61 protein-coding genes and 1 pseudogene (2 of these 62 running past the window's edge) are annotated in these 56379 nt (G+C 51.4%); 47 read left to right on the plus strand and 15 right to left on the minus strand.

All coding sequences use genetic code 11. From position 1 onward, the window contains the following. A protein-coding gene (locus D5E69_RS05940; RefSeq protein ID WP_159129418.1) for a PTS transporter subunit IIC crosses the window boundary here: on the minus strand, nt 1-402 show its 5' end (the start). The gene continues 1011 nt to the left of window position 1, outside the view; the window shows 402 of its 1413 coding nt (coding positions 1-402); the start codon lies at nt 400-402; its stop codon lies off the left edge, out of view. A 167-nt stretch (nt 403-569) separates the two neighbouring features. Here D5E69_RS05940 and D5E69_RS05945 point away from each other — a divergent pair, with 167 nt between their 5' ends. Genes D5E69_RS05945 through D5E69_RS05955 form a run of 3 tightly spaced genes read left to right on the plus strand, consistent with a single transcriptional unit; the run spans nt 570 to nt 3181 of the window. Then, nucleotides 570-1595, plus strand: coding sequence for a LacI family DNA-binding transcriptional regulator (locus D5E69_RS05945; protein WP_159129419.1), 1026 nt, complete (start codon nt 570-572; stop codon nt 1593-1595). Continuing rightward, entirely contained in the window at nt 1588-2262 is a 675-nt protein-coding gene (gene rpe / locus D5E69_RS05950; protein ID WP_159129420.1) for a ribulose-phosphate 3-epimerase, read from the plus strand. Before D5E69_RS05945 ends, rpe begins: the two co-directional genes overlap by 8 nt. A 1-nt stretch (nt 2263) precedes the next feature. Next, entirely contained in the window at nt 2264-3181 is a 918-nt protein-coding gene (locus D5E69_RS05955) for a ribokinase (protein ID WP_159129421.1), read from the plus strand. Between the two features lie 42 nt (nt 3182-3223). On the opposite strand, the gene D5E69_RS05960 is transcribed toward D5E69_RS05955, so the two are convergent. Further along, complete coding sequence (locus D5E69_RS05960) at nt 3224-3370, minus strand: hypothetical protein (protein ID WP_159129422.1); 147 nt, start codon at nt 3368-3370, stop codon at nt 3224-3226. A 116-nt stretch (nt 3371-3486) separates the two neighbouring features. On the opposite strand from D5E69_RS05960, the gene D5E69_RS05965 reads away from it, so the two are divergent. Beyond that, nucleotides 3487-4437 carry an alcohol dehydrogenase catalytic domain-containing protein gene (locus D5E69_RS05965; protein WP_249931574.1) on the plus strand — a complete coding sequence of 317 codons (951 nt, stop codon included), beginning with the start codon at nt 3487-3489 and terminating at the stop codon, nt 4435-4437. Beyond that, on the plus strand, nt 4421-5170 hold the full coding sequence (locus tag D5E69_RS05970; RefSeq protein ID WP_159129423.1) for a serine hydrolase: 750 nt from the start codon (nt 4421-4423) through the stop codon (nt 5168-5170). Before D5E69_RS05965 ends, D5E69_RS05970 begins: the two co-directional genes overlap by 17 nt. Here D5E69_RS05970 and D5E69_RS05975 read toward each other — a convergent pair. Beyond that, nucleotides 5167-5712, minus strand: coding sequence for a class I SAM-dependent methyltransferase (locus D5E69_RS05975; RefSeq protein ID WP_159129424.1), 546 nt, complete (start codon nt 5710-5712; stop codon nt 5167-5169). The two genes, D5E69_RS05970 and D5E69_RS05975, sit on opposite strands and share 4 nt — an antisense overlap. Before the next feature lie 200 nt (nt 5713-5912). Here D5E69_RS05975 and D5E69_RS05980 point away from each other — a divergent pair, with 200 nt between their 5' ends. From D5E69_RS05980 to D5E69_RS05995, 4 genes are all read left to right on the plus strand, one after another. Next, entirely contained in the window at nt 5913-7826 is a 1914-nt protein-coding gene (locus D5E69_RS05980) for a PTS mannitol transporter subunit IICBA (protein WP_048013632.1), read from the plus strand. 85 nt (nt 7827-7911) lie between these two features. Then, on the plus strand, nt 7912-9984 hold the full coding sequence (locus D5E69_RS05985) for a BglG family transcription antiterminator (protein ID WP_159129425.1): 2073 nt from the start codon (nt 7912-7914) through the stop codon (nt 9982-9984). A gap of 5 nt (nt 9985-9989) precedes the next feature. Then, nucleotides 9990-11129, plus strand: a complete 1140-nt coding sequence (locus tag D5E69_RS05990) for a mannitol-1-phosphate 5-dehydrogenase (protein WP_159130331.1) — start codon at nt 9990-9992, stop codon at nt 11127-11129. 138 nt (nt 11130-11267) lie between these two features. Then, the gene (locus tag D5E69_RS05995) at nt 11268-11618 is read left to right on the plus strand and encodes a hypothetical protein (RefSeq protein ID WP_159129426.1); all 351 of its coding nucleotides are present in this window, start codon (nt 11268-11270) and stop codon (nt 11616-11618) included. A 184-nt stretch (nt 11619-11802) separates the two neighbouring features. Here D5E69_RS05995 and D5E69_RS06000 read toward each other — a convergent pair whose 3' ends face one another. After that, nucleotides 11803-12261 carry a VOC family protein gene (locus D5E69_RS06000; protein ID WP_159129427.1) on the minus strand — a complete coding sequence of 153 codons (459 nt, stop codon included), beginning with the start codon at nt 12259-12261 and terminating at the stop codon, nt 11803-11805. 175 nt (nt 12262-12436) lie between these two features. Between D5E69_RS06000 and D5E69_RS06005 the strand changes: the two genes are divergently transcribed. From D5E69_RS06005 to D5E69_RS06040, 9 genes are all read left to right on the plus strand, one after another. Beyond that, nucleotides 12437-12613 carry a hypothetical protein gene (locus tag D5E69_RS06005; RefSeq protein ID WP_156185293.1) on the plus strand — a complete coding sequence of 59 codons (177 nt, stop codon included), beginning with the start codon at nt 12437-12439 and terminating at the stop codon, nt 12611-12613. Between the two features lie 202 nt (nt 12614-12815). After that, on the plus strand, nt 12816-13079 hold the full coding sequence (locus D5E69_RS06010; protein WP_231578972.1) for an ArsR/SmtB family transcription factor: 264 nt from the start codon (nt 12816-12818) through the stop codon (nt 13077-13079). An 18-nt stretch (nt 13080-13097) separates the two neighbouring features. Continuing rightward, nucleotides 13098-15182: a heavy metal translocating P-type ATPase gene (locus tag D5E69_RS06015; protein ID WP_063190792.1), complete on the plus strand. Its 2085-nt coding sequence runs from the start codon at nt 13098-13100 to the stop codon at nt 15180-15182. A 146-nt stretch (nt 15183-15328) separates the two neighbouring features. Continuing rightward, a complete protein-coding gene (locus D5E69_RS23800) occupies nt 15329-15463 on the plus strand; it encodes a hypothetical protein (RefSeq protein WP_262370536.1) in 135 nt (44 codons plus the stop codon). A 112-nt stretch (nt 15464-15575) separates the two neighbouring features. Beyond that, entirely contained in the window at nt 15576-15944 is a 369-nt protein-coding gene (locus D5E69_RS06020; RefSeq protein ID WP_048005212.1) for a hypothetical protein, read from the plus strand. A 32-nt stretch (nt 15945-15976) separates the two neighbouring features. Next, on the plus strand, nt 15977-16510 hold the full coding sequence (locus tag D5E69_RS06025) for a GNAT family N-acetyltransferase (protein ID WP_231578950.1): 534 nt from the start codon (nt 15977-15979) through the stop codon (nt 16508-16510). A 167-nt stretch (nt 16511-16677) separates the two neighbouring features. Then, the gene (locus D5E69_RS06030; protein WP_048013627.1) at nt 16678-17370 is read left to right on the plus strand and encodes an ABC transporter ATP-binding protein; all 693 of its coding nucleotides are present in this window, start codon (nt 16678-16680) and stop codon (nt 17368-17370) included. Then, on the plus strand, nt 17367-20588 hold the full coding sequence (locus tag D5E69_RS06035) for an ABC transporter permease (protein ID WP_053073053.1): 3222 nt from the start codon (nt 17367-17369) through the stop codon (nt 20586-20588). Before D5E69_RS06030 ends, D5E69_RS06035 begins: the two co-directional genes overlap by 4 nt. A 19-nt stretch (nt 20589-20607) precedes the next feature. Next, the gene (locus tag D5E69_RS06040) at nt 20608-21039 is read left to right on the plus strand and encodes an NUDIX hydrolase (protein ID WP_048013626.1); all 432 of its coding nucleotides are present in this window, start codon (nt 20608-20610) and stop codon (nt 21037-21039) included. A 93-nt stretch (nt 21040-21132) separates the two neighbouring features. Here the strand turns inward: D5E69_RS06040 and D5E69_RS06045 are convergent, their stop codons facing one another. Then, the gene (locus D5E69_RS06045) at nt 21133-21654 is read right to left on the minus strand and encodes a putative glycolipid-binding domain-containing protein (RefSeq protein WP_048013625.1); all 522 of its coding nucleotides are present in this window, start codon (nt 21652-21654) and stop codon (nt 21133-21135) included. An 85-nt stretch (nt 21655-21739) separates the two neighbouring features. On the opposite strand from D5E69_RS06045, the gene D5E69_RS06050 reads away from it, so the two are divergent. From D5E69_RS06050 to D5E69_RS06065, 4 genes are all read left to right on the plus strand, one after another. Continuing rightward, nucleotides 21740-21916 (plus strand): hypothetical protein, encoded by a 177-nt coding sequence (locus tag D5E69_RS06050; protein WP_159129428.1) that lies wholly within the window; start codon nt 21740-21742, stop codon nt 21914-21916. A 180-nt stretch (nt 21917-22096) separates the two neighbouring features. Beyond that, a complete protein-coding gene (locus D5E69_RS06055; protein ID WP_048013623.1) occupies nt 22097-22891 on the plus strand; it encodes a class I SAM-dependent methyltransferase in 795 nt (264 codons plus the stop codon). 148 nt (nt 22892-23039) lie between these two features. Continuing rightward, entirely contained in the window at nt 23040-23219 is a 180-nt protein-coding gene (locus tag D5E69_RS06060) for a MerR family transcriptional regulator (protein WP_159129429.1), read from the plus strand. 24 nt (nt 23220-23243) lie between these two features. Continuing rightward, the gene (locus D5E69_RS06065) at nt 23244-23396 is read left to right on the plus strand and encodes a hypothetical protein (protein WP_156183333.1); all 153 of its coding nucleotides are present in this window, start codon (nt 23244-23246) and stop codon (nt 23394-23396) included. A 34-nt stretch (nt 23397-23430) separates the two neighbouring features. Here D5E69_RS06065 and D5E69_RS06070 read toward each other — a convergent pair whose 3' ends face one another. The 3 genes from D5E69_RS06070 to D5E69_RS06080 all read right to left on the minus strand — a co-directional run bounded on the left by D5E69_RS06070 (nt 23431) and on the right by D5E69_RS06080 (nt 26485). Next, a complete protein-coding gene (locus D5E69_RS06070) occupies nt 23431-25845 on the minus strand; it encodes a heavy metal translocating P-type ATPase (protein WP_063190790.1) in 2415 nt (804 codons plus the stop codon). Nucleotides 25846-25929: 84 nt separating this feature from the next. Then, on the minus strand, nt 25930-26136 hold the full coding sequence (gene copZ / locus D5E69_RS06075) for a copper chaperone CopZ (RefSeq protein WP_048013621.1): 207 nt from the start codon (nt 26134-26136) through the stop codon (nt 25930-25932). 37 nt (nt 26137-26173) lie between these two features. Continuing rightward, a complete protein-coding gene (locus D5E69_RS06080; protein ID WP_048005203.1) occupies nt 26174-26485 on the minus strand; it encodes a metal-sensitive transcriptional regulator in 312 nt (103 codons plus the stop codon). A gap of 213 nt (nt 26486-26698) precedes the next feature. Here D5E69_RS06080 and D5E69_RS06085 point away from each other — a divergent pair, with 213 nt between their 5' ends. Further along, nucleotides 26699-27139 (plus strand): NUDIX domain-containing protein, encoded by a 441-nt coding sequence (locus D5E69_RS06085; protein WP_159129430.1) that lies wholly within the window; start codon nt 26699-26701, stop codon nt 27137-27139. Nucleotides 27140-27233: 94 nt separating this feature from the next. On the opposite strand, the gene D5E69_RS06090 is transcribed toward D5E69_RS06085, so the two are convergent. Then, nucleotides 27234-27848, minus strand: coding sequence for a LysE family translocator (locus D5E69_RS06090; protein WP_063190789.1), 615 nt, complete (start codon nt 27846-27848; stop codon nt 27234-27236). Nucleotides 27849-27959: 111 nt separating this feature from the next. Here D5E69_RS06090 and D5E69_RS06095 point away from each other — a divergent pair, with 111 nt between their 5' ends. Both D5E69_RS06095 and ltaS read left to right on the plus strand, forming a co-directional pair. Continuing rightward, a complete protein-coding gene (locus D5E69_RS06095; RefSeq protein WP_082824279.1) occupies nt 27960-28967 on the plus strand; it encodes an NUDIX hydrolase in 1008 nt (335 codons plus the stop codon). A gap of 200 nt (nt 28968-29167) precedes the next feature. Beyond that, nucleotides 29168-31114 carry a lipoteichoic acid synthase gene (gene ltaS, locus D5E69_RS06100; protein WP_063190788.1) on the plus strand — a complete coding sequence of 649 codons (1947 nt, stop codon included), beginning with the start codon at nt 29168-29170 and terminating at the stop codon, nt 31112-31114. 44 nt (nt 31115-31158) lie between these two features. On the opposite strand, the gene D5E69_RS06105 is transcribed toward ltaS, so the two are convergent. From D5E69_RS06105 to hxlA, 4 genes are all read right to left on the minus strand, one after another. Further along, nucleotides 31159-31458 carry a hypothetical protein gene (locus D5E69_RS06105; RefSeq protein ID WP_063190787.1) on the minus strand — a complete coding sequence of 100 codons (300 nt, stop codon included), beginning with the start codon at nt 31456-31458 and terminating at the stop codon, nt 31159-31161. Further along, nucleotides 31455-32315, minus strand: coding sequence for an alpha/beta fold hydrolase (locus tag D5E69_RS06110; RefSeq protein WP_063190786.1), 861 nt, complete (start codon nt 32313-32315; stop codon nt 31455-31457). Before D5E69_RS06110 ends, D5E69_RS06105 begins: the two co-directional genes overlap by 4 nt. 96 nt (nt 32316-32411) lie before the next feature. Next, on the minus strand, nt 32412-32969 hold the full coding sequence (gene hxlB, locus D5E69_RS06115; protein WP_159129431.1) for a 6-phospho-3-hexuloisomerase: 558 nt from the start codon (nt 32967-32969) through the stop codon (nt 32412-32414). Between the two features lie 4 nt (nt 32970-32973). Further along, the gene (gene hxlA / locus D5E69_RS06120; protein ID WP_048005197.1) at nt 32974-33606 is read right to left on the minus strand and encodes a 3-hexulose-6-phosphate synthase; all 633 of its coding nucleotides are present in this window, start codon (nt 33604-33606) and stop codon (nt 32974-32976) included. A gap of 156 nt (nt 33607-33762) precedes the next feature. Between hxlA and D5E69_RS06125 the strand changes: the two genes are divergently transcribed. From D5E69_RS06125 to D5E69_RS06135, 3 genes are all read left to right on the plus strand, one after another. Continuing rightward, nucleotides 33763-34116, plus strand: a complete 354-nt coding sequence (locus D5E69_RS06125) for a winged helix-turn-helix transcriptional regulator (protein WP_048005196.1) — start codon at nt 33763-33765, stop codon at nt 34114-34116. Nucleotides 34117-34410: 294 nt separating this feature from the next. Beyond that, nucleotides 34411-35718, plus strand: coding sequence for a hemolysin family protein (locus D5E69_RS06130; RefSeq protein WP_048005195.1), 1308 nt, complete (start codon nt 34411-34413; stop codon nt 35716-35718). 212 nt (nt 35719-35930) lie between these two features. Further along, a complete protein-coding gene (locus D5E69_RS06135; RefSeq protein ID WP_063190784.1) occupies nt 35931-37025 on the plus strand; it encodes an NADH:flavin oxidoreductase in 1095 nt (364 codons plus the stop codon). A 93-nt stretch (nt 37026-37118) separates the two neighbouring features. Here the strand turns inward: D5E69_RS06135 and D5E69_RS06140 are convergent, their stop codons facing one another. Further along, nucleotides 37119-38117, minus strand: a complete 999-nt coding sequence (locus D5E69_RS06140; protein WP_048005193.1) for a GTPase — start codon at nt 38115-38117, stop codon at nt 37119-37121. A 69-nt stretch (nt 38118-38186) separates the two neighbouring features. On the opposite strand from D5E69_RS06140, the gene D5E69_RS06145 reads away from it, so the two are divergent. Beyond that, the gene (locus D5E69_RS06145; protein WP_414130285.1) at nt 38187-38648 is read left to right on the plus strand and encodes a GNAT family N-acetyltransferase; all 462 of its coding nucleotides are present in this window, start codon (nt 38187-38189) and stop codon (nt 38646-38648) included. A gap of 4 nt (nt 38649-38652) precedes the next feature. On the opposite strand, the gene D5E69_RS06150 is transcribed toward D5E69_RS06145, so the two are convergent. After that, nucleotides 38653-39069, minus strand: a complete 417-nt coding sequence (locus tag D5E69_RS06150) for an ASCH domain-containing protein (protein ID WP_048005192.1) — start codon at nt 39067-39069, stop codon at nt 38653-38655. 122 nt (nt 39070-39191) lie between these two features. On the opposite strand from D5E69_RS06150, the gene D5E69_RS06155 reads away from it, so the two are divergent. The 18 genes and pseudogenes from D5E69_RS06155 to D5E69_RS06235 form a co-directional block, all read left to right on the plus strand. Then, on the plus strand, nt 39192-39854 hold the full coding sequence (locus D5E69_RS06155) for a response regulator transcription factor (protein ID WP_048005191.1): 663 nt from the start codon (nt 39192-39194) through the stop codon (nt 39852-39854). Further along, entirely contained in the window at nt 39844-41229 is a 1386-nt protein-coding gene (locus D5E69_RS06160; RefSeq protein WP_048005190.1) for a sensor histidine kinase, read from the plus strand. The genes D5E69_RS06155 and D5E69_RS06160 overlap by 11 nt, the downstream gene beginning before the upstream one ends. 125 nt (nt 41230-41354) lie before the next feature. After that, nucleotides 41355-41999, plus strand: coding sequence for a hypothetical protein (locus D5E69_RS06165; RefSeq protein ID WP_148795959.1), 645 nt, complete (start codon nt 41355-41357; stop codon nt 41997-41999). Nucleotides 42000-42070: 71 nt separating this feature from the next. Further along, a complete protein-coding gene (locus D5E69_RS06170) occupies nt 42071-42352 on the plus strand; it encodes a hypothetical protein (RefSeq protein WP_048005189.1) in 282 nt (93 codons plus the stop codon). After that, nucleotides 42349-43242 (plus strand): FAD:protein FMN transferase, encoded by an 894-nt coding sequence (locus D5E69_RS06175; RefSeq protein ID WP_053072435.1) that lies wholly within the window; start codon nt 42349-42351, stop codon nt 43240-43242. Before D5E69_RS06170 ends, D5E69_RS06175 begins: the two co-directional genes overlap by 4 nt. After that, nucleotides 43239-43778, plus strand: coding sequence for a ferric reductase-like transmembrane domain-containing protein (locus tag D5E69_RS06180; protein ID WP_048005188.1), 540 nt, complete (start codon nt 43239-43241; stop codon nt 43776-43778). The genes D5E69_RS06175 and D5E69_RS06180 overlap by 4 nt, the downstream gene beginning before the upstream one ends. A gap of 159 nt (nt 43779-43937) precedes the next feature. Further along, nucleotides 43938-45677 carry an ABC transporter ATP-binding protein gene (locus D5E69_RS06185; RefSeq protein WP_048005187.1) on the plus strand — a complete coding sequence of 580 codons (1740 nt, stop codon included), beginning with the start codon at nt 43938-43940 and terminating at the stop codon, nt 45675-45677. Next, nucleotides 45674-47458 carry an ABC transporter ATP-binding protein gene (locus D5E69_RS06190; protein ID WP_048005186.1) on the plus strand — a complete coding sequence of 595 codons (1785 nt, stop codon included), beginning with the start codon at nt 45674-45676 and terminating at the stop codon, nt 47456-47458. The genes D5E69_RS06185 and D5E69_RS06190 overlap by 4 nt, the downstream gene beginning before the upstream one ends. A gap of 212 nt (nt 47459-47670) precedes the next feature. Continuing rightward, nucleotides 47671-48873, plus strand: coding sequence for a sensor histidine kinase (locus tag D5E69_RS06195; RefSeq protein WP_048005185.1), 1203 nt, complete (start codon nt 47671-47673; stop codon nt 48871-48873). Between the two features lie 75 nt (nt 48874-48948). Next, the gene (locus tag D5E69_RS06200; protein ID WP_159129432.1) at nt 48949-49866 is read left to right on the plus strand and encodes a cupin domain-containing protein; all 918 of its coding nucleotides are present in this window, start codon (nt 48949-48951) and stop codon (nt 49864-49866) included. Between the two features lie 178 nt (nt 49867-50044). Beyond that, nucleotides 50045-51247 carry a Bcr/CflA family efflux MFS transporter gene (locus D5E69_RS06205; RefSeq protein WP_048005183.1) on the plus strand — a complete coding sequence of 401 codons (1203 nt, stop codon included), beginning with the start codon at nt 50045-50047 and terminating at the stop codon, nt 51245-51247. Between the two features lie 97 nt (nt 51248-51344). Further along, nucleotides 51345-51800, plus strand: coding sequence for a GNAT family N-acetyltransferase (locus D5E69_RS06210; protein ID WP_048005182.1), 456 nt, complete (start codon nt 51345-51347; stop codon nt 51798-51800). A 272-nt stretch (nt 51801-52072) separates the two neighbouring features. Continuing rightward, nucleotides 52073-53836 (plus strand): acid phosphatase, encoded by a 1764-nt coding sequence (locus D5E69_RS06215; protein WP_159129433.1) that lies wholly within the window; start codon nt 52073-52075, stop codon nt 53834-53836. 105 nt (nt 53837-53941) lie between these two features. Then, nucleotides 53942-54706, plus strand: a complete 765-nt coding sequence (locus D5E69_RS06220; RefSeq protein WP_159129434.1) for a class I SAM-dependent methyltransferase — start codon at nt 53942-53944, stop codon at nt 54704-54706. Further along, nucleotides 54703-55200 carry a hypothetical protein gene (locus D5E69_RS06225; protein WP_048005180.1) on the plus strand — a complete coding sequence of 166 codons (498 nt, stop codon included), beginning with the start codon at nt 54703-54705 and terminating at the stop codon, nt 55198-55200. Before D5E69_RS06220 ends, D5E69_RS06225 begins: the two co-directional genes overlap by 4 nt. Nucleotides 55201-55233: 33 nt before the next feature. Further along, nucleotides 55234-55614, plus strand: a pseudogene (locus tag D5E69_RS23595) (DinB family protein); the annotation flags it as partial. Next, complete coding sequence (locus tag D5E69_RS23600) at nt 55594-56064, plus strand: GNAT family N-acetyltransferase (RefSeq protein ID WP_148796085.1); 471 nt, start codon at nt 55594-55596, stop codon at nt 56062-56064. The pseudogene D5E69_RS23595 and the gene D5E69_RS23600, both read left to right, overlap by 21 nt. Before the next feature lie 10 nt (nt 56065-56074). Continuing rightward, nucleotides 56075-56379 carry the 5' portion of a toxin-antitoxin system YwqK family antitoxin gene (locus tag D5E69_RS06235; protein WP_048005179.1) on the plus strand. 142 nt of this gene lie beyond the right edge of the window, so only the first 305 of its 447 coding nucleotides appear in the window; it begins with the start codon at nt 56075-56077; its stop codon lies off the right edge, out of view.

Below are 56379 nucleotides of genomic sequence, written 5' to 3' on the forward strand. Positions count from 1 at the left end.
CACCGAGAGGTTCCATATATTGAACAAATCTACATTGAATGTAGTGGTTCGTTTCGTAATGAGCATGATGAAGTTGACAACAAGACAGATAAAAGCGAAATACAGCGTATATACAGAGCCCCATGTAATAACAGCAAGAGGTGCCCAGCCAAGATCCGTGACGGAAAGGGCTACGCCTGTAGATTCCACAAAATCTTCCAAAGCAGGGGCGAACGCGCTGGTCAACAAGGAAATTACAGCGCCCATTCCTGTAAGTGCCACGGCCATTCGCAAGCCGCCTTCAATGGATTTAGAAATGGAAACCCTTACACATAAAGACAGAAGCGTTATGATGATGAACATCATCGCGGCCCCTCCAAGATTAATGAACCCATTAAAGCCATCATTGATAAGATCTAACATATGATAACGTCCTTCCAGTTGTAATGTGATGTTACGTAACCGGTTACATTACAATGCAGGAACAATTAACTATAAACTATCACCATATTCCCAAAAAAGCAAATATAAAATTTTATTTGACAATTGAAAGTGGGAATGATTAACTGTGAAGTAACCGGTTACGTAAAATGAGGGATAATCACATGACAACCATTAAAGATGTTGCCAAGGCAGCAGGTGTTTCCTCCGCAACGGTTTCAAGGATCATCAATAATAAAGGTGAAGCAAGTCCGGAAACCATTGCCCGTGTGAAACGAATTATTAAAGAATTGAATTACAAGCCGAACGCGATTGCAAAAAGCTTGTCAAAGCGTCATTCCGATCTGATTGCCCTGCTCATACCAACATTAAACAACCCGTTCTTTCCAGAACTTGTGAAGGAAATCGAGTCGGCTGCAAATGAGAGCGGATACAATATCTATTTGTGTAATAGCGATGATAAAAGGTCCAAAGTGAAATATTATCTGGATTCCATGGTGGATCACTATGTAAGTGGTGCGATCATTAACTCCCTGCATGTAGACAAGGAAGATCTGCAAATGCTTGAGGAGCGCGGGATCAAGACGATCACCATTGACCGTGCCAACTTTGAACATCCTTATTCCGCTGTTACCGTCGACCATCAATTAGGCGCTGAGCACGCGGTTACGCATTTGATTGAGGAAGGCGGATGCCGAAAGATTGTGTTTATATCCGGCCCGAAAATTGAAAAGAGCGCAAAGGATCGATTAAGAGGATTTAATCATGCAATTGAATCCACTCACCATCCAATTGAAACATTCACCGTATATGGTGATTTTGAAATGGAAAGTGGATATGAACAAATCAGGGTACTGCTCCAAAAAGGGGTACACTTCGATGGGATTTTCAGTTCCAATGATGCCATGGCCATCGGCGCCATCAGGGCTTGCCATGAAGCGGGTGTGAAGATTCCTGAGGATATCAAGATCATCGGTTATGACAATGTTAGTTTTTCTTCGTATACGGCACCGCCTCTTTCTACCATCGATCAGCAAAAGAGGGAAATAGGGAAAGTGGCCGTAAATGAACTCGTACGACTTATTCAAGGTCAGAACGAGTCACCAAAACATCATCAACTTAAGCCTAAACTTATTACAAGAAATTCAACAACTGGAGGTAGTGAAGATGTGTAAACTTGGACCATCATTGATGTGCGCAGACTTAGGAAACTTGGAAAGGGATATTCGTGCATTGGATCATGCAGGTGTAGATTTCTATCATATTGACGTGATGGATGGGAAGTTTGCCCCCAACTTCACCTTGGGGCCGGATTTCGTCAAGACGGTGAGGAAGATCACGGATAAACCGTTAGACATCCACTTAATGATTGAGGAACCTGAGCGTTACATAGATCTGTTCGCTGATTGCGGAGCGGAGATGATTTCGGTACACCAGGAGTCGACTCCGAATCTGCAAAGGACCCTGTCTCAGATTCAAAGTAAGGGGATCAAGGCAGGAGTAGCGGTCAATCCGGCCACTCCACTGGATTTTCTTGACTATGTGTTTGACGTAACCGATTACGTAGTGCTGATGACGGTCAATCCCGGTTTTGCCGGTCAGAAATTCCTCCCGGCAATGTATGAAAAAATCAAGAACTTGAAACAGAAAATTGACCAATACGATCGAGATATTGAAATACAGGTAGACGGGAACATTGGTGCAGCAACCATTCCTGGATGCAGAGAAAATGGGGCATCCATGTATGTTCTAGGTACCAGTGCAGTATTCAATAGCAATCATACATTGCAAGAGAACGTTGAAAACACGAGAAAACTATTTCAAGCAGTGGAGGCGAATTAATATGAAATACGATGTGATCACAGTTGGAAGTATCAATATGGATGTAATAGTCGAGTGCCCGCAGTACCCGGCATATGGTGATACCGTCTTTGCCAACTCAATCGGAATGACTCCCGGAGGAAAAGGGGCAAATCAAGCGGTGACAGCAGCACGTTTGGGGAAGAAGACGGCACTGATCGGTGCGGTAGGGAAAGATTCTGCGGGTACACAACTCTTGAAGAATCTTTCTTCCAAAGGCGTCGACACAAGTCACATCCTTCAGGTGGAAGAACACGGTACAGGAACATTCGTTGCCATGATTGATGAAACAGGTGAGAACACGATGGTGGGAACGAAGGGTGCAAATGACCATATTTCCGAAGAGGACATCAACTCTGTGTTTGAACAGATCGATGCCAAGATCCTCTTGGTACAGATGGAGACAAGTCAAGAATCCATTATCGCTTCAATGAAAGCAGCAAAGAGTAAAGGTATGTATGTGATCTTAGACCCTGCACCAGCAGACGGCATCTTCAATGAAGCTTTTAATTATGCCGATTTAGTTGTTCCGAATAAGCAGGAAACCGAACGAATTACAGGCATTCAAGTTCATGACCAGACCAGTGCCCATCTTGCCGCTGAAAAGATTCATGAACTTGGCGTAAAAGATGTGATTATCAAAATGGCTGAAAACGGCAGCCTCATCTCACAAAACGGCAACATAACATTTGTTGACGCCATTGCAGTGAAAGCGGTGGATACGGTAGGGGCGGGAGATTGCTATGCAGGAGCATTGGCATGTGCCTATCTAGATACCAATGATCTAGTGGAGGCTGCCAAATTTGCAAGCGTTGCAGCAGGAATCAAGGTATCCCGTTCAGGTGGGCAGGATGCGATTCCAACGATGGAAGAAGTCCAAGCCTATAAGCAACCTCAGTAATAGAAGAAGGATGCCTCCTTTAATGGTGGCATCCTTTTTTTGTTATTTGGTTTCGTCTAATTTACTCAATATCTCCTTCATTAAAAAAATCCCCCTGATCAAACAACCCAGGATCATCCCGAATCCAATCACCATGCCAAGCTGATCCATTCCTAAGAGAACGAATCCGATCAGGCTACTTACAGCCATTAAAAACAATAAAAACAAATTCGAACGTCCCTTCCTTTGGTAAAATATAGCTAAATGCAAGTGTAGGACGACTTACCATCCCTTGTCAAAGGAGTTTAGAGAAAAGAGTGATCAATATGAATAAACGTCTTGTCCTGAATGCCCCAAGGAAGTTGGAATGGCTCAGTGAAGAGGACTATGTCCTATCAGAAGACGAAATCCGGGTTGAAACCCATGCGTGCGGAATAAGCATCGGGGCTGAAATGCCTCAATATCTAGGGACGGACCCGACCGATCTGGAGCCCGTCTATCCGCGAAAGGTCGGGTACGAAAGCGCAGGGAAGGTCATTGAAATTGGGGGTGCCGTGACAGATTTCAAAGTGGGCGATCGCGTTATCGCTTTTTACGGTCAGCAGATATTCGGGGTGACCCCGTCCAGTAAGGCGGTCAGGGTTCCTGCGGATGTAGAGTGGAAGTCTGCGCTTCTTAATACGCTTTCCTGTGATGCAGCCAAGGGCGTCCTGAAGCTGAATCTTTCGAAAGAAGACCGTGTTCTCGTAACAGGAGCAGGGACGATGGGCGTCTTGGCGGTTCATTTTTTGAAACATCATCTCGGGGTGAGGCATGTGGATGTGGTGGAACCCGATGAAGCGAGGCATCCACTGCCGATGCGACTTGGTGCCGACAGGATCTACCGCAGTGAAGCCGAAATAGAAGATTCCTATGATGCGGGATTGGAGTGCTCAGCCCACAGTGCTGCATTTCTCACGCTAATGAACGTCATGAAGCGGGAGGGGACCATCTGCGTTTTATCAGATGGGAATCGTGATGAATTTACGCTTCCTTCCGTCTTCTTCGAGAAGGAATTGAGAATGGTTGCTTCAAGTGATGGCTATGACTATCGCAAACATGGTGAGTGGTTTTTCAGTACATATGAAGAGACGCCGTATCTCACGGATTTGTTTGAACGGGAGATCATACGGGATCAAGTTATCGCTTGCTTTGAAGAGATGGAATCCATCCGGCCACTGAAAGTGTTTGTTGATTATAAAAAAGATAGAGGGGTAAACGATGAAAGAAGTGATTGATTTATTGAAAGCGGTGCATGGGAGCACTGGGTTCTTATCCTATTCCTCTAAGGATCGGAGGATCACAGCATCCTATAATGAGGAGTTGGTTATGCCGCTTGCTTCGGCAGGAAAAGTAGCGATTGGATTTGCAGTCGCAGGTATGGTGGAGAGTGGAGGAATGAAATGGGATGAGGTCATCCAACCTATCCGCTTTAACCCTGATGAAGATAGTCGTGAATTGTATCCACATTATCAAAATAGGCAGTCACTCATGCTTGGGGAGGCCGTGGAAGTCATGATTGCATCCCATGATAGTGTCGTTGCTGAACAGGTGGTGACTTTGGCAGGGGGATGGGAACGTGTGAATAGAATGATTCGAAGGCGTTTTGATCATATGTGCGTCACTTCTGATCCCCGCTCACCTGAAAATAAAGGGATGCTTCAGGAGTTGTTGCAGATGCTGATCGAAGTGGTGGAAGGATATGACTGTCGTCCTGATGTGTGGATGCCAATCATGAATGGACTGGTCCGCCAGCAGGAAGAAGTGGAAGGCATACCGTCTCATCAACTCAATCACATGACTGGAGGACTGCCGGATATGGCGATCGACATTGGTGTGATCGGGGAGTTTGGGAAAGACCGATGTTTGTTTGTCATAGGGGCGGCAGGTGTTCCTGACCGGAGAGAATCGCAAGGGACCGATGACTGCCTGGCAGAGTCCCTGCGTCTCTTACACCGTTCACTGGGTTAATTCTTCACCGCATCCACCATCAAAGAAGGGAACGTCAAGACTTCCCGATTCCGGGGATCCACCTTCTTCGAACGGAAGATCACGCCCTTTGCTTCATCCCACTCGGAAGCGTGAAACTGTCCGTCCTCATCGCAGTACTCCAATAATTTGACCTCAAAGCCTGCCTGTGAAAACATCTCAGTCAGGCTTTTGTATGTATGGACAATTTTATGGCTGGCTGCAACATGATCCGCCGGTCCTGGTCCGCCTACCTGTACGATGTGCTGATACTCCTCATCCGGGAAAAACCCATCGGGTACGGCGCAGCGGACGTATCCGCCTTTTCTGAGATAGCGGTAACAGCGTTTAGCGGCTTCAAGTCCTTCTTCTGCAGTGAGATGCTCCCACACGTGCTCGGCGAGAACGGCCGAAATGCTGCTTTCTTCATATGTCCTTTTCCATGTTTCTTCTATAAGAAGGTCGAGCTCCAGCTCATCGGTATGGATCCAGCCGGGGTTATTATGGTAGGGTCCCGCGCCGATCACCACTTTCAATTCTTCCATGATCGTTCACCTCAACTTATGCATTCGACCAGATTCGATGATTTTCCTTTATCTTGAACTGTCAAGACAGATACATTACCTTTGTCACGGGTGTCGCGACAAAGTCAGTTTTCAAGAAGGTTGTATGGGGTTTCTCAGGTGACATATCATATAGATGTGATCTTATGTCATAAATCCTACTATAGAAGGGGAGAAATTACATGGCACAGTCTACTGTTAAAGTAAAGATTCAGAAGTTCGGTAACTTCCTGAGTTCCATGGTATTGCCGAATATCGGTGCTTTTATCGCGTGGGGATTAATCACTGCGCTTTTCATTCCAGACGGCCTTATCCCAAATGAAAGCCTTGCCAGCCTTGTAGGTCCGATGGTGACGTATCTGTTACCGCTCTTGATCGGGTACACGGGTGGTAAATTGATTCACGATCAGCGGGGAGGTGTCGTCGGTGCCATCGCCACGATGGGTGTCATCGTCGGTGCGCCTGATACGCCGATGTTCCTCGGCGCCATGATCATGGGTCCCCTTGGTGCGTATGTCATCAAGATATTTGACAAACTGGTTGACGGGAAGATCCGTTCAGGATTTGAAATGCTCGTCAACAACTTCTCAGCAGGAATCCTGGGTGGAGCCCTAGCCCTCCTTGCATTCCTCGGAATCGGTCCTGCGGTGGATGCATTCACCCAGCTCCTTGTCCACGGTGTCGATTGGCTCATCGCAGCGCATCTTTTGCCGCTGACAAGCATCTTGATCGAACCGGCCAAAATCTTGTTCCTGAATAACGCGATCAACCACGGGATCCTTTCCCCGATCGGGTTGGAGCAGGTTCAACAAACAGGAAAATCGGTCCTCTTCCTATTGGAAGCAAACCCTGGACCAGGTCTTGGTGTCCTGCTAGCGTATATGTTCTTCTCAAGAGGAACAGCGAAGCAATCCGCACCTGGTGCCGCCATCATCCATTTCTTCGGGGGGATCCACGAGATCTACTTCCCGTATGTGCTGATGAAACCGGCACTGCTCCTTTCAGTCATCCTTGGTGGTATGAGTGGAGTGCTGACCCTTGTCCTTCTTGGCGGAGGTCTTGCATCACCGGCTTCACCAGGTAGTGTCATCGCCATTGGATTGGTGACACCGACTGGAGACGTTGGAGCGTACATCGCGAACTTCGCGGCGATCATCGTGGCTGCAGTCGTATCCTTCCTCGTGTCGGCCGTCATCTTGAAATCAAGCAAAAAAGACGATGGAAACATCGAAGAAGCAACAAAGAAAATGGAAGATATGAAAGGGAAGAAAAGCTCCGTTGCCGGTCACTTCAACCAGCAATCAAACGGACAGCTTCCTGAGAATGTAAACAAAATCATTTTCGCCTGTGATGCCGGAATGGGGTCCAGTGCAATGGGTGCTTCACTCCTTCGTAAGAAAGTGAAGGAAGCAGGCATTGAAGGCGTGACCGTCACCAACACGGCCATCAGCAATCTGCCGGCCGATGCCCAAGTGGTCATCACACAGGAAGAGCTGACGCCTCGTGCGCAAAGCAAGCTTCCAAGTGCGTACCACATCTCAGTGGATAACTTCCTATCCAGTCCCGAATATGACAAGCTGATCGGAAGCCTTCAGGCTGACGTGACACCAGCTCAAGAAGAGCTCGTGGAAGAAGCGGAAGCACCTGTTGACGCTCCTGACTCAGGAGATGACGATCTTCTACTAGAAGAGAACATCTTCTTGAATCAATCGTTCGCAACGAAGGAAGAAGCCATCCGATTTGCCGGTGAAGCATTGGCAAAAGCCGGATACGTGGAAGACAGCTATGTAGACGCCATGATCGATCGTGAAGGCATCACGACGACTTACATGGGTAATAACGTAGCCATCCCGCATGGTACGGAAGAAGCGAAGCGGGCAGTCCTGAAATCCGGATTCACCATCATCCAGGTTCCAGACGGTGTCGACTTCAACGGAGAGAAAGCGAAGCTGATCTTCGGTATCGCCGGTAAAGACGGCACGCATCTTGAGATCCTCTCAAGCATCGCGGTCATCTGCTCCGAGCAGGAGAACGTCGACAAAATGGTCCTCGCCTCTTCTGCAAAAGAAATCAAAGACATCATCAATAGCAACTAATGGAATCCAAATCGGAGAGGCGCACGCTTGCTTTTCCGATTTGGATGTTCTTATACTAGTGTAGATAAAGAAAGGGGGGAGACGTATGTTCATTACATCCAGGGAAAAAGCGATCATCGAACTGATTGTGAAAACCTCGGGTAAACATACCGTCCACTCCCTTTCTGCGTATTTGAACGTAAGCGGACGGACAATCCAGCGCAACCTGAAGTCCATTGAGGGCGTACTGAAGCAGCATCAACTCGAGCTCATGCGGACACCTGCCGATGGTCTTTTCATCAGCGGGAAAAATGAAAACATCTACAGGCTCATCCAACAGCTGGCGGAATCCGAACCGACGGATGAAACACCTGAAGAGAGGAAGCTCCGGCTCCTCGTCACCCTTCTCGAGGGAGGCTCCTCTTTCAAGATGAGCGTTCTGGCCAATGAGCTGGGCATCAGCATCTCAAGCCTGACGACCATCCTTGATGAAGTCGCGGACTGGCTAGCCAAGTTCAACGTGACGCTCACCCGGAAGCGGGGGGTGGGGGTGGAAGTAGCAGCCGATGAAGGAAGCCGCCGCCATGCCCTGGCAAGCTTCTCCATCGTGTATTTCTACGAGGAGATTATCGACAGCCTCTATTCCCTGCAAAAAGGGCAGGATAGCGTACTGCCTGTTCTCGGGTTTTATGAACCTGAGCTTCTCCTTGCTACTTATGAATCGCTCGGAATCGTATTGGATCAGGAAGGTGTGAACCTGGTCGACAGTGATTTCGTCGGCCTTGTCGTCCACATCTGCCTCTCCATCCAGCGGGTGCGGAGGGGCCATGTCCTTCAGAGCCAAGGAACTCCCGACGAATCAAGGGAATACAGCCTCATGAAGTCTGTCGCAGACGTCCTCAGGGAAAGGCTCTCCGTGACGATCACAGAGGCCGATGTCGCCTTCTGGTCGGTCATCCTCCGGGGATCGAAGCTGCAGGAACCGGGTGCCACCTATTATGATAGTGTGTTCCTCGGTCATCTTGTGAAGAAACTCGTGAGCGATGTTTCGGTCAAGCTCACCGTCGATCTGACGGATGATTTCTCCCTGTATCAGGGGCTCATGGCGCATATGGGACCGTCGATCTTCCGCCTTCAACAGAAGATGGAGCTCTTCAACCCCCTGACGGATGAGATCAAGAAGAAGTACCCGGTCCTGTTCCTCGCCGTGAAGGACAGCCTGGAGCTAGAGTTTCCCGACATGATATTCCCCGATGCGGAGGTCGCCTATATCGTCCTCCACTTCGGATCGGCCCTTCTCATGAACGAAGAGAAGGTGAAGGTCGATGCCGTCATCGTCTGTCCGACAGGCATCGGAGCGTCCAAGATGCTCGCAAGCAGGATCAAGAAGGAACTGAAGATCATCAATCCCGTCGGCATCTTATCCCTGAATGACTTCAGGGATGCCGATCCCGACGACTATGATATCGTCATATCCACCGTGCGCCTTCCGTTCACCAATCTGGATTATATCCTTGTCAGCCCGCTCTTGAGCGAAGAGGATATCGCGATTATTCAGACGTACGTCCAGAACAACATTGAGCGGATCACAAGCAGGAAATACCTGAAGCCGGTGAAACCGGTAAAAATAGAGAAGAAGCCGACGGAGATCCGCGGACTTCTGCAGGAAATCAAAGACGTCCACACAAGCATCGAATCGATCCTGGATCACTTCCGCGTGTACCGGAAGCAATCCGTGACGGATCATTTCACCGTCATGAACGAAATGGTCCGCCAGGCGAAGCTGGATGGCCTCGTGACCGATGAAGGAAAGGTCATGGACAAGCTGATGGAAAGGGAACAGCGGGGCGGACTTGGGATTCCCGGAACGAATATGGGGCTATTCCACTGCCTCGACCCCCACGTCACCCAGCTCGTGTTCCAGGTGGCGCATCTCGACAAGCCGTTCCTCATCAAAGGGATGAACGGGAAGCCCATGGAGATGAAGAGCCTTCTCCTCATGCTGGCCCCGGAAGGGTTAAGTGAAAGGGAAAACGAAATCCTCAGCCTCATCTCCACGAGCCTCATTGAAAACCAGGCGTCCATGATGATCTATTCTTCCACCAACGAGGCCATGATCTATCGAAAGCTCGAAGAACTCTTCTTAGACTATGTTCAACAAAACCTTATAAAGGAATGATAATGATGAATAAAACGATCCACTTTGGAGCAGGAAACATCGGCAGGGGCTTTATCGGAGCCCTATTCGCCCAATCAGGCTATCACGTCACCTTCGTCGATATCGCCGACACCATCATCAACAAGCTGAACGAAGAAGGCACCTATCAGGTGAAGCTTGCAACGGAATCAAACGAGTCTGAAACCATCACCAACGTCTCAGGGTTGAATAACCTCCACCAGGAAGACGAAGTCGTCGCAGGCATCGCAGAAGCGACCTACCTTACAACAGCCATCGGACCGAATATCCTGCCGCGCATCGCCCCCCTCATCGCCAAGGGAATTGAAGCGCGCCTGGAGAAAACATCCGAGCCGCTCTATGTGATCGCATGTGAAAACCAGATCAGTGCAACCGACCTGTTGAAAGGATACATCCTTGAGCACCTTTCTGAATCAACCGTCAGCAAGATGGAAGGGAACGTCCACTTCTTCAACTCCGCCGTCGACCGCATCGTGCCGATCCAGGATCAGGATTCACTCGACGTCCTTGTCGAACCTTACTACGAATGGGTCGTGGAAACGTCTGAAACCATCCCGCCGGTCAACGGAATGACCATCGTGGATGAGCTCGCTCCATTCATCGAGCGCAAACTGTTCACCGTCAACACAGGACATGCCGTCATCGCCTACCTCGGCTACCTTCAAGGGAAGGAAACGATCGATCAGACCCTTGCCGATGAAGCCATCGCCCACCAGGTGCGTGAGACGCTGAAAGAAACAGGAGCATACCTTGTGAAGGAATACGGCTTGAATGAAGAGGATCACCTCGCCTACATCGAGAAGATCATCTCCCGCTTCCAAAACGCCTACCTGAACGACGGTGTCACCAGGGTTGGCCGCGCACCAATCCGTAAACTCGGACCGGAAGACCGTCTGATCCGCCCGACCACACAGGCAGCCAAAGCTGGCCTTGGCTACACGAATCTCGCAAAAGCCATCGCAGCTGCCCTGCTCTTCGACAACCCGCAAGATCCGGAAGCCGTCGAAGTTCAATCCATCATCAAAGAACACGGCGTAGCCGGTGCACTGAAAGAGATCAGCGCACTCGATCCAGACAGTGCCATCACGAAAGAAATCATCGCCCAGTACGACGCGTTGAAAGCATAAAGGAAAAGGAAGCATGGAGACCCCGTGCTTCCTTTTTTGTTTTTTCGGCAGGCTGGCAGTATCCCTGCATTTAGAAAAATTATACAATGGAAATATGGAAAAGGTTTACTACTACATAACTGAAATGGGGTGGGGGAAATGAAGAAAAAAATCGGTTGGATCCTTGCAACAGCCACAGCCTTAATCGTTGCAGCACCACTGTACTATTTCATCACATTATCTCTTTACGAGCCGTCAGAGGATCTATACCACTTTCCAGTTCCTACACATGCGAAACTGGTCGGGGATAATGAGCATGGTCATCAGTATGATTGGTCAAGGGCATCTGAAGAAAACGGGATTCCCTATGGATTTGAAATGGTCCTCAAGGCCAATGGATGGGAAAAAGGAGAAAGGGAAGGGGCTTCCGTTTATTACACAAAAGGGGATCACACAATAGACCTGATGTCGACATCCAAGCACCTGGATATCCTCAGAGTAGACCGATAGATATGAGCGCATTCAACTGAAGGAAGCGTGAAAGGACCGCGTAAAAAGCACAGAGTGCCTCGCAGCGGAGGAGGACCGACTCCTCCGGGAAAGGCGGGCAGGTGAGACCCTGGAGGCGCAGCCGAAGCGGCTCACCGCACGCCCCGCGGAAAGCGGTCCTACGGAGCGGAGAGGCACGGACCAATCATGAAGACTTAACTTCTACATGTGCCTCCCACTCACTCAAATACATATCCGGTTCATCTACCGGCTCACTGTCCAGCCTGCAGATGAACTCAAGGGAATTCCCGTCCGGGTCATGGAAATAAACCATGGCGTGCGCCTGATCGGGCATGACGATCGGCTCCACAGGTTGGAATCCGAACGCTTCCCTCATGGCAATGCCGCGTTCCTTCAGCCACTCCTTCGCCGTGCTCAAGTCTTCCAGGTCGACCCGGAAGGCGATGTGCCTGATCGACGCGTGATAGGGGATGTTTGCCTGCTCGCCTTCCCACAGCCCGATCCAGCTTTCATTCTCCACGATCCAGAAGAAGGCGGTCTTCTTGTATTTCTTGGCGAGCTTCAGCCCGAGTCCTTCATAAAATCCAATCGCGCGCTCAAGATCGCTGACGGGTAAATGGGCTTCGTATAGTCCTTTGATCATGATGTTTCCTCCCTTAATAAGCTTGTTAAGGAAAGTGTACCGGTAGGAGAGGGAAGTGCCACCGTGTAAAAGGATGATTCTTTCATACGCCATAAGTCGCAGAGATTCCTAATGTTTCCATGAGGGCGATACGTGGTATGGTGATGGAAGAAAGGTGGAAGAGGAGGTGCCCGACGTGGACTGGAAAAAATACTTTATACTACTGCCGCCCTTCCTGATTTTCACCATCCTTGTCTTCCTTTTCATCCCGTATCATCAGCTCCTGTTTGCGAGTCTCATCATCATCTTCTTTTGGATCCTTTATTACATATGGGTAGCCGTGGATAAAGCAAGAAAAGAAAAATCCGAATAGTGGATACAAATTGTGGTGCACGCCTTGACTTGGGTGCACCTTTTTCTTATGATGAACATATCATATATGAACACATTGTCATATACTCAAATAGGATAGGAGTTTGAAAATGGGAAAGAACAAGAATGAAGCGATCGAACCAGAAAAAATAGAAGAAAGTCATCTCTGCACATGTGATGCCATCGATGAAGAAACCCTCTTCATGGTCACACAGACGTTCAAGGCCTTATCGGAGCCGACCCGGGTGAGGATCCTTCATTTGTTGGCGCAAAAAGAGCATTCCGTCAATGAAATCGCCGAGAAGCTTTCACTCCTGCAGACGACGGTTTCACATCAGCTCAGGTTCCTGAAGAACCTCCGTCTCGTCAAGTATCGCCGTCAGGGAACGACCCTATTTTATTCAGCGGATGACGATCATGTGATGAATCTTTTGCAGCAAACGATCCACCACGCACGGCACCATTAACGACTGGGGGAACACATAATGAAAGAATACAAACTCCAGGGTCTATCCTGCAGTAACTGCGCGCGGGAAATGGAAGAGGAGATCAATAAGCTTGATAACGGGGAAGGATCCAGGATCCTTTACAACAGCAGCAAGATGGTGCTCGCCGACGGGGTCGACATGGGACGTGTGGAGAAGATTTTGCACGCGGATGGAGCAGCAATCCAGAAGGATGATCATGACCACGGGGCTCACGGCCATGATCATTCCCACACAAGCAGCAGCCGGATGAAGATGCTCCTTGGTGTATCAGCGGTCATTTTCCTCCTGGCGATTTTCGTTGACTCGGTGATCAATCATCCAGCATCGATTGCCCTGTATCTTTCCGCCGCCGCCATCAGCGGATATCCCACGTTCCTCAAGGGAGCAAAGAACCTGTTCCGCCTGAAGTTCAACATCGATACGCTCATGACCATCGCCCTCATCGGGGCCTTCTCCATCGGTGAATGGAAGGAAGGTACGCTTGTGGCGATCCTGTTCGGCGTCAATGAGCTCCTCGAAGGCATGGGCATGGAGAAAGCGCGCCGCTCCATGGAAGAGCTGCTGAAAGTCGCACCGAAGGAAGCCATCCTGTTGAAAGACGGGGAAGAGAGCGTCGTACCGATCGCAAGCCTCAAGGTGGGGGACATCGTCCTCGTGAAGTCGGGACAGAAGATCCCGTCCGACGGGATTGTGGAATCGGGCAAAAGCTCCGTGAACGAAGCCGCCATCACCGGGGAAGCGATGCCGGTTGAAAAACAACCGGGAGAAGCCGTATTCGGTGGCAGCATCAACAACGAAGGGGTCCTGAAGGTATCCATCCAGAAGGAATACCATGATTCATCCCTCGCCAAGATCCTCCATCTGGTGGAAGAGGCACAGGAGACGAAGACCCCGACGGAGCAGTTCATCAACACGTTTGCCAAGTATTACACCCCGCTCATCATGATCATTGCGGCCTTGGTCATCGTCATCCCACCCCTGTTCCTGAACGGGGAGTGGGGAGAGTGGTTCTACCAAGGGCTTGCCGTCCTCATCGTCGGCTGTCCGTGCGCCTTGATCCTGTCGTCTCCCATTGCCATCGTCTCAGGGATCGCCCGCAACGCGAAGAACGGGATCCTCGTCAAAGGCGGGGTGTTCCTCGAGCAGCTCGGGAAAATCGACACCATTGCCTTCGATAAGACCGGCACGCTCACAAAAGGGGAACCCCATGTGGAGCAGGTGAAGATCTACGACGACCGCTTCTTCACCATCGCCGGGTCCATCGAGAAATCCTCTTCCCATCCCATCGCCAAAGCCGTCATGGAGCGACTGGCGAGAGAGGACCTCACCTTCATCGAACCCGACGAGATCAACACGATCACCGGGCAAGGGGTCTCGGCCATCCTGAACGGCCGGACATACAAGGTAGGGAATGAAAACAGCATCTCCTTTGGACTATCAGACGAGATGAACGGTGAAATCCAACGGCTCAAGCGGGAAGGCTACACCCTGGTCATCGTCTCCGATGAAGAGCAGGTCCTCGGCCTCTTCGGAATTACCGATGAGATCCGGGAAGAGAGCCATGACATCATCGAACGCCTCCACTCAGCAGGCATCAAGCGTACGGTCATGCTCACGGGCGACCACGACCGTACGGCCGAGAAAGTCGCGAGCAAAGTCGGACTGACCGACTATTATGCGAGCCTGCTGCCAGACGAAAAGGTCGCCAAGGTCAAAGAGCTCACCAGGACCGGCCGCGTGGCCATGGTGGGCGACGGCATCAACGACGCCCCGGCCCTCGCCACGGCCGACCTCGGGATCGCCATGGGGAAAGGGACCGACAGCGCCATCGAGACCGCCGACCTCGTCCTCATGCAGGACCATCTCGGCAAGCTCCCATCGGCTATCAGGATCGCCAAACGGGTGAACCGCATCATCAAAATCAACATCACCCTCGCCCTGGGACTCAAGCTCATCGCCCTGCTCCTCACGATCCCGGGTCTGCTGACGCTCTGGATCGCCATCCTGTCTGACATGGGTGCCACGATCCTCGTCACGCTCATCAGTCTGACGGTCATGCTTGGGGAAAAGAAACAGGGTTGATAGGAGAAAGCAGGCCAACCGCGGCCTGCTTCTTTTTTTTGCGATGGCATGAGAGGGGAGTCGGTCATAAGGAGTGGAAGTAGAGGATAAACGGAAGAACCCGGTCAATCCGCAAGCAAGTTGGAAAGAAGCCCGTGAAGTTGGTAATGGATTTTGTAGAGAATCAGAGAGTTGGTAATAGATTCTTCAAAGTCGGTAGAAAAAATCCGATTGTCGGTAAAAAAATTCAAAAAGCCGGTAATAAAGCAGATCCGTGTTATCCAAAAGAAGACAATTTTTAATGAAATCAAAGGAAATCGGACAGCATGCGGCTAGTCCTCCAACGCCTCTCTAATAAAAATCCACCAAATTCTACCGTATATGATACTCTAAAAATGGAAGGGAGGTCCAAATATGAACCCACGAACAGACCATGAAGATGAAATCGATATAAGAAAAACGAAGAACCTGACCGGGATCGGGTGCCTCCTTGCTGTCGTCCTCCCCATCCTCCTTCTCCCATTCATCATCGGATGGCTCTTTTTCAGGACCGGTGAAACCACCCTTGAAATCAGTTCGTCCCCCCATGACGTTCACACCATCGAGGTGGTGAAAGTGGACGAATTCCCCGATCCTGTCATCGATATCCGATACGGGGATCAGGTGATGACGAAAACCAAGATACCTGATGAGATCAAGATCCATTGGGAAAGTGATCAAAAAGCGACGGTCACCCTTATAAAAGGAGACCGGAAACAAACCATCCCTATTATATTCGACTAATAATCTAACACGAAATGGACGTGACCGACTCGATGACCAGCCACTATACCATCCGCCAGGCGCAAATGAAAGATGCACCACGACTATCCACCATCCGTCCCATTATCGATGGCGAGACTGAATTCATGGACCGGGAAAAGGGGGAGGCCTTCATCACGCCTGAAGGATTCCGCACGATCATCCAAACGGATGAAGAAACGCCCAATCATCTTTTCCTCGTAGCGGAAACGGACGGTGAGATCGTAGGATTCTCCCGGTGCGAAGGAAGTCCACTGAAACGTTCCGCCCATAGAGTTGAATTCGGCGTCTGCCTTCTGAAGGCCCACTGGGGAAACGGCATCGGCCGCAAGCTCCTTGAACAGTCGCTGCAGTGGGCAGACGCCCAGCAGATCAGAAAGGTCACCCTCTCCGTCCTCGCCGACAACCATAAAGCCATCAAGCTCTACGAACAGTACGGCTTTATAACCGAAGGCATCCTGGTGGACGACAAACGGTTGAGCGATGGAACCTACCACGACACGCTGATCATGGGAAGGATCCAAACGTCACACCTGCCGCCAGGCTGAAATGCCTGTTCACCCCCCCCATCTTCCTCATTAAAAAGCGTGATCTGCCCACCGGTCACGCTCAACCAAACAATCTACCCATTAGATATATTTGTAAAAGTTATAGGAAAACAATCCCGATTTTGCTATATTTGAAATAATCAGATAAAAAATAGGGGGATCTACACATGGACTTTTCCATCGTATGCAAAGGGTTGAGGAAGGAATTCCAGGGGGACGGCATCAAGACGCGCGCCCTGGACGAAGTGAATGCCACATTCAAGAAGGGCGAGTTTGTGTCCATCGTCGGGACATCGGGGTCGGGGAAATCAACCCTCCTGAGCATACTCGGTACATTGGACAGTCCCACTTCAGGGAGTATCCTCTATAACAACGAAGACATTAAAACGTATAACAAAAACGGGCTCGCCGACTTCAGGTTCAATCATATCGGCTTCATCTTCCAGCAGTTTCATCTGCTTCCGACCCTTACATCACTGGAAAACGTCATGGCTCCCCTTTTCTCAAGGAATGTATCATATAACAAAAAAGAACGGGCAGAAGCCGTCCTCGAGCGGGTGGGGCTGAAGGATAAAATGAACTCCCTGCCGTCCCAGCTTTCAGGCGGGCAGCAGCAGAGGGTGGCGATCGCCAGGGCCATTGTGCATGAGCCCCACTGGCTCCTTGCCGATGAGCCGACAGGGAACCTTGATACGGAGACTGGGGATATCATATTTTCCCTTCTGACCGAACTGAATCGCGAGAAGGGCTGCGGGGTGATATTCGTGACCCATGATCCGGCCCTTGCTGCCAAGGCAGACCGGATGATCGAGATGAAGGACGGGAAGATCCTGTCGGATAAGGAGCTGGCCCGGGTATGATCAGATTCATATGGAATAACTGGTGGCGCAATAAAGGGCGCTTTATCCTGCTCCTCGTCGGGGCACTCATCGTCAGCACGGGACTCAGCTACCTGGTCGGGGTCACCCAGTCAAACAACGGGACGATCGTCGAAGAGCTGCAGAACAGGTGGGAATCCTCGTATCATATCGTCGTGCGCCCGCCTGATACGAGAAGTGTCACGGAGGAGTTGAATCTCCTCGAGCCCAACTATCAGAGTGGGCTCTCCGGTGGCATCACGATGGAACAGTATGAAAAAATCAAAACGATGGAAGACATTGATGTCGCAGCCCCCATCGCCATGATCGGCTTCATGAACAATTCCATCGAGATGAATACATTGACCATATCCGAGCCCGGAGTGTACCGCCTGAAGATCACCGATGAAACGGATACAGGTGCAGGCATCCGGAAAGATGGGGGCAATACGTACTTCACGGTAGGGAACTGGCAACCGGAAGGTCTCGGGAAGGAGTACGGGGCTTCGCCCTTCATGGGCGAACAGTCCCTCGAGATGGGTTCTGAAGTCATGATCGCCGGGGTGGACCCGGAAGCGGAAAGCGCCCTTGTCGGACTTGATCAGTCTGTCCTTGATGAAGCAGGGAGCCGATATTTTAAACCGGACGATCAAGCCGAAGTGGTGGAGTATGAAGATGAAGACTTCACCCAGACCAGGATACCCGTCCTCCTCAGCAACCGGGAGTACGTAGAGAGCAAGGTCACCTATACGCTCATGAAACTTGATCTTCCGTTTTCTACTGAGGAACAGGCAAAAACGATGGAGAAGGTGAAGGAGAACGGAGGGCAAGACTACCTGGAGAAACAGTCGGGTGAAGAGGTAAAGTCCTACACCTTCACAACCGAGGAGGCCCATAAAAAAATCCTCGATCAGGCGATGCATCCTGATCCCGAATTGAGTACCACCAAGGAGAATTTCATCGCCTTTCAAGCAACCCCGGTCAACTACCGCCCGGTAAGCAGTCCGTTTTCCGAGCGATGGCCGTTTGCCTATGAGGTGGAGCCTTACGAGATCCCTGAAGGGGTACCCCTCGCTGAAACCGACGCCTATCGTCCCGTCAAGATGTTCGGGGATGGGAGTTTCAACGATTGGAAGCGGGTGAAGATCGATGTCAAAGGAATCTTTGACCCTGCGAAGCTCAACATCTCAAAGGATCCGTTGACAGAGCTTCCCATGGAAACCTACTTCCCTTCGAAGTCGAATCTCGTGCTCGATCAAAACGGTGAGCCTGTGAACCCTCCTCAGGAAATGAAGCCCCTGAACAATCCGTATGGGTTCCTGACAAAGCCGCCGATGATGCTGACGACCCTTGATGCCGCAGCGGAATTGATGGGAGAGAAGCCGATTTCGTCGATCCGGATCAAGGTCGCAGGCGTGGAAGCCATGACCGATGAAAGTGAAAAGACACTTCAGGAAGTCGCCAAGCGGATCGAGGACGAAACCGGACTCATCACCGATATCACCCTCGGGTCATCGCCTCAGCCGGCCCTGACCCATATCCCGGGCATCAAGGGAGAAGAGTCCATCGGCTGGGTGGAACAGCCGTGGATCAAAATCGGTTCATCCATGACGATCTTCAAGGAAGCAAAAGTGGGCTTGAGCGGGGTGATCGCAAGCGTCATCCTGGTGGCCATCATCTACGTGTTCTCATCGAACCTCATCATGATGTACACGAGGAAGAAGGAGTTCGCCGTCCTATTATCCATCGGTTGGAGACCGGTCCAGCTGTCGCGGATGCTCTTCACGGAAGCCCTGATCCTCGGGACCTTCGTGTCGGTGGTGAGCTGGATCATCCTCGGATACTTCACCGTCACCTCCACGGTGGAGACGTCGCCGTTCAGATTCCTTCTCATGGGGCTGTTCGGCATCCTGATCTATCTGCTCGGAACGATGATCCCTGCGTATCTTGTCGGGAAGATCAAACCGTATGAATCCATGAAGGCAGGAGAGATCTCCCATATCGGCAGGAGGCTGATCCCATCCGCTGCGATCTGGTCCATGAGCCTGAACTCCTTCCTGTCGAGATGGAAGCGGAGCTGCCTGTCAGTGGTCTCCATTGCCCTTCCGACCAGCCTGTTCGTGGTGTTCCTCTTCATCACCTACCGGTTGAAGGGGGTCATGTTCGCGACCTGGCTCGGGGAGTACGTCGCCATGGAAGTAAGCTCGATGCATTACATCGCCATGGGCGTCGCCTTATTGATTGCCATCCTCACCACAACGGAAATCATGTGGCAAAACATTTCGGAGCGTCAGCCCGAAATCGCCCTGCTGAAATCCATCGGGTGGAAGAATCGTTCCATCCGCTCCCTGGTTCTCTATGAAGGGGCATTCAGCGGACTGTTCGCCGGCATCATCGGCATCTTCATCGCCTTTGTATTTGTTTGGAAAATCTACGGGGAACCGCCTCTGGAGCATGCGCCATTTTTTGCCCTGGCCATTGTCATCCCGATCCTGACGGGGATGGCGGGAGCGCTTTTCCCCGCACACAAAGCGGTGAAAGTCCAGCCTTATCAAGCGCTTGGCGGCACAGCGGAGCATTCGGGGAAAACGGAGAAGCGGGTGAAGGTCACCTTGGGTGTGGCGACTGCAATCCTCTTCATCGGCCTTGTCACCATCTTATCTCAAGCGATCCCTGACTCGAAACCGGCTGTCACCACCGCTGATACCAAGGATGTGAAGGGGACGGATGGAGCAATCCAAACATCCACCGCCCCTTCAAAAGACGAAACAAAATCGGATGCTAAACCTGAAGCCAAACCGGAAGGCGAAGAGGTGGCCTTGGACCGCGAATTCTGGAAAGTAATCGAATTCGAAAAGCCGTGGAACGCCGATCCCCTTCAGTATACGTTCAGGCTGGATGAACCTAAGAAAGCCAAGGCAAACACGAAATCCATCGTCATCAAAGCACGGATCCAGAACCTGACGACGGAAGATGAGTGGGATGACTATAAGATCACCGGACAGTTCTTAAAGGATCAGGATGGGAAAGAATACCAGCCTGTCGACACCGAGGTCATTTCCCGCAAGAACTGGAACGGGATCCGGATGAAGCCGGGAGGGGAAGCGATTGTTTCCCTAGCGTTCGAAGTACCGAAAAACAAGGAAAACTTCAATTTCATTCTGTCCCGTGTCTCCCAGCCTGGGGATGTCGTGATCAAGCACATAGACAAGGGACTCTGACGACAGAAAGGATCCGGCCATGAAACGATATAATCTGATTGTCATCTTTAATGAAGCGATGGATAGGGTCCTTCTGTGCAGGAGGAGGAAGGATCCGTATCAAGGATTGAGCAACTTCATCGGAGGGAAGATCGAAGAGGGTGAATCAGGTCAGGCTGCCGCCTACAGGGAAATGGAGGAGGAATCGGGCCTCACGGGGGAAGATGTCTCCCTGTTCCACCTCATGGACTTGACCTATCATCTCTCGGGATTCGACCTGGAAGTCTACGCGGGGAGATGCATGCGTGACGTCGACGTGCACGGAGAAGAAAATGAACTCTATTGGTCTCCACTGGATGTCGACTTCACCGATCAGACGCACTATGCAGGAGAAGGGAGCCTGGGGCATATCCTTGCCCACGCTGCCCTTTACAAGTCTCTCTTTTTTCAGGAAACCATGGAAGTGAAGTGATGGTTTCACAAGACGCCCGGCAGCAAGGGACCCAGATGCTGCCGGGCGTTTATTTCTGTTTGATCCGGCTCCGCTCTCTCATTACACAGAAAACTAGATTCTCAGGAACAATCCGGGATAGTCCACCACCAGCCCTTCCCTGTCTACAAAGATGCTGGATTCATAGGTGGGGCTTTGATAACGGAATTCCCTGATACCGTTTGAATCCCGGAGAAGGGTGTAGTGCTGGGTGACCTTCCGGAATGTGAGATCTGGCACTGAAAGATAGACGACGTCCATGCTCACGGTTCGGCCCTGCACCCACTCCATTCGGTTGATGGGGAGGGAGTTGGTGAAAGGGGTGCAGGAGATGTCGATATCGATGGCTCCGGTCAGCTCCTCGATGGGCCCGTGTTCCCTGTCGAACCAGCTTCCAGATCCGTCGGCATGAAGGGTCAAGGACCGGTCACCGATGCGGAGAGAACCTTTCCTGAACGTCCAGGATCGATCCAGTTCAAGGCTGTAGTGGACTTCCTCTGCTGAATGATGCACCGTGCTCTGGATCGTGATGCACCCGTCCTTTTCAGCGAGGGAGAGTTCTTCCGTTTCTTCACGTTGATTTTTCCAGCGAATCATTTTCTTGTCCTCCTTTATGAAATGCGAATCGGTCCTTGCCGGCGCACCCGTTCTATGCCAAAATAAGGCCGGGAGGAAAACGACTATGAAACAGCAACTACTGCTCTTCATCTACTTCACCCTGGCCATCGTCAGCTTCTTTGCCCTCTATGATTCGTGGGTGATCCTGAAGTCGGGCTGGCGCGTGGAATCATTCCTGTTCATTGCGATGGGAATCCTCGCCATCATCCTGATCATCCGTCACCTCGGGAAGAGGAAGTAGATACAAGAAAAGCCGGAGATTTCGTATGAAAATCTCCGGCTTGTTTTTATAGGTATGACTCTATCTACATGATACAAAAAAACGGAATATAAGTCTATTTATTTTTTTGATTCAATGTGAAAATAAAGAAGTGCACAAGGAGCGTAACGTTACGACTTTCTGACGAAAAGAGGGCGTACATTGAAAAAGAATCTATCAACAGACGAAGCGATCGAGCGATGGAATGAGCACGCGGAGGCATTCACGGCAGGCTACACGGAGGAGGGGGACCGGAGCAGGCGAATCCTCTTGAATCCCGCGATCTTCTCCCTTCTCGGGCATGTGGAAGGGACGGAGATCCTCGATGCAGGCTGCGGAGAAGGGTATTTGAGCAGGCTCCTGGAACGGAAGGGGGCCCATGTGACGGCCGTGGATTATTCCACGGAAATGCTCAAGCTTGCCGAAGCGAAGACGACGGAATCATCCGGGATCCGCTACCACCATGGAAACTGTGAGAATCTGAATTTCCTGGATGATCGGTCGTTTGATAAGGTCGTCTCCAATATGGTCATCCAGGACCTTGAAGATCACACGGCGGCACTCCGGGAATGCTACCGGCTCCTGAGAGATGGCGGGACGCTCGTCTTTTCCATCCTCCACCCGTGCTTCATCACGCCGGGAAGCGGATGGATCCGGGATGAACAGGGTGAAAAGGAAGCGTGGAGGGTATCCGGATACTTCCTTGAGGGAGTCTATGAACAGCCGTTTCCCGAAGGAGCCGAAAACAAAGTGGTCTTCTACCACAGGAGCCTCACCACGTACACGACTGCCATCCGGGAGACAGGTTTCATGATTGAAGAGATGGTGGAGCCGAGACCGTCGGATGAACTGGTGAGGGAGGATAAGGAGTACAGGGAAGACCTGATCCACCCGAATTTCCTCGTATTCAAACTGAGGAAGGGGAAAAGGGATGTAAGCTGGTCTCCTGGACTGTAAACTGTAATCCAGCAAAGAACTTGCCGGGTATCCCGGCATTTTTTTGTTGCCCACTGGTGGGGCGGTTGTTGAAAGCTCCTTCAGCATGTGATAGAGGCCACTTTAACTGAGCACACTAAATGGGAAGATGAGGCCGATGACGTACAGTATGAAACAGGTCACAGAGATGACGGGTGTACCTGCTTCTGCCCTGCGATATTATGAGAAAGAGTGCATCCTGCCCTTTGTGGACCACAACGATAAGGGAATCAGGGTGTACGATGACGTGAACGTTGAGTGGATCTATTTTATCCTGGCCCTCCCTGAAACGGACATGCCTATCAGGTAAATCAAAGAGTATGTGGCTCGTTATATGGAGGGGGATGCCACAAAAGAGGAGAGGCGAAAACTTCTTCTTCAACCCGAGCAGAATGTCGAAACGAAGCTGAGCTCCCAGTTCGAGTATTGGAAGCGGATCAAGAAGAAGCTCGTATCCTACGGGGAGATTGAGAAGAACCTCCAGTAGGAGAAAGCCCACCGGATCCCGGCGGGCTTTTCGTTTAACTCCATTTCTTCACGCGTTGTAATCTCAATGCATTCAACACGACCGAGACCGAACTGAACGCCATGGCGGCCCCTGCTACCCACGGGGCAAGCAGCCCGGCTGCGGCAATGGGGATGCCGATTGTATTATAGGCAAATGCCCAGAAGAGGTTCTGTTTGATGTTGCGCATGGTCTTGCCGCTCATCAGGATCGCATCGGCAATGCTGTGAAGATCACCGCGCATCAAGGTGATATCAGCGGCTTCCATGGCTACATCGGTCCCGGTGCCGATGGCCATCCCTATAGTGGCCGTGGCGAGGGCAGGTGCGTCGTTGATGCCGTCCCCGACCATGGCCACATTTTTACCGACTTTCTGAAGCTTTTTGATTTCAGAGGCCTTTCCTTCCGGGAGGACTTCTGAAATCACATCATGGATACCGACCTGGGAAGCGATCGCTTTCGCTGTGCGCGTGTTGTCCCCCGTCATCATGATGACATTGATGCCCATTTTCTGAAGTCGTTCGACGGCAGCCTTTGAGGTTTGTTTTACCGTATCCGCGACAGCCAGGAGTCCTGCATACCGTCCGTCGATGGCGACAAGCATGGCGGTTTTTCCCTGTGATTCAAGCTCTGCTTTTTTTTCGGCGATGAAGGCGACTTCCACCCCAAGCTCATCCATGAAGGCCCTGGTGCCGATCAGCACATGCCGGCCATCGACTGTGGCACGGACGCCTTTACCGGGAACGGCCTCGAATGATGAGGTGGAAGAAGGGAGTGCCCCTTTATCCTTCAGACCCTGGACGATGGCCTGTGCCAGGGGATGTTCGGATTGCTGCTCCGCGGAGGCGACGAGTCGCAGGAAATCATCCTCTTCCACCCAATCAGCCATGAGATGATCGGTCAGGACGGGTGCTCCATTTGTGACGGTCCCGGTTTTATCCAGCACCACGGTGTCGATGAGCTGGGTCTGTTCGAGGTGCTCCCCGCCTTTGAAGAGGATCCCGAATTCCGCCGCCCGTCCGGAACCGGCCATGATCGAAGTAGGAGTGGCAAGGCCGAGAGCGCACGGACATGCGATGACAAGGACGGCGATGAAGACTTCAAGGGCCTGGGTGAAGTCACCCGGCTCGATCCAGATCATCCATATAAGGAAGGTAAGGAGGGCGAGGCCCACCACGATGGGAACGAAAATGCCTGATATCCGGTCCGCCAGGCGCTGGATCGGTGCCTTGGATCCCTGGGCATCCTCGACGACCTTGATGATGCGGGCAAGCGCCGTATCTCGTCCGACTTTAAGGGCCTTCATCCGGATGGCACCGTTCTGATTCACCGTTGAACCGAACACTGGATCGCCGATGATCTTGTCGACAGGAAGGCTTTCACCTGTAAGCATGGACTCATCGATGGACGTATGGCCATCCGTCACTTCTCCGTCAACGGGAATTTTCTCACCAGGCTTCACGATGACAATGTCTCCGGTTGCCACTTCCTCTACCGGAATGTCGATTTCCTTCTCGTCCCTATAGACATGGGCCGTTTTTGCCTGCAAACCCATGAGCGTCTTGATCGCCTCGGATGAACGTCCCTTTGCGTTCGCTTCGAACAGCTTCCCGAGGAGGATCAGGGTGATGAGGACCGCGCTCGTTTCGAAATACAGATGGGGCCCGTGATGGCTTCCGGCCGTCACGATGGCCTGGTACAGGCTATAGAAGTAAGCGGCGGATGTCCCCATGGCTACCAAGACATCCATATTCGCACTTCCATTCCTCAGTGCTTTGTATGCTCCGATGTAGAACTGTGCCCCGATGATGAACTGCACGGGTGTTGCCAGGATCAGCTGGACCCACGGGTTAGTAAGGAAATCGGGTACGTATAGGAAGGAAGTAAACGAAAAATGGCCTACCATCGTCCAGAGTAGCGGAAGGGAGAGAATGGCGGAAAGGATGAACTTCCGCTTCTGGACCTTGATGGCTTTCTCCCGGTGATCGCCTGCATCTTCCTGGGATGGCCGGTGGGCACCGTACCCGAGCTTCTCAACTTTCGCAATCATTTCACTGACGGAGGTTTGAGAAGGGTGATAGGAAATGACGGCCTTCTCAAGGGCAAGGTTTACGCTTGCAGATGTGACGCCATCGAGTTTTTTCAATCCTTTTTCAATCCGGGCCGAGCAGGCGGCACACGTCATCCCGGTAATCTCAAGCTCCGTTTTTTCATGGACGACTCCATACCCGAGAGCATCGATCTTCTCTTCCAAGTCCTTTTCACCAAGTTTGGCAGGGTCATAGGAGATGGACGCTTTCTCAAGGGGGAGGTTCACGGTGGCCTTTTCGACACCGTCCAATTTATTCAGTCCCTTTTCAATCCGGTTCGCACAGGCGGCACACGTCATGCCCGAGATGTTCAGGGTGGTTTCTTTCTTGTTTGCATTCATGATCGTCAAGCCTCCTTTATACCTGGTAAGGGTATATTTGTGTGGAAAAGAAAGAGTGCATGGACTGCACTCCCATTTGATTCTTTACACTACGTCATAGCCTTGATCGTCAATGGTTTCCTTGATCTCGTCGAGGCTGACAACGGCATTGTCGAATTCCACTTCGACCTTGGCATCCGCGAGGCTTACGTTGACCTTTTTAACACCGTCAAGACCGCCTACATTCTTCTCTATGGCATTGACGCAGTGGTTGCATGACATTCCTTGTACATTCAAGGTGATTTGTTCCATGATAATCGCTCCTTTTGGTTGGGTATTCCGGTATGAGTTATTTTTTCATCAGCTTTTGAATCGTGACGACAAATTCATCGAGGACCGATTCGTCCCCTTCATTGAGACGGTCCACGACACAGCCCTTCAAATGCCCCTCGAGTAGGATCTTCGCTACGCTGTTAAGGGCGGACTGGGTCGCCGAAAGCTGTGTGATCACATCGTCACAGTACACGTCCTTTTCAATCATGCCTTTGATGCCGCGAATCTGCCCTTCGACGCGATTCAGCCGGCTGGTGAGATTCCGTTTCACCTCTTCAGGGTGATGACTCTTGCGGCAGGAGATGCCGTCCTTCAATTCATCTTCCATACGATCACCTCCCGGAAGTATGTTGCTTCCTGTTTTTCTCAGTTGAGTCAAGTGTAATGTACCTATAGGGGGTATGTCAAGTGGGTTGCTTATGTAATGATCATCCTAGGCCGAATGTGAATGATGGACGATCAGAGGCATGCAGTGAAAGGGGGAGGGGTTCTACATTTAATGGTATACTATTTACATGTTATACCAACCAGGGGGATGATCATGAAAACATTCGGTAAACTAAATCATGAGTTGAATTATTGGAAAAGAACGGGGGTATATGCTGTCATTCAGAATGATTATGATCAGTTTTTATGTGTAGAAAATCTGGATGGGCATTTGTTTTTAGTTGGCGGAGGTGTTGAGTCAGAGGAATCTCTTGAACGGGCATTATCGAGAGAGAGCATCGAGGAAACGGGTCACGACATTCAGATCATTGAGGAAATAGGCAGAGCTGAAAGGCATTGGGTATCAGAGAAATACCCTGGTGATTCCCAACATAATGTTGGAATAGTATACGCATGTGAACTATTAGAAAAAATAGCAGAGCCCGTTGAAAAAGAAATCATGCGCTGGGTCGATTTTGATTATTTGGAAGGACATCTTTTTCACGAACATCACTTATACTTAGTAAAACAATACTTGAAGATTTCAGAACCATGATACATATGCGGAAAGTTAAAAGGCACATACGCTGATCAGTATGTGCCTTTTGAGGTGGGAACGATATCGGATACGGAAATGAAACCAGTTTGCATCAAAGCAATTTTAGCAGGGCAAACACCCCGAAACCGAAGACGATGATCCCCGATAGACGGTTGATCCAGGCGAGGCTGTCATTCGAGAATTTTTTCCTGAACAGGCTCACGCCGAAGCTTAGGGAAAGCCACCATGCGGCTGATCCAAGGAACACACCAGTCACCATGAGAAGGGCCGACATCAGGTCAAAGCTGGACTTTCCGAGACCGATACCGGAGAAGATCCCGATGAAGAAAAGGATGGTCATGGGGTTTGTCACCGTCAAAAAGAAGACGGAGGTATAGGATTTCAGCAGTCCGCCACCCCTTGCAGAAGCAGCATGACCTGCAGGTCTGGAGCGGTACGTCTGGATACCGAGATAACAGAGGAAGAGTCCGCCGATCAGCTGAAGCCACAGCTTTTGGCTGATCAAAAAGCTCGTGATGAATGTCAGGCCGAATGCGGCGATGCATCCGTAGATGGCATCGGCTGATGCGGCCCCCAGTCCTGATACGAATCCCGTCAAGCGACCTTTTGAAAGGGTGCGGTTGATGCAGAGGATCCCGATCGGGCCGACGGGCGCTGCAACGGTGAACCCGATCAGCAGGCCTTTTAAAAGAAAAATGAAGTCCATATGTTCACAATCTCCTCAGAAGTTTCATTTTAGTATAGTAAAAAATCCGGTAGAATGAAAGAAGGATTTAAATGGAAGAAATGAGCCTTTTATAGGAAGGGAGAAGGAAGCGTGGAACCGATCAAAAAAGCGTACGGATACATAACCAGAAATCACGATGGAAGACCACAGGTATTGGTGTTTCAGCATCCGATCCTTGAAGCGGGTGTCCAGATCCCCAAAGGGACGGTGCAGGACGGAGAAGATCCTGAAGCGGCCGTCGTCCGTGAAATGATCGAGGAGACCGGCCTAACAGAATGGGGGAAACCTGAATTCCTTGCCGACGACAGGTGGCGAGCGGACGATGGAAGCATTCATCATCGGCATTTTTATCGCCTGGATCAGGGGGATGCTCCTGATCAATGGCAGCATGAGCCCTCTGGCGGTGGAGAAGAAGAGGGACTGCAGTTCACCCTGTTCTGGATTTCTTCACCGGGGGATATTCCGTTGGCAAGGGGACATGGGGACTATTTGCATCATGTGCTGGAAGAGAGACCGGAAGATGGCCTGAGGTGTCTGGAGGCATCCGAAGACGTCAAACAGGTGTATATAATAGAAGAAGGTATGGAGAGGATCATTGGAGAGACGCGTGAACGGATTTCATTCGAAGAGGACGGCGCAGTCCTGGTGAGGGAACAGACCCTAACATCCGAAGAGATCGGGGATCGAAGGACCGTGACCCGATTGATGGCCTCCACGAATCGTCCCCTTTCCGTTGAGGATTCAGGTGGTGGCGTGAGGGCCGTGTATGCCGGAGACCATGTAATCATCGAGAGGGAAGGCGGAGAGAGGCGTATTTCTCTTCATCATGTTCCTGTGGATACGTTTTCGGTTGAGCTCCTCCTCCGCACGCTGCCTCTCGAAGGGGGCTATGTCCGGTCCTTCCATGCGTTCAATATCCTTAAAGAAGAGGAGCAGCTCATCGAGATCCATGCGGATGAACAGCCCGACGGCTCCTTCAAGGTAAAGGTCGGATTCGGTGCGATGACCCAGTGGTACTGGATCCGCACCGATACGCGCGAACTCCTGAAGCAATCGTCGGAGCCCGCTCCCGGCCTGAAGATGGAGTTTCGAAGATAGGCAGATCTCCAGTTGTATTCTTGCTGAAATTCAGGTAGAATGGTAAAGTTTTAACAATACTTTTCGTTCGGGGTAATAAATCGTTTACTGAACATGCGAGGCATGCCTGAAAATACTTGGGAGATACCCCCGACCGTGCTCCTCAAAGGCCTGCATCAGATCCATGTTTACTAAACCATTCCAATTATGAGGTGCGTAACATGCAAGAAGTTTCAACATCAACTAAGAATGTTTTCAGAGGGCCCATAGCCATATTTGTGTTAGCCGTCGTGCTCCTATGGATGAAAACGTATGCTGCCTATCAGATTGAGTTCAATCTTGGGATCGACAACAGCATGCAGAAATTTCTACTATTCTTAAACCCGTTAAGCTCAAGTCTATTATTCTTGGGAATCGCCCTGTTCTTCAAGGGGAAAGTGCAATCGACCCTGTTGATTGTCATTCAGTTCCTTCTATCATTCCTGCTCTATGCCAATGTCGTCTACTATCGTTTCTTCAACGATTTCATCACCGTCCCGGTCCTGATGCAGACAAAGACCAATGCAGGGCAGCTCGGTGACAGTGCCTTCTCCCTGATGACACCGTTGGACATCTTCTATTTCGCCGATACGATCCTCTTGATCGCGCTCTTGGCCTTCAAGGTGTCGAAGCCGGCCGCTAAGCGGAAATGGAAATCGGCAGGTCTTGTCATTGCCATGGCTGCCATCGTATTCTCCATCAATCTCCATCTTGCGGAAAAGGATCGTCCAGAACTTTTGACACGTACGTTCGACCGCAACTATCTGGTGAAATACCTGGGATCATACAACTTCACGATCTATGATATCGTCCAGAACGTCCAGACCGCGAGACAGCGCGCCATGGCGGACAGCAGCGACATCACCAGTGTGGAAAACTATATCAAAGCCAATTACGCAGAGCCGAATCCTGCTTATTTCGGCAAGGCGAAAGGCATGAACGTGGTGTACCTTTCCCTGGAATCGCTGCAGTCCTTCATCATCGACTATGAGATCGATGGGCAGGAAGTGACACCGTTCCTGAATTCACTGGCTCATGATAATGAAACCTTCTACTTCAAGAATTATTTCCATCAGACTGGACAAGGGAAAACGTCCGATGCAGAGTTCATGATGGACAACTCCCTGTACCCTATGGCACAAGGATCGGTCTATGTGAGCAAGGCGCAGAATACATTCCACTCGGCTCCGGCCATCCTGAAGAAGGATGACTATGTTTCCGCGGTATTCCACGGTAACTACAAAACATTCTGGAATCGGAATGTAATGTACAAGTCACTCGGCTATGATAAATTCTTCGATGCCGAATACTACGATATGTCAGAGGATAACATCAAGAACTACGGCATGAAGGATAAACCATTCGTGGAAGAATCCCAGCCGCTACTTGAAAGCCTTGAGCAGCCGTTCTACAGCAAGTACATCCTTCTGTCCAACCACTTCCCGTTCAAGATGGATGAGGGAGATACCGACTTCCCTGCTGCCGACACGGATGATAAAGTTGTCAATCAATACTTCCAGTCAGCGCACTATATGGATGAAGCATTGAAGCAGTTCTTCGACCAGCTGAAGGAATCGGGTCTCTATGACAACACGATCGTCGTCATGTACGGGGATCACTACGGAATCTCCGAGAACCATAACCAAGCCATGAAAGAAATCATCGGGAAAGACATCGATGATTATGAATATGCCCAGCTCCAGCGGGTACCGCTATTCATTCATGCACCAGGTGTCAAAGGCGGTGCCAAGGATACGTACGGAGGAGCCGTCGATGTCATGCCGACCGTGCTCCATCTCCTCGGTGTCGATACGAAGGATTACCTGCAGATCGGATCCGACCTCCTGAGCAAGGATCACCGTGAAGTCATCCCGTTCCGTAATGGAGATTTCATCACACCGACCATCACATCGGTGAACGGCAAATACTACAGCAATGAAGACGGACAAGAGATCAAGGGTGACGGGTTTGCCGAGCTGAACAAGCAGGCGAAGACCGAGCTTTCCATCTCCGACAGCATCGTCAACAAAGATCTGCTCCGTTTCTACACACCTGAAGGTTACACGCCGATCGATCGTGATGACTACAACTACATTTATGACAAAGAAGCAGACGTGAATGATCAGTAAACATGACAGCCCCCGCCTAGAAATGGCGGGGGCTGTTTTACTAATTATGAAGAAGGGACGGTCTTCTTGCCTGCTCTTTCAATCAACACGTAATTGACGTAGGTGAGGGCAAAGGGGAGGAAGGCGAGAAAAAATGCCGTGTCAAGAAACCTCTCGATCTGTTTGGAGGAGTCGGAATGAAGTATAAGGATCACACTTGCCATAATAAGCGCATGCAGTGCAAAAGCGATGAAGAGTGCGAACCACTTCCGTCCGGTCCTGACATAAAAGGGGAGCGAAATCACGCTCGACAGACAGCAGCTGATCAAGGCTGTGAGTATAAAGGTGCCGATATTCAGCATCATGCTTCACTCACTCTTTGAACCTTTCCGAAGAAGCATTCCATCACCGTCCGAAAGCGCTCCTTCTCCTCGAGGAACGGATAATGATTGCTCTCATCGAATACTACGAGCTCTGCGCCCGGAATGCCTTCCCGCATTTCCTCCGAGTAAAGAAGAGGACACTGGACATCATGTCGGCCGCAGACAATCAAGGTCGGCGTATCAATGAGGTGCAACTTCCGGGTCACATCGAAAAGCTGGATCTCCCGGTTGAAGAAGTCCATGCGCGTGGCACTGATCCGCTTCGTGACATGGGGAGGGAAGAGAGAGGGAAACCGCTCCGGCTTGTATAAAGAAAACGAAATCCGCTCACGGGTCAATGCTTTTCTCTCGTCTTCCGGAAGGCCAGATCCCTTCAAGGTGATGTTCAGCTCCTGCATCCGCACGTAGTCAGGGTGATCTTCATGGTAGATGCAGTGTGGTGATTCCGACATGAATTCCCTTGCTGCCGAACCGACGATCACAAGGGAATTCAGGCTTTGGGAAAAATAAATGCCGTACACAGTCCCGATCATCCCGCCGGTGGAATGGCCGGCGAACGTCCAGCTCTTGATCCCAAGGGACTCACGCACCGCCTCGAGATCGAATACCGTTTCGAGAAATCCGAGCTGGTACGGTTCATGTGCACGTTCCGAGTGCCCTGCTTCCCGCATATTCACAAGGAACACCTCATGTGTTTCGGTGAAGGCGTCAGCAAAATGGTCTCCTGAAGCATTGAATGCCGAGTAGTGATGGGTCACGCATAAAGGATCACCGCTTCCTTTACGAAAGACTTCAAAGCATCCCCGCTTCGTATCGAGTAGTTCCTGTTTCCAAGTCATCCGTTTCACGTCCTTTCCCTTTTATATACGGCAGTGAGGAGGGGATTTCCTGCATAACAAAACGCCCGCGAAAGATTCGCGGGCGTTTCTGTGTTCCTATTCCAGATTGGCATGCCTGCCGAACATCGTATCGGATGTGAGTCCTTTTTTATCCATATAGCGGAGGATGACCGCATCGTAGAACAGGAGGAGCGTCTGTTCGAAGAGGGAGCCCATCGGTTGGATGGTGGCCCGCTCTTCGCCTGATTCATGCTTCGGTGAACCGGGAAGCCCCACGACGATGTCGGCCAGTTTTCCGATGGTGGAGTCGGGTTTGATCGTGACGGCCGCCACGATCGCACCGAGCTCCTTCGCTTTCTCTGCCATGGGTACAAGGCTTTTCGTCTCCCCTGAACCGGTGCTGATGATGAGGAGGTCCCCTTCTTCAAGGTTCGGCGTGACCGTTTCCCCGACCACATATGCATCGAGTCCCATATGCATCATGCGCATCGTGAAGGACTTGGCCATCAGTCCGGAACGTCCGGCGCCTGCCGTGAAGATCTTACCGGCTTCCATGATGCGGTTGGTCAGCTGTTCCGCCGACCGGTCCCCGATCAAGTCCGGAGCCTTTGACAGCTCCTTCAGGATTTCGTTCATATAGCCTGTCGTCTGCATGGGATTACCCTTTGTTGATGAGCTCGCGGATTTTCGCTGCAGTCGCTGCTTTATCATCCTGGGATGTGATGCCGCCTCCGACGATGATGAGATCTGGGTTTTCTTTGATCACTTCAGGAAGGGTCTCGAGCTTGATTCCGCCTGCGATGGCCGTTTTGGCGTTTTTCACGACGCTCTTGATGGTATGAAGGTCTTCGAATGAGTTCTTGCCTTCTGCCTGAAGGTCATATCCAGTGTGGACACAGATGTAATCTGCTCCGAACTGATCCAATTCCTTCGCGCGTTTTTCTATATCTTTCACTCCGATCATATCGACGAGGAGTTCTTTGCCTTGTTTCTTCGCTTCTTCGACGGCACCTTGGATGGAGGCATCTTCAGCCACTCCGAGGATCGTCACGATATCTGCGCCTGCTTCTGAAGCTTTCATCACTTCATAGCCTGCTGCATCCATGATTTTAAGGTCGGCAAGAACAGACAGGGAAGGGAATGCTTCCTTGATTTCCTTGACAGCCTTCAGTCCTTCATTGATCACGACAGGAGTTCCGATTTCCACGATGTCGATGTATTCTTCTACTTCCTTGACGACTTCCTTCGCCTCGGGAATGTTGACTAAGTCCAGTGCAAGTTGTAATTTCATAGATCCTTCACTCCTTGAAAAAATTTGTGCTGTGCGGGTCACCCCTTCAGCCATTTCACTATAACGCATGAGGTGAATCCATGTAAGTACGCACATTTTACTTACATAGTGTCAAAAAGTATACTAAGGGATAGAATTCAATCAGGAGGTAGCCCTATGTCACGCTTAGAAGAGAAAACATTCCAATGTGAAAAAGAACTGACCCTCTCCGTCATCGGCGGTAAATGGAAGATGCTCATCCTTTGGCATCTTGGAAAAGAAGGGACCAAACGATTCGGAGAGCTCAAAGCCCTCATGCCCGGAATCACCCAGCGCATGCTCGTCAACCAGCTCAGAGAGCTTGAAGAAGACCAGATCGTCCACCGTGAGGTCTATCCCGTCGTCCCTCCCAAAGTAGAGTATTCCCTCACAACACAAGGTCAAACACTCATGCCCATACTCGAATCCATGTACGAATGGGGCAAAACGTATATGACCACGTTGAAAGAACCAAGCAAAATAGAAGCATAAATAACGATTTAAAAAAGACTGAATCCGCATGAGGACGAGGCTCATACAGATTCAGTCTTTTTATGGAGAGGTAGCGTTGAATCCGTTATCATTCATATGGGAAATGTTATAAAGCCAACCAGGAACTACCGGTGAGGCATTCGATTCTCCACACAATTGTCATATTATCCACCGGTGACAGGATGGTTCTCCTGTATAATTCTAGTAACCATCACGTTATCGTTTGGTCCATGGAGGACCATAAAGGATCTATATTATTGGAGGTGTAAGTCTTCCTTCGGGTAAGACGATGTATTGACAGCCATAAACTTAACGATTTTTGCCATTTTGATCGCCCTCACCGCTTTTTTTGTCGCAACGGAATTTGCGATGGTGAAGGTGCGTTCCACCAAAATTGATCAACTAGTATTCGAAGGGAAAAGGGGAGCGGCTTCGGCCAAAAAGGTTGTCAGTCATCTGGATGAGTACCTGTCAGCCTGTCAGCTGGGCATCACGGTGACCGCCCTCGGGATCGGATGGGTGGGTGAGTCCACCTTCGCCGTCATCTTAGAGCCGATCTTCAGTTTCCTGAATATCGGCGAGTCCCTTTCAAGCGTCCTTGTCATTGCCATCGCCTTCATGATTGCGACCTTCATGCACGTTGTCATCGGGGAACTTGCTCCGAAAACGCTGGCGATCCAGAAGGCGGAGACGATCACGCTCCTGACAGCCGGTCCCATCATCCTGTTCTACCGGATCCTTTTCCCGTTCATCTGGTTCCTCAACGGATCTGCACGTCTCCTCGTCCGGGCATTCGGTATGAAGCCCGCCTCCGAGCACGATGCGGCCCACTCCGAGGAAGAACTCAGGATCCTCATGTCTGAAAGCTATGAGAGCGGCGAAATCAATCAGAATGAACTGACATACATGAATAATATCTTCACCTTCGACGAACGACTAGCGAAGGAAATCATGGTCCCTAGAACAGAGATGGTGACCGTGTCCGTCGACCAGGGATTCGATGAAATCATGGATCTCATCAAGTCGGAGAGATTCACGCGATACCCGGTGATCGATGGGGATAAAGACCACGTCGTCGGATTCATCAACGTCAAGGAGCTCCTCACTGAACGGTTGAGGCAGGGCAAGAGGACGGGGGACGACTTCTCCCTCAAATCCCATATCAACCCCATCATCCGAGTGGTGGAAACGGCCCCTATCCACGATGTGCTTCTCAAGATGCAGAAGCTCCGCACCCATATCGCCATCCTGGTCGATGAGTATGGCGGCACCTCGGGCATCGTGAGCTTCGAAGATATCCTCGAGGAAATCGTCGGCGAGATCCGCGATGAATTTGACCAGGATGAAGTGGCACCCGTCAGGAAGCTGAACGATCATCACTTCATCATCGATGCGAAGCTTCTGATAGAAGAAGCGAATGAAGTGCTCGGCATTGAACTCGAGAACGAAGAAGTCGACACGGTCGGAGGATGGTTCCTATCCAACACGATCGAAAGCGAAGCAGAGCTTGAGTCCCACGGGTACGTGTTCAAAGTGCACAAAAAGGATGGATATCACATCCAGTATTTAGAAGTGAAAAAGCCTGAGTCCCTCGTTTCCTGATGGGAACCTTGCATGGCCACCGGAGAGTATACTCTCCGGTGGTTTTTTGTGGTCATAGAAATAGACTATCGATCATCATCAGATGCGCGCTGTTTCAGTTTGGCGGATTTTGTCTTACTCATGTGGATGGGCTAGCGGGGAAACAGATTGCTTTCTTTCTCCAAATTGATTTGAAATAATGGTGAATAGATATCAAAAGGAGGAATTCTTTCATGAGTCAATCTGTGAATCCGTTATTTCAACCTTTCCAATATGGAGCCCTATCCCTGCCGAATCGTACGGTGATGGCACCGATGACGCGCGGGTTTTCACCAGGGGGCGTACCGGGGCAACCCGTCGTCGATTATTACCGCAGACGCGCAGAAAATGAAGTAGGCCTGATCGTCACGGAAGGTACCGGCATCAACCATCCGGCATCCGTATCCGGTGACAGCATCCCGTTATTCCACGGGGAAACGGCCCTGGAAGGATGGCGAGCAGTCGTGGAGGCCGTCCACGAAGCGGGAGGAAAGATCGTTCCCCAGCTTTGGCATGTGGGGATGACCCGCAAGAAGGGCGAGCTACCGAACGCTGAGGCACTGCCCGTTGGACCGTCAGGCTTGACACTTACCGGGGAACAGGTGACTGAGCCGCCGACGACGGAAGAAGTGGAACAGCTCGTCGCAGCCTATGCCCAGGCGGCAGCCGATGCAAAACGGATCGGATTCGACGGCATCGAGTTACACGGTGCCCACGGATACCTCATCGATCAATTCTTTTGGGAGAAAACGAATAAGCGGACCGACCGCTATGGCGGCGATCTTGTAGGACGCACGCAATTTGCCGTCGAAGTCATTGAGGCATGCAGGCGTGAAGTCGGACCGGACTTCCCGATCATCTTCCGTTTTTCACAGTGGAAGATGACCGACTATGTTGCGAAGCTCGCCAGGACACCGGAGGAGCTTGAGCAATTTCTTACCCCTCTTGTCGAAGCGGGAGTGGACATCTTCCACTGCTCGACGCGCCGTTTCTGGGAACCTGAATTTGACGGCTCTCCTTTGAATCTCGCGGGCTGGACGAAGAAGCTCACCGGAAAACCCGTCATCTCCGTAGGATCCGTCGGCCTGAACGGTGAATTCACCAGCTTCTCAGAAGCGGAAGCCACCGATATCTCTGAGCTCACCGAACGCCTCGGAGACGACGAATTCGACCTTATCGCCATCGGGCGCGCCGTCCTCCAGGACCCCGAATGGGTCAAGAAAATCAAAGAAGGACGCACCGACGAAATCCGCGCATTCAGCAAAGAATCGCTGCAAACATTATATTGAGTGCCAAAATGACGCATGGGGACGGTTCTCATGCGTACATACAACACAAACGCAAAAGCAGCACGGGCCATGGCCCGTGCTGCTTCTTTTTCGTTACACGTCTTTCTTCTTCGAAAACATCTCATACAATTTGCCTAAACTTTTGGGATCCAGGTCAATATCGTTCTCGTATGCGTATTTGATGGCGTACCCGAGGGCGAGGGTCATGCCGCCTGCGATGCTGGCGCCTGCGGCCATTCCTGCTCCCGGGACGAGTTTGACGACCTGGCGGAACAGGGTCTTTCCGACGTTGCCGGTGAGGGTGGCAATGGTGAGCTCCTTTGCCCGGTCCTTTGTCAGGGGCTTATCGTAAAGGGTGGCGAGCTTGACCATCATGCCGACCTGTATGGCGGTGAGGGGCACCATGTCGGAGCCCGGGATCGGAGAAGCACCGATGGCCGTGGAGGATCCTGCTGCTGCGATGATCCATTTATTCGCCGTCGATGATTTTTCCTTCAGGTGTTTAGCGAAAAGGATATCTTTTTTTTTCTCCTGGAGGATATCGAGGATCGCACCGCGGAGCATCTCCATATTCTCGCCTGTCTTGGAAGAGATCGGCGTCACTTTGTAGCGGTAATTCGTATGATCCTGGATGTACTTCACCAATCCTGGAATATCTTCTGCCGCGTCGATCTTGTTCAACACGAAGATGATGTTCCGGTTGATCTTGCGGACCTCTTCGAATGTCTTCCGCTCTCCTTCAGAGAACACGGTTCCGGCCGCATTCAGGAAGAAGAGGATCACATCGGCTTCTTTATAGAACTTCATCGTTTCGGCGGAATTTTTCTGATTGATGTCATCAAGTCCGGGTGTATCGGCAAAAATGATCTTATCGGTATAGGCGTACTTCTCGATGAGGGAAGTCTCCCCGGGCTGTGCGCCGACCTTGGCGACTTCATCGCCCATGAGCATGTTGATCGTCGACGATTTGCCGGCGTTCACATCCCCGATCATGGCGAAGACGATTTCCTTATCGAGCTGAGCGTTGATTTCATTCACTTCTTGGTCGTAGGCCTGTTCGAATTCTTTATCATGAAAAGAAAACACGTTCATCACTCCTTATCCTAATAGTAGCAGAATGTGGAGAAAGCCGGAAGCGCGGAACTCTATCCACGTAGTATAATGATGGAAAAAGGAAGAAGGGGAACAGTCATGAAGATCATCCCTTATCAATCTGGATTCGGTCCGGAAACCGTCAGGATGTGGAGGGAAAGCAAGGAAGCAGCCATCGGCCAAAAGGACATCCATTCATTCGAAGAACATCTTTATTTTCTTGATGAAATCCTGCCCGCAGACCATGAAGTGGACATCGCCCTCTTAAACGAATCGGTGATCGGGATCATTGCTTACAACAGGACTGAGATCAGCCAGCTTTATATCCATAAGGACCATCACGGGAAGGGCGTCGGGACGGCACTTTTGACACATGCCAAGGAAGCGTCATCCGGCATCCTGACCCTTTATACCTTCGAAGTGAATGAGGGGGCCAGGCGATTTTACGAAAAGCACGGCTTCCGCATCATCGGCCGGGGACATGAGAATGAAGAGCAGCTGCCTGACCTTCTATACGAATGGCGACGCTGATGCCTCACCGTATTTTCACGAGGGTTGATTCCCTGCGTACCAGATCGACTAGGGCCGGGTAGCGATCGAGATAGGCATAGCTTTGGGGAGCGTGGAATCCGAAGTGCTCCTTCAGGTAGGTGAAAGGGATCGGTTTTTCCAGACGCCAGAGCTCCAAGATGGGGAAGGCGAACCGGTACTTGGTACCGCCTTCGTTGAACCGCGCATCGCCATCACCTCGAACCTCCACTTGATCCGGGAATTCAACGGGTGTAGCGGTCCTGGCTATGTAGGTGAGGGCAGATGATGGGGCCGATTCATAGATCCACAGGAAATCCGTCTGCCGCTTCGGCTTCACGCTCCGGAATTCATGCACCTTCGTGCCTTCTGATATCAGGGTGCAGTACTGGGGGTGTATGCTGATGAATATGCCTTTCTCCATTGGGGTGCCTCCTTTTTATTCACTGCATGCTTTGATTATAGCAGGAAGGGATCCAGTCATTTTCATCAAATTTTCATTTATGTTTGCTACATTGGACTAAAAAGGTCGAAGGGGTGGCGGGTATGCATATTTTACTGGCAGAAGACGATGAAACACTCGGTGAGCTGATCGTCCATTTATTGCAGAAAAAAGGGGTGGAGCGCATTGATTGGGTGTTGAGCGGGGAAGAGGCCCATGATTATGCCCTCGCGTCCTATTATGATGTGATCATCATGGACTGGATGATGCCTGGCGGGGACGGAGTCGAGATCTGCCGTCGCCTCAGGTCAGGTGGTTACGGAGGAGCGATCCTCATGCTCACGGCCCGTGACGGCGTGGAGGATTGTGTAGAAGGATTTGAAGCGGGCGCAGACGATTATCTCGTGAAACCCTTTGAGATTGCAGAACTTCATGCCAGGCTCAAAGCCCTTGCCAGAAGGAATCTGGCCCCACTTCAATCAGACACCATCGGGATCAGGGGATTCACATTGAACCGGACAAGCCACTGCCTTATGAGGGACGGGGAGGAAATCTATCTTACCCCCCGTGAATTCCAGCTCCTCGACATGCTGGTCCGCAATCAGAATCAGGCGCTCTCGCGGGACCTTCTCCTCGACCGGATATGGGGAATTGATTCCGACGTTTCACACAAGACCGTGGATGCCACCGTCAAACTATTAAGGAAGAAGATCGGGGAAGGCTTGATTGAAACCGTCCGGGGAGTGGGGTACAGGATTGAAACGTAAATCGATTTTTTCCCGAAGGCAGTCAGGTGATCTGTTCACGAGAACCCGCATGCAGCTCACCCTGTTCAATAGCGTCATCATCACCGGCTTTCTTGTGGTGTTCATCCTGTTGGCCTTGTTCATCGTTTATAAGACCGTGCTTTATGATCAGGAGCGGGAACTCAAGGGCCTGGCGGAACATGAGACCAAGGAACTGCAGGAAGCGGGTGCCCATAGGCGTGGAGATCCAAGGGGGGAGGAGCGACTTTCCATCCTCAGCGAAAACCAGGTGTTCTATTATATCCTGGACAGTGACGGGGAGCCCCTGCAAACGAATGAAATCTATCCGAATCTCAGGGATACCTTCCTCGATAAACTGTCTGACTGGAAACCGGATGAACGCCAGATCCGTCAAGACTCCATCGATGTGACGGAGAATGAAGGATATGAGGATTTCGACCTCAGGGTCCTTATGCTGTCCCAGCCCATCACGTCTCAGGGGGAGGTGGTGGGAAGGATGTATATCGGCCTCGATATATCCTCCTTTTACCGTCTATTCAAATGGATCTTGTTCGTCTTTGGGGCCCTTGCCGTCCTCTTCATCACCTTGGGTGTCTGGCTCAGTCATCTCATGTCGAAGCGTGCCCTCGTTCCGATCCAGCAGTCCTACCGGCGACAGCAGGAATTTGTAGCGGATGCATCCCACGAACTCCGGACGCCCTTGAGCGTCATCCTGTCCTCTGTGGAAGCACTCGAGATGGGGGACGAAGAATCTGATCCGTTCACAAGGAAAATGGTGAAAGGACTGAAAGCCGAGGTGAAAAGGATGAACCGCCTCATCGGCGACCTGCTCACCCTCGCACGCTCAGATGATGAAGGAAAAGCCAGACTGGTCTTGAAAAAGGAAGAGTTCGACTTCACACCCGATGCAGAGAAGATCCTTCAGACCTTCGACCGCATGGCCAGGGACAAGTCGATCACGCTCAGTCTTGAATCGTCAAGAGAACTCCCTATCCATGGGGATCGCGACAAGCTGATACAGCTCTTGTATATCCTTTTGGACAACAGCATCAAATATACCCCTGAAGGCGGCCGCGTAATTCTCGCCTGCAGGATCGACCAAAACGCTTCTGGCAGGACATTCATCCTCTCTGTACAAGATACGGGAATCGGCATTGGGAAAGAAGATCAGCTGCGCATCTTTGACCGGTTTTATCGGGTGGATAAAGCAAGGACACGGAAAGAAGGCGGTCACGGCCTCGGGTTGTCCATTGCCAAATGGATTGTCGAAGGACATGAAGGTGTGATTTCCGTCCAAAGTGAAAGTGGTGGAGGTTCGGAATTCCGCGTGGTGATCCCACTTCCGCCGGAACGTCCAATGTCATTTTTCTACTGAAAGCTCCTATTGATGAGGGGCTTTTTGTTTTTTCCTCCTAAAGTCGTAGAAGTTCTTCCACCCCTTTGCCGAAGCAGGTCGCGTGAGAGAACGATATGCTGATAGTAGTAGAGGAGATGAAAAAGATGAAATGTTTTCATTATCACTGGTGGACGGATAAAGTAGAAGAAATGGAAGCGTGGTACCGAGGGATCGGGTTTGAAACGCGGCAGCGCATCGGAAGGGCCAACGGGACGATGAGGGAATTCAACCCGCCCCTCGAATGGGAAGATTTCAGGCAAGAAGAGGTCCAATTCCGCATCATCGAAATGGTGCAGGGGCAGGTGAACATCACATTCGGTCAGGGAAAGCGCGACCGGTTCGATCATATTGGTTTCTTGGTGGATGACCGGGAGCATAACGAAGTGCTTAAAAATGCGGCTCTCCTCGGATGGAGGGTCGACGAAGGGGAACGAAGGACCTTCATTTCCACCCCGTGGAGATTCAGGGTGGAGCTTCAGCGGAGAAAAGAAGCCGTACGGTCGGAAGCATACCCTTCACTCGCAAGGCTTAAGCTGAACATCGACCGGCCAGGCAGGCTTTCGGCGTTGGCAGAGCTTCTTGGAGCGGAAGCAGAGGACAAGGGGGAAACCTGCCTGATTCGTACCGCCGATTGGGAGCTCCAGCTTTCACGTGGACAGGAATCTTCCCTTAAATCGGTGGAGGTTCGGCAGCGTGAAACGCTCACGGCGACCGATCCCGTCGGCGTCTTGATGACTTCAATAATCTGAACCGCCTTTTCACTCAATTTTCACCATTCCGTCGTACAGTATCCTTAATCAATGATAAAGGAGAATGAAGGATGACGAAAAAGGTGAAATGGACAGTGATATCAACGGTGACCCTGTCGCTTTTGACGTTCGGCGGTCTTGTCGCGGATCACACACAAGAGGTGAACGGTGCATCGGCGGAAGGGTCATTTGATGACGGTGGAAGAAGCGGGGATCAGTCGATGATCCATGAAAGGGAAGATGGGGGAGAGTTCAACTTTGACCATGATGAGGATGAGGGTGATGCATTCTTCCAGGCTCCGTCCGAAGGGTTCAGTCAGGATCATGGCAGCTCGGGGGTGTCGAAGCGATGACTCATACATTTACAGCCATGAACGCAACCATCATGTCACACGGCCTCTCCTTTGAGCAGGAAAGAAAGCTGAAGGCCATGTTCAAGGGATTCGAAGAGAGGGCCAGCCGTTTCATCCCCGGGAATCCTGTAGATGAGCTCAACCAACTACCAGCAGACGTTCCAGTATTTCTCGATGCAACGATAGCGGACCTTCTCGAGAAATCCCTCATCCTTACAAGAAAGGTCAGATACATGGTGAATCCATTCATGGGACGATCAATGAAGGCGATCGGATACACAGCATCGTTCCATGAGTCGTACGCACCTGAAGTGTCCGGAGAACCAACAAGAGGCTTCACTTATGAGCCGATGGAATGGCTTTCGAAGGAATGGATCATGAAGCTCGAAGACTTTCACTTTGACTTTGGCGGATTCGGGAAAGGATATATCGTCGACCGTGCCCGGGAGATGCTCACTCGTGAGGGCGTCACGGAAGCCTTGGTCAATGCGGGAGGCGATCTCGTGGCCATCGGTCGCCAGCGAGTCGGCATCGCTCACCCGATGCTTCCGGGAAAAGACATGATCAAGCTTGTGATTGAAGACCTGGCGATGGCAACGTCAGGGAATCATCATCGACGATGGAGTCATGAGGGAGAGGATTATCACCACATACTGAACGGTCGGACCGGCGAAGTAGCCACGAGTGACGTCGTGCAATCGACCGTGATCGCATCTTCTGCCATGGAGGCGGAGGTGGTCGCCAAGCTTTTCTGCATCCTTCCTTATGAAGAGGCGAAACAGGAGGCAGCCAAATTCCCGGATGCGGCCTACTTTGTCTATCTGAACGATGACCGCGTCGCAGCCGGAGGAAATAAAGGCCTTTACAGCGCAATGGAGGTGGCGGGATGAATTGGATCTGGTTCGGCATCAGGGTCCTCGGACTCACTTCCTATCTTCTCCTGACCCTGTCGGTGCTCGGCGGGATCCTGAGGGGGGTACCGAAGAAGAAATTCTTCCTGCTTCAATTCCATCAGCAAATCGGACAGATCGCCCTCCTTCTCGGTGGACTACACGGATTCCTCCTGCTGTTCGATTCGTATGAACCGTATAGCCTGGTCGGGCTCCTTGTCCCGTTTGCCTCCTCCTATGAGCCGGTTCTGAGCGGATTCGGGACGATCGGGTTGTATTTGCTGCTCATCGTCATCCTGACCTCCGACTTCATGAAAACGATCGGACGTGCAGCGTGGAAGAAAGCCCATTACCTTGCATTTCCGTCCTGGCTGTTGATCTGGGCCCATGGATTATTCATGGGGTCGGAAGGCAGGGAAGAATGGGCACTAGCCATGTACGGATCCACGTTCCTTCTCGTCCTTTTGGCCACGATCTACATGACGGCAGGACGAAGGAAGCAGAAAAAACCTGTGGATGCCCGTTCCTCCTACTGATCATCGGCAGGACATGGTCCTGCCTTTCTCACTTTCCTCCTCCACAGCCCCTCTCCTCATGAAAACGCTTCGAATGATTTTTAATCATAAAAAGATTCAGTTTATAGTGAATATTCCCATCGATTGTAATAAAATAGTATTTTGTGAGGAGGAAGCACCATGAATCTAGTACGCACGACAGTGAATCATTTTAAGCCTTATTGGCGCATGCTTTTAGTTGCTCTTATCTTTTCTATTATCGGTGGTCTTTTTACCATCGCACCGCCCGTCCTTGTGAAGAAGCTCGTGGACGACGTGATCGTGGGCGGCGATCTTACCCTCCTTCTGTGGGTGGCGGGCGGGGTCCTCGGTGCCTACCTGGGGAAATCCCTATTCGAGACGATGCAGGAGTTCGTCCAGGTGAAGATCGGCCTCGACGTGATCACCGATATGCAGATCCGGGCCTTCCGGAAGCTTCACCGCGCACCGATGTCATTCTTCTCGAGAACACCTAGGGGCGATATGCTCTTCAGGCTCACCCATGATGTCGAGTCGATCCAGAACTTGAATAACACGGTTGTTCCGCGGATCCTCCAGCAGGTGGTCGGAGCGGTGGCGGCATTCTCGGCCGTCTTCGTGCTCTTCTGGCCGGCGGCGATCGTCATGTTCTGTGTGTTCGCCATCTACATCATCCCGTCCTTCACTCTTGGAACGAAGATGAGGAAGATGAGTGCCATTCAGCGCGATATGAGCGCTGACATGTATAATCACCTGCAGGAAAGCATCGAAAGCGTCCGGCTCGTCCGGACATATCAGACGCAGGATCAGGAAACGGGGGCGCAGGAGAAGAAGCTCTCCGATTGGAAGACGTTCTCCATCCGTGCGGCCCTGATCGGAAAGGTGAACTGGCGTCTCGGAAATCTGTTCAATATCGCGGCACCGGGTGTCGTCATGCTGGTCGGTGGCCTTGCCATCTGGAAGGGAAGCATCACGGTCGGGACCCTGGTCGCCTGCCTGACGTTCATCCCCATCATGTTCCAGCCCGTGCGTTCCATGGCGGAGCATGCCCTGACGATCCAGCAGGCAATCCCGGCCCTTCAGCGGATCTATGAATATTTCGATCTGCCGGAAGAACATGATGAGAACCTTCCTGCCTTCGGGGACGTCGTTGGGAAAATCGATCTTACGAATCTATGGTTCTCGTATCCTGGCAGTGACAAGCAGGTGCTGAAAGGCGTATCGGTCTCCTTGAATCCAGGAAGCCACATCGGGATCGTCGGTACGAGCGGGGGAGGGAAGAGTACCCTTGTCCAGCTCCTCCTCGGTCTGTATGAGCCGGATCAGGGCTCTGTCGAAATCGACGGCAAGAATTTATATGAGTACAATCGGAACAGCTTCCGCCAGCAGGTCGGGGTCGTATCACAGGAAACATTCCTCTTGAACAGCACCCTGCGTCAAAACCTGCTTTATGGAAAGCCCGATGCCACACAGGAAGAACTCGAGCAGGCGGTGGATGCCGCAGGGCTCAAGGAATTGATCGAGTCCCTCGATGAGCAGTACGACACCATCGTCGGGGAGCGTGGATTGAAGCTCTCAGGCGGGCAGCGCCAGCGCGTCGCCATGGCCCGTGCCATCCTGAGGCAGCCACCCGTCCTGATCTTTGATGAAGCCACGTCTTCATTGGACGGCGAGACCGAAGAACGGGTCCAGGCTTCCCTTGAAGAACTGATCCCTGGACGGACGACCATTACGATCGCCCACCGCCTCGTCACGGTACGGAAGGCGGATGTCATCATCCTCCTCGATCAAGGGGTCATCGCGGAAAAAGGAACACATGAAGAACTCCTCATGCAGAGGGGTAAATACTATGAACTGTACAAAGCTCAGTACAGCGAACTGGAAAGGGAGCTGATCGGATGAGCGCCGGTACGGTTTCACCAAAGAAAAGCCGTGACGGCAGGAGGGTCCTGTCCTTCCTCCGTCCCTATAAAAAATGGGTGATCGCGGATTCCGTGGTCATCGCCATCTCTCAGGTGTTCTCCGCCCTGATTCCGACATTGGCCTTGAGCTGGCTCGTGGATACGATCCTGCCGGGGGAGAACTCCAAATGGCTATGGGGTCTGATGTGGCTGTTGATCCTTTCGGCAGTCCTCGACCTCGTCATGATGGTCATCGATGAATACTTCTGCCATCAGACCGCGAAGACCGTGACGAACTGGCAGAAGCTGCGGCTGTTCAGGCATCTACAGGTCCTGCCGTATTCGTTCTATCATCATAATTCCACCGGAGAAATGCTTGCGAGGGTGTCGGATGATCCGGACACCCTGCATAACTTCCTCGCGTGGGAAGGCTCTACGTTCATGGCAAGTGCACAAGGTGTATTCATCTACAGCATTGTCCTGTTCTTTATCCATCCGTACCTCATGATTGCGAGCGTTGTATTCGGCGTCCTCTTCTACTGGACGTCCAATCTGGTCGGGGCAAGGACCCGTGCGGCATCAGCCGATGCACGGAAAGAAGCGTCGCGCTACCTTGAACGGCTGCGCGAGTCGGTGACGGGGATCCACCTTTCACGGGTCTCGGGCGTATCCGACAGTGAAGTGGAGAGCGTCGTCGCCATCAGGGATACATTCGTCAAGCACTCCATCAAAGAGCTGAAGGCCCGCATGCAGTCCGTCGTTGTCGTATCAAGCTACAATGGATTCGCTCTGGCCCTGGTTTACCTGATTTCCACATTGTTGATCTGGGATAAGGGATTGACGAGCGGTCAGATGCTGACAGCGGGCGGCCTTGTCACCATCGCGGCGAATGAAATGCAGCGCCTCCTGCGGAACTGGTTGTCAGTGAGACGGACGGGTCCGGCCCTTGACCGTTCGGAGATCCTCCTTGCTGAAGAAGCATCCCATGCAGAATCCAGCAAAGGGATCCGTGGTAAGCGTGCTATGGGGGATATCCAGCTAGAAGATGTGACATTCACCTATCCTGGTAAGGAAGAAGATGTGCTCAAAGGCGTCTCCTTCACGATCAGACCGGGCGAGACCTGTGCCCTTGTCGGTCCGAGTGGTTCGGGGAAATCCACCATCGTCGATCTTCTCTTCAAGTTTTATGATGCAGGGAAAGGAAGCATCAGGGTGGACGGACGAGACGTGACGGAATGGGACACGGACTGGCTCAGGTCCCAGATGGCCATCGTCACCCAGGACGTGATGATGCGGAGTGGGTCCCTTGCTGAAAACTTGCGGATCGGTAAGCGGGATGCCACAGATGAAGAGCTCATGCAAGCCCTTGAAGCAAGCGGTCTCGGGGATCTGATCACCACGCTTCCCGACGGCCTCGACACCCTCGTCGGGGAAAGGGGAAGTCTCCTGTCGGGCGGTCAGAAGCAGCGCCTATCCCTTGCCCGCGCCATCTTAAAGGATGCGCCGATCATGGTCCTTGATGAAGCGAGCTCGGCTCTTGATCCAATCACGGAAACGAAGATCAATGAAGCTGTGCTCCGCGCAGGGAAAAACCAGACGATCATCATCGTCTCCCACCGGCTTTCCACCGTGCTTGCTGCCGATAAGATCGTCGTCCTCGAGAACGGGCGGATCGTGGAAGAAGGGACGCACGGCGACCTTCTTCTCCATCGGGATGGCGTGTACGCCAGACTGTTCGGCCGCGAAGCGGAAATCGGCGGTGCGACCGTCGGAGGTATGTAACAGAGTACCGGTCCGGAATATCCGGACCGGTTTTAATATGGCCAGGATCCTGATCCTCAGGTGCCAGCCGGGAAGCAGGAGCTGCCAGCCATGGAAAAACTTCCTGAGAAAAAATCGAACAAAATCAATCCATATAATGGTACAATGTTAAAATCGGAAGAAGATACCTCGTCTGCAGGTATCTTTTCTTATTTTTCATTTAGGAGTACGTTATGAGAGAATTTCGCGAACGATTTCATAAAAGGAATTACTATACCGTGGCGGTTGTCGCCATCATCCTCATGATCATCGGGGTGATCGTCGATAATCCTGCAGGGTCCGGTGTGGCAGTGCACGGGATCATGGTGGTGATCATCTCTGTCTGCCTTCTCCTGTATCCGACGCATGAACGGAGATGGCTCCGGTCCATCACGGTGCTGACGGTATCACTTTATTTTTATGCGCTGTTTTATATGTACCCGGGTACGTGGTCGGCGTTTGTCCTTCTTTGTTTCGTCCCGGCACTCTCCATCCTGTTCTTCGATAAGAAGCTTTTCTACTCTTCGCTTTCGTTGAACATATTCTTTGTGGCATGCATGGCGATGTACATCGGCTGGGTGGATAAAGGAAGGACCTATTCCTTCTTCTACTCGGATATTCCCGGCAATCTGGTCAATTTCGTAGCCAGTCAGATCATCCTTTATTTCATCTTCTACCTGACGAATGGCCGCATCAAGAAACAGCGGATGTATTATGAAGAGGTGCAGCAGGCAGAGCGGATGAAAACGACGGGGCAGCTCGCAGCAGCCGTCGCCCATGAGATCCGGAACCCACTGACCGTGGTGAAGGGGTTTCTGCAGTATTACTCACAGGATGAGAATCTGCCGAAGGACTATAAGCAAAACTTCAGCCTCATGTTGAATGAACTGGACACGGCGGAGCATGTGATTTCGCAGTTCCTGTCCATCTCGAAACCGGAGCAGACGGACGAAGTGGATCGTGTCGACATGGAACAGATCCTGAGGGATGTGACAGAGCTTCTATCCATGTACGGGATCCTTCATGACAACAGCATCGAGCTTGAGGTGGATGAACAGTGCCTGATCGCGGCCAACCCGATGGAAGTGAAGCAGCTTTTCGTCAACCTGTTGAAAAATGCCATCGAAGCGTCTGATTCCGGGGAATCGGTGTCGGTGAAGGCGGCAAGGATCGGTCGGGATGTGTTCATCACGATGACCGACCGCGGCAGGGGGATGACGAAGGAGCAGGTGGATCATCTCGGGACGCCGTTTTATTCATTGAAGAGCAAGGGGACCGGGCTCGGTCTCATGATCTGCTACAACATCGTCGAGCGCTACGACGGTCATATTCATTTTGAAAGCGAACCAGGAGAAGGGACGACGGTCACCGTGCGTTTCCCGCTCGTGCAGCAATAGGCATACACACATCCGCCCTGGAAGCATATGATATCGTGGATATTCATGTGAAGGGATTGAGTGATGTTGAGATGCATGCCTTTTAATCAGTCATACTGCTATGTGGAGCCGGGCGTCGAGACCGGAGTGATGAGGGAAACCGTGCAGTACGATGAAATAGCGGATTTAGCAGCGGGAATCAGCCATAAGGCTTCTTCCGTGGATCTGTACAGTCGATTGGTGAATGAAACCCATGACCGGGATGCCCAGGATACCCTACTTGAACTGATGGAGAATGAACAGCGGATGTGCTGGCAGCTGACGAACTGGTATATGTCCATGACGGGGACGGCACCGGTGTACCATGTCGAATCCATTCCTTTCAGTTCGTACGATGAAGGCCTTCAGATCGCTTATGATCGGGAACTGAACAGATACGAAGAATTTTCGAGAGTGGGAGGTTCAGGTCAACATTCCCAAGTATATGGAGTGTTGCTGAATGCCAATCAGGGCGGATGGGAGCACGCGAAGCGCCTTTGCGCCATCGGGGCAGGCCGGAGTCAGCGTGTCGTCCTCAAAGATTATGGTCCGAGTCCATTCTCCGTCAATATCGAGGAAGCGACACTCGAGAACAATACGTTCCGCACGGCCCTGTGGACGGGGAATCATCTGCAGGTCACCCTCATGAGCATCAAGCCGGGAGAGGATATCGGCCTTGAGATCCATCCGGACACCGATCAATTCCTGCGTCTTGAAGGAGGGCAGGGGATCGTACAGATGGGGGACCGTCCGGAGAATCTCTATTACCAGCAGCCCGTCAAGGATGCATCTGCGATCATGGTGCCTGCAGGAACGTGGCATAACGTGATCAACACGGGGAACACCCCGATCAAGCTCTACTCCATCTATGCCCCTCCGCACCATGCAAGGGGAACGGTGCACAAAACCAAAGCCGATGCCGAGGCGGCGGAAAACCAGCCGAGACTTCCATATTCCAACGGGGTCTGGTGGTAAGAAGGGCAGCTCCCAATGGGGGCTGTTTTTTCTTGTATGTGTAGCTATAGATCCTTCTCTTTCGGTCACCGGCATTGAAAACGTTCTCTTCCGGAAATTGAAACAAATGTATTGTAAATGGGAGGGGGCTCTGCTAAAATCAACAAGAATTTCAACGCAGTAGAAAGGTGTTCAGGCCATGAATCAACAACCACAAGGAAAAGAGCGGATCGCCCTTGCGTTCCTTCTCAGTATGCTCGGTATACTGGGACCTCTTAATATCGATATGTATCTACCCAGCTTTCCAGGGATCGCCAAAGACCTCGGAGCAAGTGCCTCGATGGTCCAGCTCAGTCTGACGGCCTGCCTCATCGGTCTAGCCATCGGACAGGTCATTGTCGGCCCCATCAGTGATGCACAGGGGAGGAGGAAACCGCTTCTCATCTCCATCTTCCTCTTTGCTCTCGCTTCCCTGTTCTGTGCCCTTGCACCGAACATCACCGTGCTCATCGGGGCGAGATTCCTTCAGGGCTTCACGGCTTCTGCCGGAATCGTGCTATCACGTGCCGTCGTGCGGGATGTCTTCACGGGGCGTGAGCTGACCAAATTCTTCGCGCTCCTCATGGTCATCAATGCAACGGCACCGATGATCGCGCCCATCACGGGTGGTGCAATCCTCTTGTTGCCATTCGCCAGCTGGCATACGATCTTCTATGCCCTTTGTCTGATCGGATTCGTCATCGTCCTCATGATCTTCCTGAAGCTGAAGGAAACCCTTCCGCCCGAGAGGCGGATCCCGAGTACGCTCGGGTCATCCGTCCGCACGATGGGAAGCCTCATGGTGGACCGCTCCTTCATCGGATACGTCCTGACGATCGGACTCATCCACGGAGGAAGCTTCGCCTATGTATCCGGAACCCCATTTGTCTATCAGGGGATCTATGGAGTGTCGGAGCAGACGTTCAGCATCCTGTTCGGAATCAATGGACTGGCCATCATCTCAGGGAGCTTCATCATCGGGCGCTTCAGTGAGTATGTCGGGGAACGGAATCTATTGAAGACGGCCGTCATCGTCTCTGTAAGCGCAACTGCCATCCTGCTGGTCGCGACCTTCATCCAAGGACCGCTGGCCACCATCGTCATCCCGATCTTCCTGTATATGATCTCGATCGGGATGATCTTGACGAGTACCTTCACCCTGGCCATGGAAAAACAGGGCCACAGGGCAGGCAGTGCAAGTGCCCTCCTCGGGATGCTGCCCCTCGTTGTCGGTGCCATCGTTTCTCCCCTTGTCGGGATCAACGAAGCTTCACCGGTTCCCATGGGAGCCATCCTATTCACCACCGCCCTCCTGGGGGCCATCGCATTCTTCACGTTCACCAAAGAAGTACAAGAAGCATAAGGGTCTCCCTTGTGCTTCTTTTTTATCGTTGGGATATGGAAAAATATTCTCCAGCCGTGTGATCAGTGATATGATGCAAGGAGAAGGAGGGTTCATCATGATTGCAACGATGGATATAAACGATCCGCTCCAGGCACAAACCGTCTTATCCATGCAGCTCCGTTCTTACAAGGTAGAGGCAGGGCTGATTGGAACGGACGATATCCCGCCATTGAAGGAAACCACCGAAGACTTGCAACAATGCGGAGAAACATTTCTTGGCTGGTTTGAAGAAGGTGTTCTATGCGGAGCGATTGCCTATAAAAAAGAAAAAAACGAGGTGGACATCCACCGTCTCATCGTAGATCCAGCGCACTTCCGCAAAGGCATTGCCGGGAGGCTTCTGCAGGAATTGGAACGGTCTCATCCCCATTCTCTCTACAAAGTGGCGACAGCAGAGAAGAATCTGCCCGCCATCAGGTTTTATGAAAAATCAGGGTATGAGAAGGTCCGAACCCTCACAATCAATGATATTCTGACTCTGGTATTCTTGGAAAAGGAGAGAAGGCGATAGAAATGAGCCATGAGGATGATTTAAAGATATGGACTTTCATCTCCTTTTCCATAAATGCTGATATAAACAGGTCTCAACCCCCATCATGGGAAGTAGGACCTGTTTTATATTAGTGAGATTGAATTTTCAGTCTACTTACTTTATAATCAGTTTGAATCCGAGAGGGAAGTCGATTTTTTTTAGGTAAAAGAGAAAGCGCTTACCCTAATCGGAGATTAGCGCAAAGAGTGGTGTCACCCACGGCTCAATGCGGACAGAAGGGATGGGAGAAAATGAAGGCAATAAAGCCGATTTCGGCCGTCGTACTATCACTTGTGATTTCACAAAGCGCTCTTGGAGGCGTCCAGGCAGGGGCGAAACAAGGGGTGGATCCGGTACCGGAACCGCCGTCAGGCTACTTCATCGATACATATAAGAATAATGTGTCGGGCAATAAGACCGCGAGCAATCCGACCATCAGCGTCCTCTCACAGTACAACAGAATCTGGCAACCGGGGGAAACCTGGGATTCAGGTGTCGTACTGGATCAATCGGTCCATGAACATAATATTCAAACCGTGTTGGACAAGACGTCCTCCCGCTCAAAGGCTCAAGCGGATGCCGCCTATCTGGATGACCGCGTGAACCAGAGTTACAGTGCCCTTGATGGACTCGGGTCCCTCACGGATATCTACCGGAGGGATGCCAACGCCACCACCACCATCACGGGGATCCCACAGGATGCACTGACGAAGAAATACACCGATGAAGGGACAGGCGCGGGCACCACTGACTCTGAGCTCGGACAGATGGCCGGACTTGTGGAAACCCTCAGGGGCGAGTACTCATCAACCAGCTCGGCCAAAGATTATTACTCGTACAAGCGTCCTTTCCGATGGGCCGATCCATCCATCGTCGTCCCGGAACTGCGTCCGACGCTGAAGGAGGACCCGACCAATGACGGAGGGTTCCCGAGCGGCCATACGAACGCCGCCTATCTGACGGCACTCGCCATTGCCTATGCGGTTCCCGAACGGTATCAGGAAATGCTGACGCGCGCGTCGGAGCTCGGGGATAACCGCCTCGTTGCCGGGGTTCATTCACCCCTCGATGTGATGGGCGGCCGCACGATGGCCACGGCGCTTGCTGCTTCCATCCTCGCAGATCCCGATAATGAAGCGTTGAAGGAAGGAGCCTATGAGGAAGCTCACACCAAGCTACTGACGCAGTCTGGGAATGCACCGGACCGATTTGCCGATAAGGAGGCCAATAGACACGCCTACCTAGAGAGGCTCACCTATGGCTTCAAACCGACCGGTTCCACCAAGAAGCCCATGGTCGTGCCGAAGGGAGCTGAGGTGCTCCTCGAAACCCGTCTTCCATACCTGAGCGACGAGGATCGCCGCCGCGTACTTTCCACAACGGGACTCGCATCCGGCTACCCGCTTCTTGATGACCTGGAAGGATGGGGACGGTTGAACCTCTATGCTGCTGCAGATGGATTCGGATCGTTTGAAACAGATGTCAAGGTGAAGATGGACGCCTCCAAAGGTGGATTCCATGCAGAAGATACATGGGCAAATGATATTTCAGGGAAAGGATCCCTGACGAAGAAAGGAACAGGCGAACTTACACTGTCGGGGGATAACTCATATGGCGGCGACACGACAGTGGAGAAAGGCATCCTTGTTGCTGCATCGGAAACGGCTCTCGGACAAGGGGATGTGGACGTGAATGGAGGAACCCTTCAAAAAGAACATGAAGGGAAACTCGTCATCAATGGCGATTACAGCCAATCGAAGAAATCCGTACTCGAGTTGGATACAGACAGCCGCGAAGATGTTCTGGTCATCAAAGGGGAAGCGGAGCTCGGCGGTACACTCAAGGTACACTTCCCGAGCAATCTTCGCCTCGGCAAATCCGTCACCGTCATGACCTACGGGAAACTGGACCGCCATAAAGTGTTCAATCATATCGAAACGACCGGGCTTCCAAAAGGGACCAAAGTAAAGACGGTCTACAAGGCCCACAGTCTGGAACTGAAGCTAATAAAATAAAAAGGATCAAGCCGCTCCAAAATGGGGAGCGGTTTGATTTTTTTATTGTAAACATCTTTAAAAAGCGTAAAATGGATGGTAATACAAAATGTGGAAGGGGAGATCATGATGAAAACAGAATTTACTGGAAGGGCTTCTTCTTATACAAAAGGAAGACCGCCTTACCCAAAAGGCATCCTTGAACTTATGCGAAGCCTCGGAGCTGATGACCAATCACGGATTGCAGACATCGGAGCCGGGACAGGACGATTGACACGCCTGCTGGGAGAATTGAATGCCTTCATCACGGCCGTGGAACCGAGTGCCGACATGCTGGCGGAATGTCGTCATACCTGCCGTGACAATCAACGTGTTTCCTACATGGGAGCACCTGCAGAGGAAACCCTTCTGGAGACGGGAAGCGTTGATTTCATCACCGTTGCCCAGGCATTTCATTGGTTGGATAAAGACCGTTGCCGCACGGAGTTCCAGCGTATCCTGAAACCGGGTGGCCGGGTGCTCCTCATCTGGAATTCGATGAAGGGGGATGATCCGTTCGTTGAGGCGTATTCCAATGTCCTGCAGGACTTCACCATCAAGCAGACGGCGGGGAATTCAAGCGGTGATCACCTCAAAGCGAAACGGGAATTTTTCGGATCAGACATCAAACTCGTACAGATGGATAATGCCCATACCCTCGATGAAGAGGAATTGATTCATCATGGTCTGTCGCTGTCCTACACGCCTTCGGCCGATCATCCCGAGTATCAGTCATTTGTAAACGCACTGGGAACACTTTTCCGGGAGCACTGCCAAGAGGGAAGCCTGACCATTCCATATGAAACAGAAGTGTCCATCGGGTCATTCGAGGAAAGGACATATGAAAGATGAGCAAATTGACCTGGTTACCGGCCCTCGTCATGATCCCGTTGCTTGCGGCCTGCAACCAAGGCATAGCGAACGGGGATAAAGAGGTCACTCCGGAAATGGATAACGTGATCTCTACCGCCATCGTCGAACATAATGAACCTAAGTTCGAAAAGACGGATGAACAATTCGAAGTACATAAGATTTATGGTACGAAAGAAGGGGACGGTACCATCGATGTATATCTTTACACCCTATACGAAGGGTATGACTTGGCAACCGGTGACGACATACAAGCAGGAGCCTCTCTCCCTGCCCATATTCAATTAAAGGAAGAAGGAAATCACTACACCGTGGTGAAGTACGAAGAACCCGATGACGGAAGCACTCATCAATCTTCCCTTGAAAGTATGTTCCCTAAGAAGTTGGCGAAGAAAGCCATGAAAGATGAAGGATCGGCCGCGGGTCTTGATCAAGATATGAAGAAAAAAGTCCACGCCTGGCTGGAGGAGAGTTGAGAAATGGAAACCATCATCCAACATCAACATGCAATGGTCGAATGGGGAGCATCCCTGATGGAGCTTGACGATACCCTATGGCAAACCCCACTCAAACCAGGGAAATGGAACATAGGAGAAACACTTGCCCACCTCATCGCGTGGGATGAATTCCTCCTGGATCATCGGCTGAGGGAAATCGGGTCAGCAGAAAGCATGTCCCCTGCCCCGGAAGTGGATGCATTCAATCATGAGGCAGTCACACGGATGGAGAAGGCATCAAAAGCGGAGCTGTTCCGGCAATTTACCGAAACAAAGCTTAGAATCATAGAAGAGATCAAGGAATTGAACGCTGATTACATCATGACCATCGGTGAAAAAGACATCTCCATCGGTCGTTATTTCCTTGGACTGATGGAGCATGATCTTCACCATAAAGAGCAGATCGATGCATTCCTTTCAGATGGGCTCACCATTCAACGGACGGAAGGTGACGAAGCAGCTAAAAGCATTTCAGAAAAGCTCTATTCCTTCAACCTCAAGCACTTCCCCGAAGATCTGAAGGGGCGATATGAGGAGATCACACTGACGCTCAGTGATGCAACGGGTGAAATCAGGGGAGGCCTTGTGGGAGAGATCTGCTGGAACTGGATGGAGATCAAGATCCTCATGGTGGATGAAAGTCTGAGGAGCGGAGGCCACGGGAGCAGGCTCCTCCAAGAAGCTGAACGGATTGCATCTGTACGAAGCTGCGATTTCATCAAACTCGACACCCTTAGCTTTCAGGCGAGAGGCTTCTACGAGAAGCATGGATATGATGTGTTCGGCACCCTTGAAAACGTCGGAAGGGACCATTCCCATTTTTATATGAAAAAGGATCTATAAGGAGGACAACATGGAAGAACTGCTCACCAAGGAATATGTTTTGAGGCATGGGGTGGAATTTGAGACCCAGCTCGAATATGGAGGGCCTTATGGGCAGGGGATCGTCTACATCGATCACGACGGTAAAGAACATCTCTTCACCGGGCTCGCCTATGATCTGCATCCAAATGGGAAACTGGAAAGCTATTTCTATGTTGATGAAGGGGTGAAGGAGGGGCGCTACGTGGAATTTTACCCAAGCGGAGCCGTCGAGTCGATACGGACGATGCATAAGAGTGCTTCTCATGGAAGACAATTGGAGTTCTACGAAAACGG

This window comes from Rossellomorea marisflavi, from assembly GCF_009806575.1.
Taxonomy (GTDB): Bacteria; Bacillota; Bacilli; order Bacillales; family Bacillaceae_B; genus Rossellomorea; species Rossellomorea marisflavi_A.

Coding starts and splice junctions, on each gene's coding strand:
- D5E69_RS06165 (WP_148795959.1), top strand. CDS start 41,355: ATGAAATGTTTTCATTATCACTGGTGGACGGATAAAGTAGAAGAAATG.
- D5E69_RS06215 (WP_159129433.1), top strand. CDS start 52,073: ATGAAGGCAATAAAGCCGATTTCGGCCGTCGTACTATCACTTGTGATT.
- hxlA (WP_048005197.1), bottom strand. CDS start 33,606: ATGAAATTACAACTTGCACTGGACTTAGTCAACATTCCCGAGGCGAAG.
- D5E69_RS06170 (WP_048005189.1), top strand. CDS start 42,071: ATGACGAAAAAGGTGAAATGGACAGTGATATCAACGGTGACCCTGTCG.
- D5E69_RS06025 (WP_231578950.1), top strand. CDS start 15,977: ATGACCAGCCACTATACCATCCGCCAGGCGCAAATGAAAGATGCACCA.
- D5E69_RS05985 (WP_159129425.1), top strand. CDS start 7,912: ATGTTCATTACATCCAGGGAAAAAGCGATCATCGAACTGATTGTGAAA.
- hxlB (WP_159129431.1), bottom strand. CDS start 32,969: ATGCAGACGACAGGCTATATGAACGAAATCCTGAAGGAGCTGTCAAAG.
- D5E69_RS06220 (WP_159129434.1), top strand. CDS start 53,942: ATGATGAAAACAGAATTTACTGGAAGGGCTTCTTCTTATACAAAAGGA.
- D5E69_RS06105 (WP_063190787.1), bottom strand. CDS start 31,458: ATGATGCTGAATATCGGCACCTTTATACTCACAGCCTTGATCAGCTGC.
- D5E69_RS06080 (WP_048005203.1), bottom strand. CDS start 26,485: ATGGAAGATGAATTGAAGGACGGCATCTCCTGCCGCAAGAGTCATCAC.
- D5E69_RS06090 (WP_063190789.1), bottom strand. CDS start 27,848: ATGGACTTCATTTTTCTTTTAAAAGGCCTGCTGATCGGGTTCACCGTT.
- D5E69_RS06180 (WP_048005188.1), top strand. CDS start 43,239: ATGAATTGGATCTGGTTCGGCATCAGGGTCCTCGGACTCACTTCCTAT.
- D5E69_RS06110 (WP_063190786.1), bottom strand. CDS start 32,315: ATGACTTGGAAACAGGAACTACTCGATACGAAGCGGGGATGCTTTGAA.
- D5E69_RS06040 (WP_048013626.1), top strand. CDS start 20,608: ATGAAACGATATAATCTGATTGTCATCTTTAATGAAGCGATGGATAGG.
- D5E69_RS06045 (WP_048013625.1), bottom strand. CDS start 21,654: ATGATTCGCTGGAAAAATCAACGTGAAGAAACGGAAGAACTCTCCCTC.
- rpe (WP_159129420.1), top strand. CDS start 1,588: ATGTGTAAACTTGGACCATCATTGATGTGCGCAGACTTAGGAAACTTG.
- D5E69_RS06150 (WP_048005192.1), bottom strand. CDS start 39,069: ATGGAGAAAGGCATATTCATCAGCATACACCCCCAGTACTGCACCCTG.
- D5E69_RS05980 (WP_048013632.1), top strand. CDS start 5,913: ATGGCACAGTCTACTGTTAAAGTAAAGATTCAGAAGTTCGGTAACTTC.
- copZ (WP_048013621.1), bottom strand. CDS start 26,136: ATGGAACAAATCACCTTGAATGTACAAGGAATGTCATGCAACCACTGC.
- D5E69_RS06145 (WP_414130285.1), top strand. CDS start 38,187: ATGATGGAAAAAGGAAGAAGGGGAACAGTCATGAAGATCATCCCTTAT.
- D5E69_RS06195 (WP_048005185.1), top strand. CDS start 47,671: ATGAGAGAATTTCGCGAACGATTTCATAAAAGGAATTACTATACCGTG.
- D5E69_RS06050 (WP_159129428.1), top strand. CDS start 21,740: ATGAAACAGCAACTACTGCTCTTCATCTACTTCACCCTGGCCATCGTC.
- D5E69_RS06030 (WP_048013627.1), top strand. CDS start 16,678: ATGGACTTTTCCATCGTATGCAAAGGGTTGAGGAAGGAATTCCAGGGG.
- D5E69_RS06070 (WP_063190790.1), bottom strand. CDS start 25,845: ATGAATGCAAACAAGAAAGAAACCACCCTGAACATCTCGGGCATGACG.
- D5E69_RS06205 (WP_048005183.1), top strand. CDS start 50,045: ATGAATCAACAACCACAAGGAAAAGAGCGGATCGCCCTTGCGTTCCTT.
- D5E69_RS06065 (WP_156183333.1), top strand. CDS start 23,244: ATGGAGGGGGATGCCACAAAAGAGGAGAGGCGAAAACTTCTTCTTCAA.
- D5E69_RS06175 (WP_053072435.1), top strand. CDS start 42,349: ATGACTCATACATTTACAGCCATGAACGCAACCATCATGTCACACGGC.
- D5E69_RS06010 (WP_231578972.1), top strand. CDS start 12,816: ATGGTCACACAGACGTTCAAGGCCTTATCGGAGCCGACCCGGGTGAGG.
- D5E69_RS06085 (WP_159129430.1), top strand. CDS start 26,699: ATGAAAACATTCGGTAAACTAAATCATGAGTTGAATTATTGGAAAAGA.
- D5E69_RS06135 (WP_063190784.1), top strand. CDS start 35,931: ATGAGTCAATCTGTGAATCCGTTATTTCAACCTTTCCAATATGGAGCC.
- D5E69_RS06210 (WP_048005182.1), top strand. CDS start 51,345: ATGATTGCAACGATGGATATAAACGATCCGCTCCAGGCACAAACCGTC.
- D5E69_RS06000 (WP_159129427.1), bottom strand. CDS start 12,261: ATGATCAAAGGACTATACGAAGCCCATTTACCCGTCAGCGATCTTGAG.
- D5E69_RS06140 (WP_048005193.1), bottom strand. CDS start 38,117: ATGAACGTGTTTTCTTTTCATGATAAAGAATTCGAACAGGCCTACGAC.
- D5E69_RS05975 (WP_159129424.1), bottom strand. CDS start 5,712: ATGGAAGAATTGAAAGTGGTGATCGGCGCGGGACCCTACCATAATAAC.
- D5E69_RS06020 (WP_048005212.1), top strand. CDS start 15,576: ATGAACCCACGAACAGACCATGAAGATGAAATCGATATAAGAAAAACG.
- D5E69_RS05945 (WP_159129419.1), top strand. CDS start 570: ATGAGGGATAATCACATGACAACCATTAAAGATGTTGCCAAGGCAGCA.
- D5E69_RS05960 (WP_159129422.1), bottom strand. CDS start 3,370: ATGGCTGTAAGTAGCCTGATCGGATTCGTTCTCTTAGGAATGGATCAG.
- D5E69_RS06185 (WP_048005187.1), top strand. CDS start 43,938: ATGAATCTAGTACGCACGACAGTGAATCATTTTAAGCCTTATTGGCGC.
- D5E69_RS05995 (WP_159129426.1), top strand. CDS start 11,268: ATGAAGAAAAAAATCGGTTGGATCCTTGCAACAGCCACAGCCTTAATC.
- D5E69_RS05965 (WP_249931574.1), top strand. CDS start 3,487: ATGAATAAACGTCTTGTCCTGAATGCCCCAAGGAAGTTGGAATGGCTC.
- ltaS (WP_063190788.1), top strand. CDS start 29,168: ATGCAAGAAGTTTCAACATCAACTAAGAATGTTTTCAGAGGGCCCATA.
- D5E69_RS06200 (WP_159129432.1), top strand. CDS start 48,949: ATGCCTTTTAATCAGTCATACTGCTATGTGGAGCCGGGCGTCGAGACC.
- D5E69_RS06125 (WP_048005196.1), top strand. CDS start 33,763: ATGTCACGCTTAGAAGAGAAAACATTCCAATGTGAAAAAGAACTGACC.
- D5E69_RS05990 (WP_159130331.1), top strand. CDS start 9,990: ATGAATAAAACGATCCACTTTGGAGCAGGAAACATCGGCAGGGGCTTT.
- D5E69_RS06225 (WP_048005180.1), top strand. CDS start 54,703: ATGAGCAAATTGACCTGGTTACCGGCCCTCGTCATGATCCCGTTGCTT.
- D5E69_RS06015 (WP_063190792.1), top strand. CDS start 13,098: ATGAAAGAATACAAACTCCAGGGTCTATCCTGCAGTAACTGCGCGCGG.
- D5E69_RS23600 (WP_148796085.1), top strand. CDS start 55,594: ATGGAGCATGATCTTCACCATAAAGAGCAGATCGATGCATTCCTTTCA.
- D5E69_RS06190 (WP_048005186.1), top strand. CDS start 45,674: ATGAGCGCCGGTACGGTTTCACCAAAGAAAAGCCGTGACGGCAGGAGG.
- D5E69_RS05970 (WP_159129423.1), top strand. CDS start 4,421: ATGAAAGAAGTGATTGATTTATTGAAAGCGGTGCATGGGAGCACTGGG.
- D5E69_RS23800 (WP_262370536.1), top strand. CDS start 15,329: ATGGATTTTGTAGAGAATCAGAGAGTTGGTAATAGATTCTTCAAAGTC.
- D5E69_RS06060 (WP_159129429.1), top strand. CDS start 23,040: ATGAAACAGGTCACAGAGATGACGGGTGTACCTGCTTCTGCCCTGCGA.
- D5E69_RS05955 (WP_159129421.1), top strand. CDS start 2,264: ATGAAATACGATGTGATCACAGTTGGAAGTATCAATATGGATGTAATA.
- D5E69_RS06155 (WP_048005191.1), top strand. CDS start 39,192: ATGCATATTTTACTGGCAGAAGACGATGAAACACTCGGTGAGCTGATC.
- D5E69_RS06035 (WP_053073053.1), top strand. CDS start 17,367: ATGATCAGATTCATATGGAATAACTGGTGGCGCAATAAAGGGCGCTTT.